Here is a 55,978-nt window from a genome sequence, read left to right as displayed (position 1 = left end):
CGCCGAGCGCGTGCACGAGGTAGTACGCGACGTCGATGCCGTGCAGGGCCGCGGCCACGGATCCCGCGTCGGCGGCATCGCCCTTGACGATGTCGACCCGGTCGGCCCAGGGGTGGTCGCGCAGCTTCTCCGGGGAGCGGGCGAGGCAGCGGACGCGGTACCCGGCGTCGAGCAGTTCGGGCACCAGGCGGCCGCCGATGTAGCCGGTGGCTCCGGTGACCAGGCAGTACAGGTCCTTCATGGTCGTCTCCGCTTCGCGTGGTGTCCCCGCTCGCACCCTCGCAGGGGATTCCCCCGAGCCCGTGCGAACGGATGCGGGCCTGCGGCGGGGTGCCCCGTTCGGCGGATCCGGGCGGGGCCGCACGGAGGCGCGTATCCGGCGAAAAGGGGCCATTGGTACAGTCTCGGCATGGCGGTGGACGAGCTCGACACCCGGATCCTGCGCCTGCTGATCGAGCAGCCGCGCACCAGCGTGCGCGAGTACGCCCGGCTCCTCGGGGTCGCGCGCGGCACCCTGCAGGCACGGCTGGACCGGCTGGAGCGCACCGGGGTGATCACCGGCACCGGCCCCGTGCTGTCCCCGGCCGCACTGGGGCATCCGGTCCTCGCCTTCGTGCACATCGAGGTCACGCAGGGGCACCTGGACGACGTGGGCGACGCGCTGGCCGCCGTGCCCGAGATCATCGAGGCCTTCTCGATCACCGGCGGAGGCGACCTGCTGACCCGGGTGGCGGCCCGGGACAACGCGCACCTGGAGGACGTGATCCAGCGGCTGATCCGGCTGCCCGGAGTGGTCCGCACCCGGACCGAGGTCGCGCTGCGCGAGCGGGTCCCGCACCGGCTGCTGCCCCTGGTGGAGTCCGTGGGACGGGCTGTGCGCCCCAGCTGACGCGGTCGGCCCGGACGTACGAGGGCGGCCGTACGGGGCGGGCGGGGGCGGCCGTACGGGGCGGGCGGGGCCCGGTCACCGTGGCGGGCGGGGCCCGGTCACCGTGGCGGCCGGTCGCCGCGTAGGCCCTCTGGTGTCCTCGCGGGCCGGCTGCCACCATGCCCGCGTGACCGCCACCCTGCTGCCCCCGGGCCCCGAGCGCGGACCGCGCCGGTGGCCCCTGCTCGGCAACCTCCCGGCCTTCGCCCGCGATCCGCTGGCGTTCTTCGAGTCCCTGCGCGACGACTACGGCGACTGGGTGCCGTGGGCCCTGGGCCCGCGCGACAACGTACTGGTCTCGCTCCCCGAGCACGCCGGCGAGCTGCTCGGCGCCGTGGAGGGCACCTTCAGGCCGACGGAACTGGGCTGGGCCTTCCACCAGTTGCTGGGCGACGGGGTCGTCGTCGCCACGGGTGACGACTGGCGCCGCAAGCGGGCGCTGGTCCAGCCCGCCGTGCGACCGCGCCAGGTGCGCTCGTACGCCGCGACGATGGTCGCGTGCGCCGACGCGCTCGCGGGCCGCTGGCGCGAGGGCGACCAGGTGGACGTCCACCGGGAGATGGCCGGGCTCACCCAGCGCATCGCGGTGCGCACCCTGTTCGGCGGCGACGCCGCCGGGCGGGAGGCGCCCATCAGCGCGGCCATGGCCACCGCCCAGCGCGAACTGGGCGCGGAGTTCCGCGGGTTGACACTGTTCCTGCCGCCGTGGGTACGGACACCGGGGCGCCGCCGCATGCGGGAGGCGGTGGCGGTCCTGGACCGGGAGATCGAGCACGTCATACGGGAGCACGAGGCGGCGGCGGCGGGCGCGGAGCGCGACGACCTGCTGAGCCGTCTGCTCGCGGCGCGCGACGAGGACGGCAGACCGCTGTCCCGCAAGGAGTTGAGGGACGAGTCGATCACCCTCTACATCGGCGGCCACGAGACGACCTCGACCACCTTGACCTGGGCCTGGCAGCTCCTGTCCGGGGCGCCCGAGGCCCGCGCCCGGCTGACCGAGGAGCTCGACCGGGTGCTCGGCGGCAGACTGCCGGGGTACGAGGACTACGCACGGCTGACCTGGACCCGGCAGGTGGTCAAGGAGGCGTTGCGGATCTACCCGCCGATCTGGTTGATCTCCGCCGTGGCGACGGAGGGCGCGTCGATCGGCGGGCGCCCGGTACCCCCCGGGACCGCGGTGTGGACCAGCCCGTGGTCGATGCACCGGGACGCGCGCTGGTTCCCGGAGCCGGAGGCCTTCCGGCCGGAGCGGTGGGACGAGGACGCGCCCCATCCAGTGCCGGAGCACGCCTGGTTCCCCTTCGGCGGCGGCCCCCGGGCCTGCCTGGGGGCGCGGTTCGCCCTGGTGGAGGCGGTGCTCGTGCTCGCCGTTCTCGGGCAGCGGTTCCACCTGGACAGCGGGCCCGACCGGGCACAGGTGTTCCCGGGACTCACACTGCAGCCGGTCGGCCCGGTGCGGGCGACCCTGCGTCGGGCCGGGTCCGCCGGCAGAGGCTGAGGCCTTCCGGGGCGGGCCGCGCGGCGGGGAAGATCCCGGGACCCTCCCGAGTTAGTAGAACCGTGAACGAAACGGTGCGGTTCCCGGTGGCGGCGACGGAGGTCGACGTGGTGGTGGTCGGCGCCGGGCAGGCGGGCCTGTCCAGCGCCTACCACCTCACCCGGGCCGGTCTCGGACACGTGGTCCTGGACCACGCGCCGCGCCCGGGCGGGGCCTGGCAGTTCCGCTGGCCCTCGCTCACCTACGGCAAGGTGCACGGGATGCACGCGCTGCCGGGCATGGAACTGACCGGCGCCGACCCGCTGCGCCCCTCGTCCGAGGTGATCGGGGAGTACTTCGCGGCCTACGAGGCGCGGTTCGACCTGCGGGTACGCCGCCCCGTGGACGTCTCGGCGGTACGCGGCGGGGCGGACGGGCGGCTGCTCGTGGAGACCTCGGCCGGCACCTGGTCCGCCCGGGCCCTGATCAACGCCACCGGGACCTGGGACCGGCCGTTCTGGCCCCGCTACCCGGGCCAGGAGACCTTCCGCGGCCGCCAGTTGCACACCGCGAACTACCCGGGACCCGAGGAGTTCGCGGGTGCCCGCGTGATCGTCGCGGGCGGTGGGACATCCGCCGTGCAGCACCTGCTGGAGATCGCGCCGGTCGCGGCGCGGACCACCTGGGTGACCCGCAGGCCCCCGGCCTTCCGCGACGGGAGCTTCGGTGAGGCGCAGGGGCGGGCGGCCGTCGCGCTCGTCGACGAGCGGGTGCGCCGGGGCCTGCCGCCGCTGAGCGTGGTGAGCGTGACGGGACTCCCCCTCACCGAGGCCGTCCGCGCCGGGCTGGACTCGGGGGTGCTGGCGCGCCGGCCGATGTTCGAACGGATCACCTCCACAGGGGCCGCCTGGGCTGACGGCGACCGTGTGGACGCGGACGTGATCCTGTGGGCGACGGGCTTCCGGGCGGCCGTGGACCACCTGGCGCCGCTGCGCCTGCGCGAGCCGGGCGGCGGTATCCGTCTCGACGGCACCCGGGCCGTCCGCGACGAGCGGATCCATCTCGTCGGCTACGGCCCGTCGGCTTCGACCATCGGCGCCAACCGGGCGGGCGGCGCCGCCGTCCGCAGAATCCGCCGGCTCCTGGCGGGCGACCGGCCGGCGGTGGGTGCGCGCGCGCCCTCGATATGAGCGGGCGCGCTCCGCGCCGGACGGCCCTCAGGTCCCGGCGTCGGGCCCCTGACCGGCGCGTGACCCGGCGCGGACGCGGGCCTCGTTGAACTCCGCGATGTGCTTCTTGTGCTCCTCGTACGTCGCGGAGAAGCGGGTGTCCCCCGGTTTCACGGTGACGAAGAAGAGCCAGTCGCCGGGCGTCGGCGCGACCGCCGCCGCCATGGCCTCAAGTCCCGGGCTGTCGATCGGTGTGGGCGGGAGCCCCTGGCGCCGGTAGGTGTTGAACGGGCTGTCGATGCGGGTGTCGCTCAGTTTGGTGTCCAGGGTGGAGCGGTTCAGGGCGTAGTTGAGGGTGGAGTCCATCTGGAGCGGCATCGACTTCGCCAGCCGGTTGTGCACCACCCGTGCGACCTTGCCCATGTCGGCGCGGTTGTCGGCCTCCGCCTCGATGATGCTGGCCAGGGTGGCCGTCTGGTACGCGGTCATCCCGTGTGCCCGGCCGCCGTCGGCGACGGCCCGGGTGGCGAGCTTCTCGTTCGCCGTCCGCACCATGTGCGCGAGGAGCGTGGCCGGGGTGGAGGTCGAGGTCACCGGGTATGTCGCCGGGAAGAGGTACCCCTCCGGATTGCCCTTCGCCTCCTCGGGGAGGGCCAGGCCCGCGGTGGCGACCGCCGCCTTCGTGGAACCGGCCGGGAGCGCGAGCTCCTTGTCGACCGCGGCGTACACCTGCGGGGCCCGCCAGCCCTCGGGGATGAGGAGCCGGCGCGGCTTCTCCGGGGCCTCGCCGCCGCGCAGCAGTGGGACCAGGACGACAACCCCGATCGCGGCCAGCGTGCCGAGGAAGAGCGCCAGGCGGCCCCGGCGCGTCAGCCGGGAGCGGTTGTGCGGCGGCGGATGCTCATGACGCATACGGGAAAGCTAACCCGCAGAAAGCGACATCCAGGGCATCCGGCACGCGTGCCGGTCATACGATCACACATTCACCGGAGCCAGCCGGCCGCCTCGGCCGGTCAGGTCGGTGGGGTCGGTCGGGTTGGAGGCCTGGGCGGTCTCCGGCGGCAGCGCGGCGTCACGGTCGCGGCGGACCAGGGCCGCGTATCGGCCGTCGGTCCCCAGCAGCTCCTCATGGGTGCCGCGCTCGGCTATCCGGCCCGCGTCCAGGACAACGATCTGGTCCGCGTCGCGGACGGTGGACAGGCGGTGCGCGATGGTGATCGTGGTGCGGCCCTCGGTGAGGTTGTCGATCGCCTGCTGCACGGCGTGCTCGGTACGGGTGTCCAGCGCGCTGGTGGCCTCGTCCAGGATCAGCACGGGCGGGTCCCGCAGGATGGTCCGCGCGATGGCCAGGCGCTGCTTCTCGCCGCCGGAGAAGCGGTACCCCCGCTCGCCGACCAGGGTGTCGTACCCGTCGGGCAGGGAGGCGATGTGGTCGTGGATCTGCGCGGCGCGGGCCGCCTCGACCATCTCCTCGTCGGTGGCGTCCGGTTTGGCGAAGCGCAGGTTGTCGGCGACCGAGGCGTGGAAGAGGTAGGTCTCCTGGGACACCACGCCGATGGAGCGGGCCAGCGAGTCGAAGTCCAGGTCGCGCACGTCCACGCCGTCGAGGGTGACCCGCCCGCCGGTCACGTCGTAGAGCCGGGGCACGAGGTAGCTGAGGGTGCTCTTCCCGGAGCCGGTCGGTCCGACCACGGCCAGGGAGCCGCCGGCCGGGACCGTGATGTCTATCCCCGTCAGGGTCGGGCCGCTCTTGGCGTCGTACGTGAAGTCCACGCCCTCCAGGCGGACCTCGCCCGCGGCCCGCTCCAGCCGCACCGCGCCCTCGCGCTCGGTGATGTCCACCGGCAGGTCGAGGTACTCGAAGATCCGGGCGAACAGGGCGAGCGAGGTCTGCATCTGCACACCGGTCGACAACAGGCTGACGGCGGGGCGGAACAGGCCCTGCTGGAGGGTCACGAACGCGACGAGGGTGCCCACGGACAGCGAGGGCGCTCCGGACTGCAGGGCGATGCCGGCGGCCCAGTAGATCAGGGCGGGCATGGCGGCCATGACGATGCCGATCGTGGACATCCGCCAGCGCCCCGCCATGCTGGAGCGCACTTCCAGATCGACGAGCTTCTCCGACTCCGCGGCGAAGGAGGAGGTGAGCGAGTCCGACCGGCCCATGGTGCGGCCCAGCAGGATGCCGCTCACCGAGAGCGACTCGGTGACGGTGGCCGCCATGGCGGCCATCTGCTTCTGCCGCTGCGTGGTGATGCGCTTGCGCTCGCGGCCGACCCGGCGGCTGATCCACACGAACACCGGGAGCAGGAGCAGCGACACGACGGTCAACCGCCAGTCGAGCGCGAGCATGGCGACGACGGAGGCGATGACGGCCGTCGCGTTGGAGACGAGCGAGGTGGCCGTGGAGGTGACGGTCGCCTGCATGCCGCCGATGTCGTTGGCGATGCGCGACTGGACCTCGCCGGTGCGGGTCCGCGTGAAGAACGCCAGCGGCATGCGCTGGAGCTGGGTGTAGACCGCCGTGCGCAGGTCGTGCATGACGCGCTGGCCGACCGTGGTGGAGATCAGCGTCTGGATCACACCGAAGACGCTGGTGACCACGGCGGTGAGGATCATGCCGAGGGCGAGCAGGCTGAGCAGCCCGGTGCGGCCCTGCGGTATCGCGACGTCGAGTATCTCCTTGAGCAGGAACGGCGAGGCGACGCCGACCAGCGAGGAGGCGGCCACCAGCAGGCCGACGATCGCGAGCCGGCCCCGGTAGGGCCGGAAGAGGGCCACGATACGGCGCACTTCGCGCGGTTGGTCCGCGGGGGCGGGACGGCTGGGGTCGAGGGCTTCTTTCGATGGGATCCACTTCGGTTCCTCGGGGCGCATGGGCCTCCTTCTGACGAGACTCGTATGAGCGTAGCTCACTGTTACCTATACTCACAATGAATCTGGTCCTGATACTGTTCCCAGTATGAGGACACCTTCCGAGAGCGACACCACAGACGGCGTTCTCGCCGAGCAGCTGCTGCGGCTGACCCGACGGCTTCACCGCATCCAGAAGCGCCATCTGGAGCCCCTCGGCATCACCCCGGCCCAGTCCCGGCTGCTGCGTCTGGTCTCGCACTACGAGGACGGGGAGCCGCCCCGAATGGCGGATCTCGCCGCCCGGCTCGAAGTGGTGCCCCGCGCCGTGACCACGCTCGTGGACGGGCTGGAGGCCGCCGACCGGGTGCGCCGCGTACCCGATCCGGCGAACCGCCGCGTCATACGGATCGAGCTCACCGACACCGGCCGCGCCACGCTGCGCCGCCTGCGCAACGCGCGGACCGACGCGGCGGAGGAGATCCTGGCTCCACTGACCGCCGACCAGCGCGCGGTCCTCGGCGGTCTCCTCGGCGCGCTGTCGGACGCCCCCGCGGAGCGGGACTGCCGGTAGGAGCCCCGCGCGGGGCCGCGAAGAGGCGAGGGGTCGTACATGCCGCTGCTCGAACCGAAGCCCGGGAGCCTGCGCCCGCGCGGCACCGCCGGCCCCGCCCCGGACCGGGTCCCGGAGCGGATGGCCACCGGCACGCCGCTGCCGCTGCGCACCGAACTGGCCGAGCTGCTCGGCGCCGAGAAGGTCCTCTGGAAGATCTCCGACCTGGTCCGCTACGCCTCGGACGCGTCCCCGTACCGCTTCGTGCCCCAGGTCGTCGTGATCGCCGAGGACATCGACGACGTCTCCGCCGTCCTCTCCTACGCCCGCGGCCGCCGGCGCGACGTCGTCTTCCGCGCCGCGGGCACCTCGCTCAACGGCCAGGCCCAGGGCGAGGACATCCTGGTCGACGTACGCCGCCACTGGTCCGGGGTGGAAGTGCTGGACGCGGGGCTGCGGGCCCGTATCCTGCCCGGCACCACCGTGCTGCGGGCCAACGCGGCCCTCGCCCGCCACGGCCGGGTGCTGGGACCCGACCCAGCCAGCGCCATCGCCTGCACGCTCGGCGGCGTCGTCGCCAACAACGCGTCCGGGATGACGGCCGGCACCACCAGGAACTCGTACCGCACCCTCTCCTCGCTCACCCTCGTGCTGCCCGGCGGCACCGTTGTGGACACCGCCGACCCGCTCGCCGACGAGGAACTGGCGCGCGCCGAACCGGCGATGTGCCGCGGCCTGATGGAGATCAAGCGGGAGATCGAGGCCGATCCGGCGCTCGTCGCCCGGATCCGCGCCAAGTACGAGATCAAGAACACCACCGGCTACCGGCTCGACGCCTACCTCGACGGGGCCACGCCCGTGGAGATCCTGCGCGGCCTCGCGGTCGGCTCGGAGGGCACGCTCGGATTCATCTCCGAGGTCGTCTTCGACACCCTCCCGCTGGACCGCGACGTGTGCTCCGCCCTGCTGTTCTTCCCCTCCCTGCCCGCCGCCGCGGCCGCTGTGCCCCTCTTCAACGAGGCGGGCGCCCTCGCCGTCGAGCTCATGGACGGCAACACCCTGCGCGCCTCGGTCAGCGTCGCGGGCGTCCCCGCCGACTGGGCGGACCTCCCGCGCCCGACGACCGTCCTCCTGGTGGAGTTCCGGGCTCCGGACGCCGCCGGCGCCGAGGCCTGCGAGCGCCGCGCCTCGGAGCTGCTGGCCGGACTCGACCTGGTGGCTCCGGTGGCCTCGGTCACCAACACGTTCACCCGGGACCCCGGGACCATCAGCGGCTACTGGAAGGCGCGCAAGGCCTTCGTCAGCGCCGTGGGCGGAGCCCGCCCCCGCGGCACCACCCTCGTCACCGAGGACTTCGCCGTACCGCCCTCCCGGCTGGCCGAGGCCTGCGAGGCGCTCCTCGCACTCCAGGCGGAGCACGGCTTCGACACCGCGGTCGCCGGCCACGCGGCCCACGGCAACCTGCACTTCCTGCTGGCCTTCGACGCCGCCGACCCCCGCGACGTCGATCGTTACGCGGCCTTCATGGACGCCTTCTGCCGGCTGACCGTGGAGCGCTTCGACGGCTCCTTGAAGGCGGAGCACTCCACCGGCCGCAACATGGCCCCCTTCCTGGAGCTCGAATGGGGCCCCCGGGCCACCGAGCTGATGTGGCGCACCAAGCGGACCGTCGATCCGCACGGGGTGCTCGCCCCACGCGTCCTCCTCGACCGGGACCCCCAAGCACACCTGCGCGGCCTGAAGACGATCCCGGGCGTCGAGGCGGCGGCCGACCCGTGCATCGAGTGCGGCTTCTGCGAGCCCACCTGCCCCAGCGGGGACCTGACGACCACCCCGCGCCAACGGATCGTGCTGCGCCGCGAGATGCTGCGCCAGAAGCCCGGCTCCCCCGTGCTGGACGGGCTGCTCGACGCCTACGGCTACGACGCGGTGGACACCTGCGCGGGCGACTCCACCTGCAAGCTCGCGTGCCCCGTGGGCATCGACACCGGCGCGCTGATGAGGGACTTGCGCCACCTGCGCCACAGCCCGCGCGAGGAGCGGGCGGCCGCGGCGGCGGCCCGGCGGTTCCGCGCTGTCGAGGGCGCTGCCCGATGGACCGCGGCCGCCGCCGACAGGATCAGCGGCCGGGTCGGGGACCGACTACTGGAGGCGGTCACCGGCGCCGCCCGCAAGGCCGTCCGCCCGGACCTCGTCCCGCGGTGGCTGCCGCCGCTCCCCGGCGCCGCCGCCCGCGAGGTGCCGGCCACCCGGCGCTCGGACGCGACGGCCGTGTACTACCCGGCCTGCGTCAACCGCGTCTTCGGCAACGCGCACGGCGACCGCGGGCCCTCACTGCCCGAGGCGGTGGTGGCCGTGTCGGAGCGGGCGGGGAGACCGGTGTGGATCCCCCGCGACGTGACCGGCACCTGCTGCGCCACGATCTGGCACTCCAAGGGGTACGACGCCGGGAACCGGGTGATGGCCAACCGGATCGTCGAGGCCGCCTGGGGCTGGACCGCGGGCGGCCGGCTGCCCCTGGTCGTCGACGCCTCCTCCTGCACCCTGGGGATCGCCCGCGAGGTGGTCCCGTACCTGACCGCCGAGAACCGGGTGCTGCACGCCCGGCTCCGGGTCGTCGACTCCGTGGTGTGGGCCGCGCTGGAGCTGCTGCCGCACCTCGACGTCCGGCGCCGGGTGGGGTCGGCGGTGCTCCACCCGACCTGCTCGACGCGACACCTCGGCGACGAGGACCAGCTGCGGGCGGTCGCCGAGGCCTGCGCCGAGGAGGTGGTGGTCCCCGCCGACACGGGGTGCTGCGCCTTCGCGGGCGACCGGGGCCTGCTGCACCCCGAACTGACCGCCTCCGCCACGGAGCGGGAGGCGGCCGAGGTGACCGCGCGCGCCTTCGACGTCCACGTGTCGGCGAACCGGATGTGCGAGGTCGGCATGGACCGGGCGACGGGGCGGAGCTACCGGTCGGTCCTGCTCGAACTGGAGCGCGCCACCCGGCCGTGAGCGCCGTACGAGCGCCCCCCGCGAGCAGGGACGACGCCGTCCGGTCCGACCGGCAGCCGTACCGCCCCGCGCCGCCCGGGGCGGAAAATCGATTGCCGACACCGGCCCGGAAGGCGAACCTTGCACGGTTTGGACCACTCGAACCAGTCTGGGGCGTCATGCAGATCAGCGATCTTCCGTATCCGGACCCCGGGGTACCCGACGCTCGGTCCGGCCCCCGTTTCCTGTGGTGGTTGGGGCGCGGTCAGCTCGGCGGACAGGCCAAGAGCCTGTGCTGGGGACTCCTGCACCACTGCGGTGTCGCCGGCCTGCCCTTCGCGGTCGGGTTCGGCATCGAGGCGGTCGTGGGCCGCGACGGCGACCGACTGCTGTACGTCGGCGCGCTGATCGTGCTGCTCGGCGTCGCCATCTCACTGGGCGACGCCATGCTCCACCGGACGGCCGTCACCAACTGGATCACCGCCGCCGCCCGGGTGCAGCAGCTGCTCGCCCGCAGGACCGCCGAACTGGGCTCCGCCCTCAGCCGACGGGTCGCGGCCGGCGAGGTCGTCGCCGTGTCCACCGGCGACGTGGAGAAGATCGGCTGGTTCGTCGAGGCCGTGTCCCGCTTCCTCGCCGCAGCCGTCACCATCGTGCTGATCTGCGTCGCCCTGGTCCTGTACGCGCCGGCCCTGGGCACCGTCGTCGCCATCGGCGTACCGGTGCTGGCCCTGGCCGCCCTGCCGCTGCTGCCGCGCGCCACCCAGCGCGCGGACGCGCAGCGCGAGAAGGCGGGCAAGGCCACCGAGCTGGCCTCGGACACGGTCGCCGGCCTGCGCGTCCTGCGCGGCATCGGCGGCGAGGAGCTGTTCCTCGGCCGTTACCGCGAGGCCTCCCAGGCCGTCCGGGAGGCCGCTGTGCGCAGCGCCCGCATGTGGGCCCTGATCTCCGCGATCCAGGTACTGCTGCCGGGCCTGCTGCTCATCACGGTGGTCTGGTACGGCTCCTCGCTCGTGCTCGACGGGCGGCTCGCGGTCGGTGAGCTCGTCGCCGTCTTCAGCGCGGTCTCCCTGATGATGTACCCGCTCCGCAGCGTGGAGGAGATCGCGATGGCGTACTCCTTCTCCCGCCCCTCCGCCACACGGGCCGCCCGGGTGCTCTCCCTGACCCGTACGGACGCCGCCGAGCGCCCCGTGACCGCCGGGGCCGCCGAAGCCCCGGCCCCGGGCGGAGACCTGTACGACCCGCGGACCGGGCTGCTGGCCCCGGCCGGCCGGCTCACCGCCGTGGTGTGCGGGGACCCGGACCTGGCGGGCCGGCTCGCGGAACGCCTGGGCGGGCACGCCATGGGCGACGGGGCGGCGGACGGGCCGTCCGTCCTGCTGGGCGGGGTCGCGCTGGACGAGCTCGAACTGGACACCGCGCGCACCCTGGTCCTCGTCCAGGACACGGATCCCGTGCTGCTGTCCGGCACCCTGCGCGAACTCCTCGACGTACCGGCGTCCGGGGCCGTCGGGACCGGGGCCGCGCTGGCGGCCGCCCAGTGCTCGGACGTCCTGGACGCCCTGCTGCAGTCGGCGCCGGACGGGACCGACGACCCGATGGACGCGCGGATCACCGAGCGGGGCCGCTCCCTGTCCGGCGGGCAGCGCCAGCGACTCGCTCTGGCGCGGTCGCTGGTGACCGATCCGGAGGTCCTGGTGCTCGACGAGCCGACCTCGGCGGTGGACTCGCACACCGAGGCCCGCATCGCCGACGGGGTTGCGACGCTGCGCGCCGGGCGCACGACGGTGGTCCTGACATCCTCGCCGCTGCTCCTGGACCGGGCCGACCGGGTCGTACTCGTGCAGGAGGACACGGTGGCGGCCGTCGGTACGCACCGGGAGCTGCTGCGCCGCGAACCGCGCTACCGGGCCGTGGTCACACGGGAGCCCGACGCGGGCGGGGGCGGCGGCCGGCCGCACACGCGGCGGGAACTGACCGAGCTGGAAGAAGCACTCACAGAGATCGAGGAATCCGCATGATCGGCGTGGCACCGCCGGACTACGATCCGGCGGCACCCGAAACGGCCGCGACCCTGCCCGTGGGCACGTCGGCGACCGTGCGGGGTTATGTGCGCGGCCTGTTCCGGCGGCACCGGCGGGCCTTCTCGGCGCTGGTGGGCGTCAACGCGGTCGCGGTGATCGCCTCCATGGTCGGTCCGTACCTGCTGGGGCGGGTCGTGGACGACCTGGCGGCCGGCGCGCGGGAACTGCACCTGGAGCGGGTGGCCCTGCTGTTCGCGGCAGCCCTCGTCGTCCAGACGCTGTTCGTGCGGATGGTCCGGTTGCGCGGAGCGGTGCTCGGCGAGGAGATGCTGGCCGACCTGCGCGAGGACTTCCTGGTCCGGTCGGTGGGGCTGCCGCCCGGCGTGCTGGAACGGGCCGGCACCGGTGACCTGCTGTCGCGCATCACCACCGACATCGACCGGCTGGCCAACGCGATGCGCGAGGCCGTGCCGCAGCTCGCCATCGGGGCGGTGTGGGTGTCGCTGCTCTTCGGGGCGCTCGCGGTGACCGCGCCGCCGCTGGCCCTGGCCGCGCTGGTCGCGCTGCCGGTGCTCGTGGTCGGCTGTCGCTGGTACTTCCGGCGGGCGCCGTCGGCGTACCGCTCGGAGTCGGCCGGGTACGCGGCGGTGTCGGCGGTCCTCACGGAGACCGTGGACGCGGGCCGCACCGTCGAGGCGTACCGCCTCGGCGCGGACCGGATCGCACTGTCGGAGCGGAAGATCAAGCAGTGGACGGCGTGGGAGCGGTACACGCTGTTCCTGCGGACGGTCCTCTTCCCCGTCATCAACGTCACGTACGTGACGATCCTCGGCTCCGTGCTGCTGATCGGCGGCTACTGCGTGCTGCGGGGCTGGATGTCGGTCGGACAGCTGACCACGGGCGCGCTGCTGGCGCAGATGATGGTCGACCCGATCGGGCTGGTCCTGCGCTGGTACGACGAGTTGCAGGTGGCGCAGGTGTCGCTGGCCCGGCTGGTGGGCGTGCGGGAGATCGAGCCGGACGAGGGCGACCCGAAGGTCTCCCCCGAGGGCCGCGACGTCCGGGCGGACGAGGTCCGGTTCGGCTACCGGGAGGGCGTCGACGTCCTGCACCAGGTGTCGATGGCCGTGCCGCCGGGCACCCGGATGGCTCTGGTGGGCCCCTCGGGCGCCGGCAAGTCCACGCTGGGACGGCTCCTCGCGGGGATCTACGCACCCCGGACCGGGGAGGTCACCCTGGGCGGGGCGCGGCTGTCGCGGATGCCGGCGGAACGGGTGCGCGAGCACGTGGCACTCGTGAACCAGGAGCACCACGTGTTCGTGGGTTCGCTGCGGGACAACCTGCGCCTCGCGCGGACGGGCGCCGGGGACGGCGAACTGTGGGCAGCGCTGGGCGCGGTGGATGCGGACGGCTGGGCCCGCGCCCTCCCGGCCGGTCTGGACACCGAGGTCGGCTCCGGCGCCACGGTGCTGACCCCGGCCCAGGCGCAGCAGATCGCGCTGGCCCGGCTGGTGTTGGCGGACCCGCACACGCTCGTGCTGGACGAGGCCACGTCGCTGCTGGACCCGCGGGCGGCACGGCACTTGGAGCGGTCGCTGGCGCGGGTGCTGGACGGCCGCACCGTCATCGCGATCGCGCACCGGCTGCACACCGCGCACGACGCGGACGTGATCGCGGTGGTGGAGGGCGGCCGGATCAGTGAGCTCGGCTCGCACGACGAACTGGTCGCGGCGGACGGGGCGTACGCGGCGCTCTGGCGGTCCTGGCACGGGTGACCGCGGACCCCTCACAGGCGGTCCCGGGACCTCGGGTCCCGCCCGCCCCGCGGGGCGGGCGGCCTGAGGCCCCGGCGGCCCGTGTATCCAGGGGGCCGTTCGTTCCCGGCGGCCGGAGGTTCCCGGGGCCGTGGTTCCGGGGGGCCGTGGTTCCCGGCGGCCGGGGGTTCCCGGGGCCCGGGGCCCCCGGCGGCCCCTGCGTCTGCCGGGGACGGAGGCGCAGGGGGCAGCCCTCAGATGAAGCCGAGGGCCGAGGCGCCGCCGACTCCGCCGAGCAGCAGGAACACCGGCATGAGGACCTTGAGCTCCACCCAGCTGCCGGCGCGGAAGCGCATGATCCGCGGCGGGCCGATCGGATACCAGCGCTTGCCGGCGATCGGGATCGGCCACAGCACCGGGCAGCCGGACACGGTCAGCGCGTCGCCGATGTCGTGGACCAGGGCCCCGAGCACGATCGGCAGGCCCAGCCACAGGTACTCCTGGCCCGGGCCGGTGAACAGCCACCCGGCGCCGTTGCCGGGCTGGTCCAGCACCCCCGCCAGGATCCACGCGCTGGTGGCGCCGAGCAGCCAGACGAGGACGTCGCTGGACATCCGGGCGGCCCGCCACAGCAGGCCCTCGACGGCGAGCACCAGGTGGACGAAGAGCAGGGCGAGCACGCCCCACCGGTCGGTGCTGACGGCGAGCGCGGACGCGCCGACGCCGGTCAGGACCGCCCACAGCCAGGTGTGCGTCAGGGTGCGGTGGCCGCCGGTCCGGCGGGCGTCGCGCGGTGAGCGGGTGGCCTTGTACACGGCGTAGGAGACCTTGTCGACCACCTCGCACACGCCCCGGGACAGCGGACCGAAGGCGCGGGAGATCGTGGCCGACTTGTGGTCGAGATCGGGCGCCAGCGCGGCTCCGGCGCAGATCAGCGCGCCGACGACGAGAACCGGCCACGGCATGGGGTGTCCGGCGGCAGCGGTGGCCGCTCCCACTCCCAGCCAGGCGGCCGCTCCCGACAGTGAGTGTGCCGGACCCATCATGGTCGTTCCCCGCCCCGGTGGTGTGCTGGTCGGGCCCCGTTGAGGGTTTCGTTCGGGCCGCGTCGACGGCACAGCGTACCGTCGGTGATCTTCGTTCCGTCCGCCGGTTCCCTCATCCGGGGGGAAGCCAGGCAAGATGGGGGGTGTGACCCTCATTGATCAGCTCCCGCCGAACGCCGACCCCGACGCCCTCTTCGAGGCTTTCTCCTCGTGGGCGGAGGATCAGGGCATCACCCTGTACCCGGCTCAGGAGGAGGCGCTGATCGAGGTCGTCTCCGGGGCGAACGTGATCCTCTCCACGCCGACCGGCTCGGGCAAGAGCCTCGTCGCGGCCGGCGCGCACTTCACGGCCCTGGCCCAGGACAAGGTCACCTTCTACACGGCCCCCATCAAGGCGCTGGTCTCGGAGAAGTTCTTCGACCTGTGCAAGCTCTTCGGCACCGAGAACGTCGGCATGCTGACCGGCGACGCCTCCGTGAACGCCGACGCGCCCGTCATCTGCTGCACCGCCGAGGTGCTGGCCTCCATCGCCCTGCGCGACGGCAAGCACGCCGACATCGGCCAGGTCGTGATGGACGAGTTCCACTTCTATGCCGAGCCGGACCGGGGCTGGGCGTGGCAGATCCCCCTGCTGGAGCTCCCGCAGGCGCAGTTCGTCCTGATGTCCGCGACCCTCGGCGACATGAAGCGGTTCGAGGAGGACCTGACCCGGCGCACCGGCCGCCCCACCTCGGTGGTCCGCTCCGCGACCCGGCCCGTCCCGCTGTCGTACGACTACGTGACCACACCGATCACCGACACCATCACCGAGCTGCTGGAGACCCGCCAGGCCCCGGTGTACATCGTGCACTTCACGCAGGCCCAGGCGGTCGAGCGGGCGCAGTCCCTCATGAGCATCAACATGTGCACCCGCGAGGAGAAGGACAGGATCGCCGAGCTCATCGGCAATTTCCGCTTCACCACCAAGTTCGGGCAGAACCTCTCCCGTTACGTCCGGCACGGCATCGGCGTGCATCACGCCGGCATGCTGCCCAAGTACCGGCGCCTGGTCGAGAAGCTCGCCCAAGCCGGCCTGCTCAAGGTGATCTGCGGAACGGACACCCTCGGCGTCGGCGTCAACGTGCCCATCCGCACGGTGCTGTTCACCGCGCTGACCAAGTACGACGGCAGCCGGGTCCGCACGCTGCGCGCCCGCGAGTTCCACCAGATCGCCGGCCGCGCCGGGCGGGCGGGCTTCGACACGGCGGGGTACGTGGTGGCGCAGGCTCCCGAGCACGTGATCGAGAACGAGAAGGCCCTCGCCAAGGCGGGAGACGACCCGAAGAAGCGCCGCAAGGTGGTGCGCAAGAAGGCTCCCGAGGGCTTTGTTGCCTGGTCGGACACCACCTTCGAGAAGCTCATCGGCGCCGACCCCGAAGCGCTGACCTCGCGCTTCAAGGTCACCAACATCATGCTGCTGTCGGTGATCGCCCGGCCGGGGGACGCCTTCAAGGCGATGCGCCACCTGCTGGAGGACAACCACGAGCCGCGCAAGGCCCAGCTGCGGCACATCCGCAGGGCCATCGCGATCTACCGCTCGCTCCTCGACGGCGGGGTCGTCGAGAAGCTGGACACGCCCGACGCGGAGGGCCGCACCATCCGGCTCACCGTCGACCTCCAGCAGGACTTCGCGCTCAACCAGCCGCTCTCCACCTTCGCCCTGGCCTCCTTCGACCTGCTGGACCCGGAGTCCCCCTCCTACGCACTCGACATGGTGTCCGTCGTCGAGTCCACCCTGGACGACCCGCGCCAGATCCTGGCCGCCCAGCAGAACAAGGAGCGGGGCATCGCGGTCGGCGCGATGAAGGCCGACGGGATCGAGTACGAGGAGCGGATGGAGCGGCTCCAGGACGTCACCTACCCCAAGCCGCTCGAAGAGCTGCTCCTGCACGCCTACGAGGTGTACGCCAAGAGCCACCCCTGGGTTCGGGACCACCCGGTCTCCCCGAAGTCGATCATCCGCGACATGTACGAACGCGCGATGACCTTCACCGAGTTCACCTCGTTCTACGAGCTGGCCCGCACCGAGGGCATCGTGCTGCGCTACCTCGCGAGCGCGTTCAAGGCGCTGGACCACACCATCCCCGACGACCTCAAGTCCGAGGACCTCCAGGACCTCATCGAATGGCTGGGCGAGCTGGTCCGCCAGGTCGACTCCAGCCTCCTGGACGAGTGGGAGCAGCTGGCGAACCCGGAGGTGGAGACGGCGGAGCAGGCGCAGGAGAAGGCCGACCAGGTCAAGCCGGTCACCGCCAACGCGCGCGCCTTCCGGGTCCTGGTCCGCAACGCCATGTTCCGCCGGGTGGAGCTGGCCGCCCTGGACCACGTGAACGTCCTGGGCGAACTGGACGCCGAGTCCGGCTGGGACGCCGACGCCTGGGGCGAGGCCATGGACGGGTACTGGGACGAGTACGACGACCTCGGCACCGGCCCCGACGCGCGCGGCCCGAAGCTGCTCCGCATCGAGGAGGACCAGGCGCACGGCCTGTGGCGGGTCCGCCAGACCTTCGCGGACCCCAACGGGGACCACGGCTGGGGCATCAGCGCCGAGGTCGACCTCGCGGCTTCCGACGAGGAGGGCCGGGCTGTCGTCCGGGTCACCTCCGTCGGCGAACTCGGCGCCCCCTGACCGACGCCCGTACCCCGCCGGCTCCCGCTTCCCGCCGGTCCCGTCCGGCCCCCACCTTGGAGAACCCCTGATGACGAACCCCGCCGAGAGACTGGTCGACCTGCTCGACCTGGAGCAGATCGAGGTCAACATCTTCCGCGGCGCCAGCCCGCAGGAGTCCCTCCAGCGCGTCTTCGGCGGGCAGGTGGCCGGCCAGGCGCTGGTGGCGGCGGGCCGCACCACCGAGAGCGACCGCCCCGTCCACTCGCTGCACGCGTACTTCCTGCGCCCCGGCATCCCCGGGGTGCCGATCGTGTACCAGGTGGAGCGGGTGCGCGACGGGCGGTCCTTCACCACGCGCCGGGTCACCGCGGTCCAACAGGGCAAGACGATCTTCAATCTCACCGCCTCCTTCCATCATCCGGAGGAGGGCGGCATCGAGCACCAGCTGCCTCCCCGCCTCGACTTCCCGCACCCGGACACGCTCCCGAAGGTCGCGGACGAGATCCGCGAGCACCTGGGCGCGCTGCCCGAGGCGCTGGAGCGGATGGCGCGCCGCCAGCCCTTCGACATCCGCTACGTGGACCGGCTCCGCTGGGCTCCCGAGGAGCTCAAGGACGCCGATCCCCGCAGCGCGGTGTGGATGCGCGCGGTCGGCCCCCTGGGCGACGACCCGCTGGTGCACACCTGCGCCCTCACCTACGCCAGTGACATGACCCTCCTCGACGCCGTGCGCATCCCGGTGGAACCCCTGTGGGGGATGCGCGGATTCGACATGGCGAGCCTGGACCACGCCATGTGGTTCCACCGGCCGTTCCGGGCCGACGAGTGGTTCCTGTACGACCAGGAGTCGCCCATCGCGCACGGCGGCCGGGGCCTGGCCCGTGGCCGCATCTACGACCTGGAGGGCAGGCTTCTGGTCTCCGTGGTCCAGGAAGGCCTCTTCCGTCCCTACCCCGCGCGGCCGCCCCGCCCCGCCGGACAGTCCGACCCCTCCGCGAAGGCCTGAGTACGCCCATGTCCACCCCCGCCCTGCCCTGCCCCTGCGGGCTGCCCGCCGTCTACGCCGAGTGCTGCGGCCGCTTCCACTCCGGTACGCGGCAGGTCCCCACCGCCGAGCAGCTGATGCGCTCCCGGTTCAGCGCCTTCGCCGTCGGCGACACCGCGTACCTGATGCGCTCGTGGCACTCCTCGACCCGCCCGTCCCACCTCGACCTCGACCCCGGGCAGCACTGGGAGCGGCTGGAGGTCCTGGCCACCGAACGCGGCGGGATGTTCGAGACGGAGGGCTCGGTGGAGTTCCGGGCGCACTACCGGGAGGGCCGGCGCACCGGCTCCCTGCACGAGCACAGCTCCTTCTCCCGCGAGGACGGAGCCTGGGTCTACGTCGGCCCCCTCTCCCCCGTCGACTTCGCCTGACCGCGCGCGCCGCGCAGGGCGAAGTCCAGGCTGGTGCGGTACCAGTGGACCTCCTCCGGGGCCTCCGCCGTGAGCAGCCGCCGCGCCACGGCCGCAGCCTCCGGGACCTGGGGGTGCCCGTACGGCGGGGGTGGGGCCAGGGCGGCCAGCACGACCCGCTCCGCCGGATCGGGCACGGCCTGCACCAGCTCCTCCCCGGGCAGTACGCAGGCCAGGACCGCGGCGCGCTCCCACGGATCGGCGGTCCGTCTCAGCAGCAGCCCGACATGCCGTCCGCGCCACCGCCTCGGGCGCAGGTCCGCCCCGGCCGCCATCAGCTCCCGATCCTGCGGCGGCGCCGCGCCGCGCAGGGCGGCCGGCTCGCGTGCGGCGAACTCCCGCAGCTCCGAGGCGAGATAGAGCCACACCACGGCCCGGTACCGGTTGACGCGGTAGCCGACGGGGCTGACGCGCCCGCAGCGCGCCAACCGGGTGAACCGGCTGGGGCCGATGCCCAGCACGTCGGCCGCGGCCTGCGCTCCGGCCACCGCCTCGACCCTCGCGCGCAGTTCAGCCGCCGGCCGCTCCCCACCCGACCCGGCCCCGGCGGCGGAGCCGTCACCGGTCGGCTCGTCCCCGGTCGACTCGTCCCCGGTCGAACTGTCCCCGACCGGACTGTCCCTGACCGGCCCGTCCCGCCGCTCCTCGGCGGACCGGACCCGTTCGAGCTCGGCCCGGGTGTAGCGCGCGCCGCCACCCGGCGCCGGTGGCCCGGCGCGCACGATCCCCAACTGCACGGCCCGAGCGAACTCGCTCCGGGTCAGGCCCAACTCCGCCGCGGCGCGCACCCCGTTCAGGCGCGTCTCCGCGCGCTCGCCCGCGCCCGCGAGTTCCGTCGTCTCGTCCCGCAGGACGGTATCCAGCTTCCTCATCACGCTCTCTCCACCAGCAGCGATTACTCTGTGTGAAGACCGTAACTCGATGTCACGACATCCCGCGAGGCCTGTGGACAACTCGGCCCGGACCGCGCCTCCGCGCCCCGATCAGCCGCCCGTGATGCGCCGCTCCGCCACGCCGAGGTGCTCGCCCACCCGGTTGACCAGCAGCGTCATCTCGTAGGCGACCTGGCCGATGTCGGCCTCGGCGGCGCTCAGCACGCACAGACAACTGCCCGCGCCCGCCGCCATGACGAAGAGCACCCCCTCGTCGAACTCGACCATCGTCTGGCGGACCTCCCCCGCCCGGAAGTGCCGTCCCGACCCCTTCGCCAGGCTCTGCAGCCCGGCCGCCACGGCAGCCAGGTGCTCGGCGTCCTCCCGCGCGAGCCCCGCGCTGGCACCCGTCACCAGCCCGTCGTTGGACAGCACCACCGCGTGCCGCACCTGCTGGACCCTGCGGGTCAGGTCGTCCAGCAACCAGTCCAGCTGCTTGTCCAGTGCCATTTCGAGCCCCTCCCCGTAGCCGCGGCCGACATGGCCCCGCCCCACCCGCACAGTCGTGCCGCAAGCCTTCCCCACCAGTGCCTTTCCGGCAAGGAGGATGTCCTCATGGCGAAGAAGATGACGCAAGAGGAATGGCGGGAGTTCGTCTCCCGCTCCACCCGCACCGGAAAACTGTCCACCGTCCGCGAGGACGGCGCCCCGCACATCGCTCCCGTCTGGTTCGTACTCGACGGCGACTCCTTCGTGTTCACCACGGGCAAGGACACCGTCAAGGGACGGAACCTGGCCCGGGACGGCCGCGTCGCGCTCTGTGTGGACGACGACCGGCCCCCGTTCTCCTACGTGGTGCTCCAGGGCCGCGCCGAGATCACCGAGTACGCCGACGGCGCGGACGCCCTCCTCGCCTGGGCCACCACCATCGGCGCCCGCTACATGGGCGAGGAACGCGCCGAGGCCTTCGGGCGCCGCAACGCCGTCCCGGGCGAACTCCTCGTCCGGGTGCCGATCGACAAAGTGGTCGCCACCGCCGGCGTTGCGGACTGACCGCGCCGCCCACCCGTGCTCACGCGGCCGGTGCGCGGGCCGGGCGGCGCGGGACACCGCAGCGGGCCGTTCACCCGGAGCCGGGCTGCGGCCCCACCGAGTCCAGCAGCCGGGCGGTGTGCACCCGCCCGGCGTACTCGACCAGCCGGATCAGCACTTCCTTCCCCGAGTCCTTGTCCCGCGCGTCGCACAGCACCACCGGCGTCCCCTGGTCCAGGTCCAGCGCCCGGGACACGTCGTGGGCCCCGTACCGCCGCGCGTCGGAGAAGCAGTTGACGGCCACCACGAAGGGGATCCGCCGGTGCTCGAAGTAGTCGACCGCGGGAAAGCAGTCCTCCAGCCGCCGCGTGTCCGCCAGCACCACCGCGCCGAGCGCGCCCTGGGAGAGCTCGTCCCACAGGAACCAGAAGCGGTCCTGCCCCGGTGTCCCGAACAGGTACAGGGAGAGCCCGGACCGGATGGTGATCCGGCCGAAGTCCATGGCCACGGTCGTGGTCGTCTTCTGGTCCACGCCGCCCGTGTCGTCGACGAGTTCGCCCGCCTCGCTCAGCACCTCCTCCGTCCGCAGGGGCCGGATCTCGCTGACCGCGCCCACCAGCGTGGTCTTGCCGACCCCGAAGCCCCCCGCCACGAGGATCTTCAGGGCGAGCGCGGCCAGTTCGGTGTCGTCTTCGCAGGCGCCGTCCGGCGCGGACGCCGGGGGCCCGCCGACAGCGGGTCCGTTGTCGTGTTGTCCCATCACAGCGCTCGCAATCCCTCGATGACTTCGCGCAGAATCCGCTCGTCCGGCAGCTGCGCGGGCGGTACCGGCCTGCTCACCTTGACGTGCCCGCCCTCCAGCAGGTCGCCCAGGAGCACCCGAACCACTCCTACGGGCAGGTCGGCGTCGGCGGCGAGCTCCGCGACCGACTGGGTCTCGGACCGGCAGAGCCCGAGCAGGGCCCGGTGCTCGGGGCCGAGCAGCGACTCCCTCGCCTCGTCCGTACCCTCCGGGTCCACGACGACGAGGGCGATCAGGTCGAAGCGCACCCCGTGCGGACCGGGCTTCGTCCGTCCGCCGGTCATGGCGTACGGGCGGACCAGCGGCCCGGCGTCGGCGTCGTACCAATGGCCGTTCACGTACCGGGCCGCCCTCAGCCGGCGGCCGGCGGCCGCGCCGCGAACCTGGGCGGTGTGTACAGGTGCTCCCCGACCCGTTTGACCAGCCGGGCCATCTCGTACGCGATCAGCCCGATGTCGGCGCTGGCAGCGCTGAGGACGGCCAGGCAGGAGCCGTCCCCGGCGGCGGCGACGAAGAGGAACCCCTCGTCCATCTCCACCATCGTCTGGCGCACGCCCCCGGCGTGGAAGTGGCGCCCCGCGCCCTTGGCGAGGCTGTGGAAGCCGGAGGCCACGGCGGCCAGGTGCTCGGCGTCCTCCCGGCTCAGGGCGCTGGACGAGCCGACGGCCAGGCCGTCGTTGGACAGCACGACGGCGTGCCGGACCTCGCGGACGCGGACCACCATCTCGTCCAGCAGCCAGTCCAGTTCGCCGGACCTGCGTCCGCCGTCGAGGCCTGCTCTCTGGTGTTCGATCATCACAGTTCTCCTTCGCTGCCTGCGTGGGGGGAGTTCTCCTCGGTGCCGCGTGCCCAGCCGGCCCGGTAGGCCGCCATCCGGTCCCGGGCCTGCTCCGGGCTGCGGCCCGGCGGATCCTCGGCGGACCGGTCCGCGGCCGGGGCCTCCGGGGCGGGGGCCTCCCGCAGCTGCGGGACGAGGCTGGCCTGACGCGTCCGGCGCGGCAGTTCGGTCACCGATGCGGCGGGGGCCGCCGGCGGCGCCGAGGCGAGGAGCGGCGGAGCGGCGGCCGACGAGACGGGGGACGCGCCCGTGGACGCCGGCTGCGTACGGATCGGCGCGCCGGCGGGGCCGCGCGGGCGCAGGGCGGCGACCGGCGCGGTCCCGGGCTCGCGCGGCGGGCCGCCGCGCTCCTGGGCCGGGATGCCGCGCGCCTCCTCCCGTACCGCCGCGGGGTGCGCGTCCTGGCGTACGACGGTCATGGCGGGCGGCGGCTCCGTGTCGGCGAAGGCCCGCGGGCGCGCCCGGGTCTGCGCCGCGGCGGAGGCGGGGAGGGCGGACGCGTCGGGTGCGGCTGCGGCGCCGGGGTGCGAGGCGGCGGCCGCGGCCGCGCCCGGGTGCGGGACGGCGGCGGGGGCCGGGGTGCCGGCCGTGATCGCGCCCTGGAGCAGCGAGTTGGGCAGCAGTACCACGGCGGTCGTGCCGCCGTAGGGGGAGGTGCGCAGGTGCACCTTCACGCCGTGCCGTGCCGAGAGGCGGCTGACCACGAAGAGTCCGAGCCGGTCGCTGTCGAAGAGGTCGAGCGCCTCGGACTGCTCGATGCGGCGGTTGGCGTCGTTGAGGGAGTCGCGCCCCATGCCCAGCCCCCGGTCCTCGACCTCCAGGACGTAGCCGGCGCCGACGGGTTCACCGCTGACGCGGACCTTGGTGTGCGGCGGGGAGAACTGGGTCGCGTTCTCGATGAGTTCGGCGAGCAGGTGCGTCAGGTCGGCGACGGCGCCCCCGACGACGGCGGCCTCGGCGAGCTGGCGGACCTCGACGCGCGGGTAGTCCTCGATCTCCGAGACGGCGGCCCGGACGACGTTCGTCAGCGGGATCGGCATCCGCCAGGCCCGGCCGGGGGCGGCGCCCGACAGGATGATCAGGCTCTCGGCGTGCCGGCGCATGCGGGTGGTGAGGTGGTCGAGGCGGAAGAGGTCGCCGAGCTCGTTGGGGTCGTCGGCGCGGCGTTCCATCGAGTCGAGCAGGGTGAGTTGCTTGTGCACGAGGACCTGGCTGCGGCGGGCGAGGTTGACGAAGACCCCCGAGACCCCGCTGGCCAGCTCCGCCCGCTCGACGGCCGCGCTCAGCGCGGCGCGATGGACGGTGGCGAGGGCCTCGCCGACCTGGGCGATCTCGTCGTCCGGGGCCGGTCCGGGCGGCGTTTCGGCGACGACGTCGATGTCCTGTCCCGCGCGCAGCCGGTCCATGGCGTGCGGGAGCTTGCGGTGGGCGATCTCCAGGGCGCTGTTGCGCAGGGAGACCAGTTCCACGACGAGGACCCGGCCGATGCGGACGGAGATGACGAGGGAGGCCGCGACAGCCGCCAGGCCGAGCAGGACGGCGGCTCCCGCCGCGGTGAGCGCACCCTCGGCGAAGGGGTCGGCCCCGTCGGTGACGGCCGCGTGCGCGGCCGCGTCGATCTCCCGCATCGAGGCGCTGACAGCGGCGTGGGCCGCTTCCCAGCCCACGGGGGCTCCCTGCGCCTCCCGGGTGGTCCCGGCGGACAGCGCCCGGTCCTCGGCCCCGGTGAGTTCGGCGTAGGCGGCGCTCTTGGTGACGGACTGCCAGGCGCCGTGCTGTGCGGTGGGGAGGTCGCGCGCGGCGGAGTCGGTGAGTGCGCGGCGGGTCTCGACCGCGCCGGTCAGCAGGCGAAGCGTTTCGGCGCTGCGCGGGCCGGGCAGGGCGAGCAGCGCGTCCTCGCGGGAGAGCAGCTCCCCGGCCCTGGCGAATTCGAGCAGGACCCGGGAGGCGGTGGCGAATTCGGCGTCCTGGCCCCCGGTCAGGGCCCCGTTGACGGCGAGGGCCTGGTCGACGACACGGGTGTAGACCGCGTAGGCGGCCTCGGGGGTCGCGCGGCGCTCGCCGATGTCCTCGCGGGCCGCTCCCAGGGCCTCGGCGGCGGCGACGAAGGCACTCAGGCGGACGACCACGTGCGCGCGGTGGTCCCCGGAGTCGGCCACGGTGTGCCGGTCGCCGAGGCGGAGCCGCTGGACGGCGGCGTCGGTGCGGTGGGCCTGCTGCTCCAGTTCGGCGCTCCGGGCGGCGGCCGGGCCGGCCAGCGCGCGGACGGCGACCCGCCGTTCCGCCTGGAGTTCGACCACGGCGGCGGCGACGGGGGTGCGTATCTCGGCGTCGACGCGCTGGACCCGGCTCAGGCGCGCGATGTCCTGGGCGGTACTGACCGTGGCGAAGGCCCACAGCGCGAGGAGTGAGACCACCGGGACCATCAGCAGCGAGACGATCTTCGCCCGGACGGTTCCGGGCCGCAGCGGCCGGCGCCGCGCTGCGGGGGCGGCGAGGGCGGCGGGCGCGGCGCCGGCCGGCGCACCCGGGGGCTCGTGCCCCGGCGGCTCCTCGGCCGGCGCCCCGGCGTGCGCCCGGCGGCCGCGCGCCGCGGGCAGCTGCGGCGCCGCTGCTTCCGGTTGTCTGCGGGGTGTGCGCATGGGCTCCTCGTTCATGGGCGGTACGTACGTACAGGTGGGGCGGGGCGGGGGCGCGGTGGGCGGCTCCGCCGCGCGAGCCGGTCAGTGGACGGGCGCGGTGTGCTCCCCCAGGTGCCGGGCGGAGGCGGAGGCGGCGCGCTCGTGGGCGGTCGGGGATAGCGCGACGAAAGCGGCGGTGATGAACAGGTAGGAGCCGAGCCCGACGGCGAGCGGGAAGATGAACTGCATGGCCGTGGCTCCGGGCAGGGTCGCGTTCGAGGGGGCGACGCTGACGCCGACGGCCATCATCCCCGTGTAGTGCATGCTGCTGACGGCGGCGCCCATGACGAGGGAGGCGACGGCCACGGCCACCGGGGACTTGATGTTGAGCGCGGCCCACAGGGCGGCGGTGGCCGCGACCACGGCGATCGCGATGGAGAGTGCGACCATCAGCGGGTCGTAGGAGACCTCGCCGTGCAGGCGCAGCGCCGCCATGCCGAGGTAGTGCATGCTCGCGACGCCGAGGCCGGTGGTGAGGCCGCCCAGGACGAGGGAGCGGCCGCGGTCCTTGCCGTAGCCGACGGTGAAGACCCCGGCGCCCACGACCAGCACGGCGACGAGCAGGCTGAGGATGGTGAGCGGCACGTTGTAGTGGATCTCGGTGCCGGTGACGTGGAAGCCGAGCATCGCGACGAAGTGCATCGTCCAGATGCCGGTACCGATGGCGGAGGCCGCGGTGAGGAGCCAGTTGCGGCGGGAGGATCCGGTCGCGGCGAGCGCGCGGACGGTGCAGCGCAGCCCGAGGGCGGCGCCTATCGATGCCATCACGTATGACAGCGCGGGTGTCAGCCAGCCATAGGCGGCGTGGTCCAGGTGTCCCATGGCCACGGGACGCTAGTCCGGGTGAGGGCGCGAACAAGGGAGGCATTTCGAAAGCAGCTGTAAGTGCTGGAATATGACAGAGCTACGTTCGTCTTCGATCACGCCGCGTACCACCTTGCACACAGAACGCAGAGGCAAGGACGTGAGGGATCATGGGCACATGAGCGAAGACCACACACACGTGCAGGAGTTCTTCGGGGCGCGCGCCGCGGACTGGGACAGCAAGTTCCCGGCGGACGAGCCCGCCTTCACCACCGCGGTGACCGACTTCGGGCTCCGGCCGGGGGACCGCGTGCTCGACGCGGGCTGCGGGACGGGCCGCGCCCTGACCGCGCTCCGGGCCGCCGTCGGACCCTCGGGCACCGTGCTCGGGGTGGACCTCACTCCGCAGATGCTGGACGCCGCCCGGCGGGGCGGGCGGGCCGTCGCGGGCGTCCTGCTGCTCGCGGACGTGACCCGGCTGCCGCTGCGCGACGCAGCGCTGGACGCCGTGTTCGCGGCCGGGCTCATCGCCCACCTGCCCGACCCGGCGGCGAACCTGCGCGAGTTGGCCCGGGTGGTGCGCCCGGGGGGCCGCCTCGCGCTCTTCCACCCGATCGGGCGCGCCGCGCTGGCCGCGCGCCACGGCCGCGCGCTGACCGCGGACGACCTGCGGGCCGAGCACAATCTGGGCCCCCTGCTGTCCGGCGCGGGCTGGGACATGACCTCGTACACCGACGAGGACGCCCGCTTCCTGGCCCTGGCGGTCCGCGCCTGAGGGGCGTCACGCCGGAGGCTGGGCCTCGGCTCCGGCGGGCCGCCGCGGACGGGGTACGGGGCACCCGCCCGCGCCCGGCACCGGGAACGTGCCGAGCTCCCCCACGTCGTAACCGTGCCGGTGGCCCTTGATCTCCGGGTTCTGCCGGCCGTAGTGCGGGGTCCTGCGCGGCGGCAGCAGCCGGACCGCGCGCCCCCGCAGCCGGAGCGCGCCCCGGACCAGCCGCCGGACAGCGGGCCTCGGGCGCTCGAACCGGAACGCGTCCAGCAGCGGCTCGTCGAGAAGGGCGAGGCTCGCCCCGCGCACGGCGGGTGCGAGCGGCGCCGGGTACCAGGAGGCCATCAGGCCGATGGTGGACTCGGCGACCTCGCGGCCGCCCTCGTCCCAGCCGAAGTGCGCCGTCTCGTAGGCGTCCAGCGTGGCCTCGAACTCCTCGTAGGAGCCCGGGATGTCGGGGATGCCCAGGTGTCGGCCGAGCGTGGCGTAGTAGTTCGCGCAGGCCCGCCGCTCGTGGTGGGTCAGCGTGCGCCAGCCGTAGGCGTCGAGCCAGCGCGCGGGGACGACGACGAACGTGCACAGTACGTAGCGCATGTCGTCGTCGCTGATGTCGTAGCTGCGGTGCATCTGGTTGACGCGGCGGATGGCGGTGCGGCCGGTGTCGCTCTCGAAGCCGTGCTCCACGATCGCGTCGAGGAGCAGTGCGGTGTCGTCGTAGCGCTTCTGGGCGCGCTCGGTGAACTCCGCCGTCTCGGCGAGCAGGCGGCCGATGGCGGGGACGGCGTAGGTGCGGAACAGGGCGAGTTCCAGGGCGCGGGTGAAGTCCCAGGGAAATTCGTAGGTGGCGGTCAGCCGGTAGATGGCGAGGAAATCCTTGTCCGGGTCGAGCCGGAGGATCTCCCTCAGCCGGTCGTAACGCTGCACCGGGCGTCCCTTTCTGTGGCGGGTGCCCAACTCTACGTGCAGGTAGCGGGCTTGGAAATCGTCACCCGCAGGCCCTCGACGGGCGGGTTACCAGCTGGTTAGGGTGCGCCGACGGGTGAGCGACCAGGAGGCCAGGTGTCCGACGACGAGGGTGGCGGCTCGCTTTACGTGCTGACCGCCGTGCTGCTGACTCCGGCGCAGTTCCCGGGCGTCCTGGGCGACGATTTCCCCGAGGCCTGCGCGGTGCTGGGCGTGGAGCCGGCCGGGGAGGGCTACGGCCTGGTGCTCGGCCAGGACGAGGACGGCGCGCGCTGGACCGTGGTCGTGGACGACGTCTCGCTCGTCGCCGCGGCCATCGCCTCGTGGGACTGCGGGATGGACTACGACCTCTCCCCGGACGAGCGGACGATCGTGGTCTCGCTGGCGGGCTGGCCGTTGGAGCTGTCCGTGGCCGCCTCCGGGCTTCCGGAACCGCACGATCCGGAGCAGGGCGCGGACGGGACGGGGAGGGTGCCGCTGACGCCGCCGGCCGCCGGTGCGTGGGGACCCGTGCAGCGGCGGATGGGCGCCGACCAGATCGCCCGCGCCTGGGCGGACTGGCGCGAGCGGGAGGCGCCGGACGGCGGGGCCGCCGCCGCCGCGCACCCGGGACTGGCCCGGGCGCTGGCGGAGGCCCTGGAGTACACCCGGACGCCACCCCCGCCGGGCCGGGTGCGGTCCTCCTTCGCCGCCGAGGGCTCGCGCACGCTGCGCGCGGACGGGCCGGGCTGGTCGCTGGTCGCCCGGACCGGCGATGCCGCGTTCGTCCTGCTCGACGAGGAGCCCGGGGAGGTCCTGGCCGTCCCCCGGGAGGGGGACCCGGAACTCCCGGCGCTACTGGCCGCGCTGGACCGTGTCGCGGTGCGCCCGGCCTGAGTACGGGTACGGGGGCGGGCGCGAGCCGGGTCGCGACCGTGTCGGCGGCTCGTCGCCGCCGTCACCGACCCGGGCGCTTGCTGCCGTCAGCGACCTATCCGCTTCCTCGACACACCCCGCACGCGACGCCGCTGCGAGGAGTCGAGCAGGAGGTAGGCAGCTGCCGGTACACCGATCAGGACCAGCAGTCCCGCCCAGAACCCGACCGTCCAGAAGAGCACGATGGCTGCCACGACTCCGGCAACCGCGATCTTTCCGCTCGTGGACATCCGCGGACACCTCTCTCTGCCGTCGACACACTCGACCACGCACCCCTACAACGCGCCGTCGCGGCCGCTCGTTCCCGGGCACCCGATCGGCCCCCGCAGTGACCTGGGTCACGGCCCGGCCCGGCCCGACGCGGGCGCCCCGTGGGGTACTCTCGGCCGCCCCGCAGTCGGTAGTCAACTTTGAGGAATGCGTGCTGCACGAGATCTCCGGCCTCAGCCGCCACTCCGCCGTCTTCCTTCCCGCCGACCCCGCCCGGGCCGGTCGGATCGCTTTCTGGCGGTCCGACGGCGCTGATCCCGAACCCGCGCCTGCGGCCACGGCCGGGACGGAGCCCCGACCGGTGCCTCGACCGGAGCCTGCAACGGTGTCCGGGGCGGAGTCCGGGGCGGAGTCCGGCTCGGAGTCAGGATCGAGGCCCGGGGCGGGCACCGTCGAGGAGCTCACCGTCGTCACGGCCGATCTGCGGCGGATCACGGTGCCCGCGCTCGTGCTGCCCCTGGCTGACGCCATGCCCCTGCTCACGCGCGCCCGGGCCGCCGCCGTGAGCGCCTCCCCCGGCGCAGCGTCCGCGGCGGCGCCCGCCGGGGACGTCGCACCCGCCTCCGGACCCGCCCCCGGCCCCGTCGCGTTCTGGGGCGCCGGCGTCCTGCTGGCCCTGCGGTTCGCGGCCCGCGGGCTGCTGCTGCCCGGTCTCAGCGCGGCCGGGCACGACGCCTGGCGTATCGGCCCCCTCGACGCGGCCGACCTCGACGACATCCGCGCGCTGGCCGCCGCCATGCCGCCGGAAGCCCACTGCGTCCCCCTGAACGCCGACGGCCCGCCCCGCCTGCCCGATGCCCAGCCGCTGCTGCGCGCCTTCCTCGACGCCGTCGCCGACACCCTGCCCCGCTCCCCCGCCGCCTCCGCCGCCGCCGGCGGACCGGCCTTCGCCCATCCCGCCCCCCGGCTCCGTACGGATCTGCGCGCCTGGGCCGCCGAGGTGGCCGAGGGCCACGACCGCGGGGTTCGGATCTCCCTGCGGATCGAACTCGACCGCCCCGCCGAGGAGGCACCCGCCTTCCGGGCCGTCCTCCAGATGCACAGCCTCGCCGACGCCTCCCTGGTCGCCGACGCCCGCGACGTCTGGGCCGGCTCCGGCGCCGCGGCGGCCGCCTTCCCCTCCGGCGCCCGTATGGACGCCCTGCGCCTCCTGCGCCGGGCCGCCGGCCTGTGGCCGCCGCTGGGTCCGCTGCTGGGCGCGGCCGTGCCCGACGCCGTCGTGCTCGCCGACGAGGAGATCACGGAACTGCTGGGGAAGGCCTCCGCCGCCCTGGCCGCCGAAGGAGTCCAGGTGCACTGGCCGCGCGGTCTGGCCCGCAGCCTCCGCGCCCATGCCGTGGCGGGCTCCCCGGTCCCGGCCGACCCGGTCCGCCCCGCCGACGCCGACGGCCTCCCCACCGGCCTGCTCTCCCCCGGCGCCCTCCTCTCCTTCAGCTGGCGCCACGCCCTCGGCGACCAGGACGGTCTCACCCGCGCCGAGCTCGACCGCCTCGCCGAGTCGAAGCGCCCGCTGGTCCGGTTGCGCGACCAGTGGGTGCTGATCGACCCGGCCGAGGCCCGCCGGGCCCGCGCCCGCCAGGAGGTCCGGCTCCCGGCCGCCGACGTGCTGGCCGCCGTACTGACCGGTTCGGCCGAGATCGACGGGCGGCGGGTGGACGTGGCGGCGACGGGTGCCCTGGAGCAGCTGCGCGCCCTGCTGTCGGCCGACCCGGAGCGCCCCGAAGCCGCCCGCGCCGGCACCGACCCCGATGCGCCGCCCGGGCTGCACGCCACGCTGCGCGACTACCAGTTGCGCGGCCTGCGCTGGCTGATCCGTATGACCTCGCTCGGTCTCGGAGCCTGCCTCGCCGACGACATGGGCCTGGGCAAGACCGTCACCCTGATCGCACTCCACCTGCACCGCAACCGGCCCGGGGCCGTCACCGCCGGACCCACGCTCGTGGTGTGCCCGGCCTCGCTGCTGGGCAACTGGCAGCGGGAGATCGAGAGGTTCGCGCCCGGGACGCCCGTACGACGCTTCCACGGCCCGGCCCGCAGCCTCGCCGAACTCGCGGGCACCGGAGGCACCGGCACCGAAGGCTTCGTCCTCACCACGTACGGGACGATGCGCGTGGACGCACCCGAACTGGCCTCCGTCGCATGGGGCATGGTCGTCGCCGACGAGGCGCAGCACGTCAAGAACCCGCGCTCCTCCACGGCCAAGGCCCTGCGCACCGTCCCCGCCCCGGCCCGCGTCGCCCTGACCGGCACCCCCGTCGAGAACGACCTGTCGGACCTGTGGGCGGTGCTCGACTGGACCACGCCGGGTCTCCTCGGCCGCCTCGGTACCTTCCGCGCCCGCTATGCCGAACCCGTCGAGAGCGGCCGCGACCCGCAGGCCGCCGCCCGGCTGGCCGCGCTGGTACGCCCCTTCCTGCTGCGCCGCAGGAAGTCCGATCCGGGGATCGCGCCCGAGCTGCCGCCGAAGACGGAGACCGACCACGTCGTGACCCTCGGCAGGGAGCAGACCGCCCTGTACGAAGCTGTCGTGCGCGAGACCCTCGCCGCGATCGCGGAGGCGGACGGCATGGAGCGGCGCGGCCTGGTGGTCAAACTGCTGACCTCGCTCAAGCAGATCTGCAACCACCCCGCGCAGTACCTCAAGGCGCCCGGCGTCCGGGGGCGGACCGTACCGCACGGCGCGGCCGGTGACGGACCCCGCTCCGGGAAGGTGGAGCTCCTCGACGAGCTGCTGGACACGGTCCTGGCCGAGGGCGGCTCGGTCCTCGTGTTCACCCAGTACGTGGCGATGGCCAGGATCCTGGAGAAGCACCTCGCCGGGCGCGGGATCCCCTCGCAACTGCTGCACGGCGGGACGCCGGTGGCGCGGCGCGAGGAGCTGGTGGACCGCTTCCAGGCGGGCGAGGTCCCGGTGTTCCTGCTGTCCTTGAAGGCGGCCGGCACCGGCCTGAACCTCACCCGCGCCGGACACGTCGTCCACTTCGACCGCTGGTGGAACCCGGCCGTCGAGGAGCAGGCCACCGACCGGGCCTACCGGATCGGCCAGACCCAGCCCGTCCAGGTCCACCGCATCATCACCGAGGGGACCGTCGAGGAGCGCATCGCCGCACTCCTCGCTCGCAAGCGTGCCCTGGCCGACGCCGTCCTCGCGGGCGGCGAGGGCGCCTTGACCGAACTGACCGACGGCGAACTGGCCGAGCTCGTGGCGCTGCGCCGCGCCGCACCCGGCCCCGGGGAGTGACGGATGGACAGCCGGGACCCGTACGAGAAGACGTTCGCGGCGCTTCCGCCCGCTCCGGGCCGGGGCTTCGCCCGCACCTGGTGGGGCCACGCCTGGTTGCGCGCCCTGGAGGACAGCGCGCTCGACGGGGAGCAGGTCAAGCAGGGCCGCCGGTACGCGCGGGCGGGGGTGGTGGGGGCGGTGTCGGTGCGTCCCGGCGGGCTCACGGCCGTGGTGCGCGACCGGGACGGGACGGCGCACCGGACGGACGTGCTGGTGCAGGAGTTCACGCGGGCGCAGTGGGACCGGCTGCTGGGGATCGCGGCCGAGGAGTCCGGGTACATCGCCGCGCTGCTGGACCGCGAGGTGCCGCCGGAGCTGGCCGAGGACGCGGCGGCCGCGGGGGTGGAGCTCCTTCCCGGGATCGGGGACCTGGACCCGCGCTGCGACTGCGGCGAGTGGGACCACTGCCCGCACACGGCTGCCCTCTGCTACCAGGTGGCACGGCTGCTGGACCAGGACCCCTTCGTCCTGCTCCTGCTGCGCGGCCGGAACGAGTCGGAGCTCGTGGAGGAGCTGGAGGAGCGGAACGCGGCGGGGGCGCGGGCTCCGCGGGAGCCGGCCGGCGAGGAGGTGCCCGCGGAGCGGGTGTACGGGCTGCGGCACTCGGTGGCGGCGCTGCCCGCGCCGCCGGTACTGCCGGAGGCTCCGGGTCAGCCGCCGACCCTGGATACGGAGTCCGAGCCGGAGGGGCTGGACGTGGACGCCGTGGAGTTCCTGGCGCAGGCGGCCGCGACACAGGCGTACCGGCTGCTCGCGGAGGCACTGGCTCCGGGTCACGCCGACCGTGTTCCGGAGCCGGCGCCGACGATCGCCGCCGATGCCGTACGCCTGGCCGCCGAGGGTGGTGGCCTACGCGTTCGGACCCGCCTGGCGGCGGCGGGCGGGCGGAGCCGGGCGGCCCTGGAACTGGCCGTGCGCGCCTGGCGGTTCGGCGGCGCTCCGGCCCTCGCGGCGCTGGAGGACGACTGGACCCCGGACCGGCCGACGCTGGACCGGGCGCGCGCGGCGCTCGCCGCCGCCGCCCGGGGGGACGAGGAGGCGCCGACCCTGCGCCGGATCCGCGCCCGCTGGACGACGCCGGACGGCGACCGCCAGCTCCGGCTCGGCCGCGAGGGCCGCTGGTGGCCGTACCGCCGGGAGGAGGGCCGCTGGACCCCGGCCGGCCCCTCCGCACCGGACTCGTCCTCGGCCCTGGCGATGCTGGATCCCGGGGAGGTCGCGGACGGGTGACACAGGTCCTCCCGCATCCGGTACGGCGTACGAGGCCCGCAGCGGCACGTCACGGCCGCCCCTGTACCGGGCGGGGTGGGGGACGGCGGGGACGGGGCAGCGACGGACACGGATGCGCCATCCGCGACTGCCGGCCTGCTCGCGCCCCACTCTCCTCCCTACTCGAAGAGGGACATCACCCCGAGGACCCACAGCCACACGTGCCCGACCACCCCCACGAAACAGCCGCCGCCCATCACGACCCCCCGGAGCGTCCACCCCTCGGAAGGCGGTGCGGAGAACCGGACCTCTTCCTCGTAGGAATCCGGGTCGTCCCAGTCGACCGGGCGTCCCAACCGCTCGGCGCAGGCGGCCCGCAGTGCGATCAGCTGCTCCTCGGCGAAGGCAGTGGCCGCCACTGACTCGGGGCCGCGCCAAGCGAGGGCCTTCATCCGCGCCCCGGGAGACGCGTACCGCGCCTCGAACGCGGCCGTCTCCTCCGCGCTCCGGTCCTCCTCCAGGTACATCCAGCGTCCCGCCTGCGCAGCGTCCCCGTAGAGCCGGTAGACCTCGGCAAGCCGGCGGCGCGGCGCCAGGTCGGAAGGGAACGACGAGACGAGCCCGCGCAACCGCTGCCGCGCCATCGGTATCCGCCCGGCGGCGAGGTCGGCGTCCACCCGGGCGAGGGTGTTCATCTGAGACATGCCCACATGATCGAGCACCGGGAAAAGGGACCGCACCGGGGCTGCCTCAGCCGAGGGGGGTCTGCTGATCCGTTGGTTCTTGGAGGTACGACCTCCATCTGCAGGCAGACGGCAGCCCGCGCGGCATTCTGTCCGGATGGATACATCTATAGCCCGGCTGGTCCTGCAAACCCTGGACACCGTCCACGGAGGAGAAAGCAATGGCCTCACTCTCGGCGTGGCCGCCCTCAGGGCATTCGGGATACTGAAGCCTGGAATACGACCTCATTGCGGGGCACAGAAGTCAAATCGGAGATTTGGTGCGTCGACTTCCAATCCCCTCGGCGGCGATGATTCTGACGACCAGAAGATTCAACCGCAGGACAATGCCACGGCAGTTGCCACACACCACGACGCCAAGCCGGCCACGGCTGCCTTGGGGTCGTACGACGCCGAGCATGGGATACTCCGCGGAGGTCGAAATGGCGTTCAAACCCGAATCACCATCACCGATGGAATGACGGTCTCATCCTTTTCTCACTACGCGACAGGTTACAAGACTCCATCGGACAAGTTCCTGGAAGAGAAATGTCAATCATCGCGGTGTCATGGGCTACGGGAAGGGGCAGGCCATGACGATCGTCTTCAGGGTGGCCATTCCGCGAAACTATAGCCATGGGATGCCGAAATAGTGAGAATCCGCAGATCGGTTAGAGCGGCCACACTGCTCCTTGCCGCCTCCATTCCCATCGTGTCTTCATGTTCGGCCCTCGAAGCCGGCGGAATGGGGTATCCGAACGGAGCCTTGGCCGAGCGGTGGCAGGCCGAATGTACGCACCAGGTCCAGTGCACCGTCAGGGACTGCCATCTGCCCCAGGGGCGTGATCCCGCCGGATGCGCGGTCTTCCGGTCCGTGGCCCGGAGGGACCGCGCGTTTTTCGGTCGGCGGCGCACCCCCTAAGGGCTGTCCCGTAAACGATCTCCGCCTCAGGGGCATCGGGGGTAGTCAGGGTGATCGGCGTAAGGTGACGCGAGGTCGAGCAGGTCATCGCATGGCCAGGTCTCGCCGTCGTACTGGCAGTCATCGCGGTTGTCCCACGGTAGTTCAGGGTCGCCCGTGGCAGGGCTGAGCACATGTCGGGCGAGCACGCGTCGCTTGGCCTCAACCTCCCGCAGGACGCGAGCCGGGTCGTGCAGCGCGACGTGCAGGGCGATCGCGGAACGGAAGCCGGAGAGTTCTCCTTGGCGAAAGTCGACCGTGTGCCCGTCAGCGGTCCACTCCCCACAGCCGTCACCGTCGCACCGGCGGGCCAGGTCGGCCTCCTCGTCCAGCCGTGCGTGGAGGAACGTCACAAGGTCTTGGCTCATGGGGTCATCCTGGACGATGCGCCAGGCCCGGTCGCCTGATTTCCATGCTGGGAGCAGGACCCGGCCGGCAGCCGGACAGTGGAATGATCTTGCTGTGGCTGGTGTGATCACGGCGTCCGAGCCGTCCTGGATAACCCCGTTCACGGGACTGAGCCCTTGCGCCTTCGGCAAGCTGGTGACGGTTCTGCGGCGCGAGGGTGCGGAGGCTGTCCGTAGGGGCAGGCCGTGGAGCCTTCCGCTGGAGGACCGGGCCCTGCTCGTTGCGGCGTACTGGCGTACGAACCTGACCATGCGACAGCTCGCCCCGCTGTTCGGGGTCTCGAAGTCGGCAGCGGACCGGATCATCGACCACCTCGGACCGATGCTCGCGCTCCAGCCCCGCAAGCGGTTCGCCAAGGACACCGTGCTCATCGTGGACGGCACCCTGGTCCCCACCCGCGACCACACCATCGCCGAGCAGTCCAAGAACTACCGGTACTCCACCAACCACCAGGTCGTCATCGACGCCGACACCCGCCTGGTCGTCATGGTTGGCCGGCCGCTCGCCGGGAACCGCAACGATTGCAAGGCATGGGAGGAATCCGGCGCCAAGGCCGCCGTCGGCAAGACCATGACGATCGCCGACGGCGGCTACCCGGGCACCGGACTCGTCATGCCACACCGCCGGCGCAAGGGTGAAGACCTGCCTGAGTGGAAGCAAGCGCACAACAAGGCCCACAAGCAGGTCCGCGCCCGCGTCGAGCATGTCTTCGCCCGCATGAAGACCTGGAAGATCCTCCGCGACTGCCGCCTCAAAGGCGACGGCGTCCACCACGCCATGCTCGGCATCGCCCGGATGCACAACCTCGCCCTCGCCGGATAGGTCAGCAGGCCGCACGGCGGCCAGCCATGCCCAGGGCGATCCGGAGATCATTTACGGGACAGCCCTTAGGCTGTGCGCCGGTCGGCCCCAGGCGCGGGGTCCCGGGGGTGGGGAACAGGATGTCCATAGAACGTCACATAGCAGGGATGCTTCAGCAGATCGCCCGTCAGGAGGAGATCGTCGAGATCGCCCCCCAAGGCACCACGGCGAAGGCGGCCGCCCTGGCACACGTGGCGGAGCAGTACGGCTACACGTACGGCACGGCCTACAGGACCGGGTTCAAGAACTCGCTCGTCCAGGTCCGGATGCACCGGGACCCGCGGCCCGACGCGCGCGCCCGCGAAGCGGCCACCATCACCGCCCACCCGCAGGCGGGCAACGGCGGGAATGTGCCGGGGCTAAGGTGTGGTTCGCTCAAGCCGCTCCCCGAAGCGGCCGATGCTGTAGCCGTGATCAGGGACCTCATCACCTTCGACGTCATGGCCATGTACATCGCCGACCGGAGCCAGAAGGTGAAGGTCTACCTCGCCTGCGTGGCCCTGACCCTCATCCTGCTTCTCGACAGGTCGCCGGTCGAAGCAGCCGCATCCGGCGGAGCGGTCGCGCTAATGATCACCGTCGCATTCAGGGTGGGCACAATCCGCCGCGCGAAGATCGCACAGCGGCTCACGGCCACCGGGTTCCTCGCCGTACGCGACGAACAGGGCCACCAAAGGTTCCTGCGCCCAGGGCAGCAGCTGCCCGGCCACGCCAACCCCTTCGCCGCCTGAGACCCTGGCCGGGGCGCGGACAGGACATCCCCTGCGCCCGGTACGGTAGCGCCGCGTCACCCCTGTCCGTTCCCCGTACGCAGGCCCGCAACCGCCACCCCGCGTAGGCGATCCGCAACCGGCAGCCTTCTGACCCGAACCCCCTTCGGGCCTGTCGACGTCGGGTGTGCGGCACGGGCGTTGAGCGCCCGGCTGGCCAAGTGACGGCGAACTCGCCGTGACGACCTGCGCAGACAGCTGACGCGCTACGAGCCAGGCTGACCCGGTCGGACCGGCCGGAGGCTGGTGAGGGGCGACATCGGTAGCCTCGTCTCTCCTCTTGTGGATGAAAACGTACGTGCAGCCGGCACGGTCATCGGCACCTCGCGCCCGCGGTGAGATGTGCGGAGAAGTGGGCTGGGACCCGGGCGAGGCGACGGATGATACGCAGATGGCGGTCCTCGTCCACCGTTCACTGTCCAGCTCGGCGATCAGCAGCCCCGGTCCAGAACAGCACTCCACCCCCCGATCATCTGGCACCGCCCGACGCCCCGCGCGAGGAACGCGGGGGCGGACCCGGCCCGTTTCCATGCCCCGCGTCGGTGCCTCGCCCGGGACGGTGGAAGCGCTGCCGGAGGCTCCGGCAGCGCTTCCGCCGACGGAGACCCGTCAGCTTTCGATGAGGTACGCCTTGTCCCAGTCATCTGCGACGAGCGCGCTCACCGACGGGACAAACCCGCGACCCACCCGCTGGACGCCCGCGATGTCACCGAGGTAGATGTCGCCGTCCTCCGCCAGGAGAACGGTCGCGTCGCCGAAAGCCAGCCCCACGGGGAGCACTTCCTTGCCGGCGATCCTCGCGTAGTACCTGATGCGGATGATGTGCTCGCTCAGGGCCCCTTCGAGGCTGATCTCCACCTCGGTCTCGGACCTGCCCTGGTACAGCCAGGAGATGGTGATCTCCCGGTAGCTCTCCAGGAAGGCAAGGAGGTAGGGAGTGACCTCGTACCCCTCCTCGCGGTACCCGTCACAGATCGTCTCGACGTCGAGTTCCCCGTACTCCAGGGCCGTCGCCAGGGGAAGGGCTTCTATCACCCCGTCCAGATTCGGACGCTCGTTCTCGATGTTCATCCGGTAAGTACATCCCCCAATGACGAGAGGTTCCAATTCTCGCGGTTGCGGTGCGGCCCCTACTCGCGGGGATGGCCGTGATGCCCGAGCAGGCCGAGAGACGTCAGGACGGTGACGCACAGCGTCATCCAGCAGATGAACGCGCCGCCGCCGTACAGCAGTGCACCAGCGACCGGCGCCCCGGTCTCATGCGAGAGCACCGCCGCCACCACAGCTACCAGCAGCGACGACACGAAGGACAAGAGCGCGAGAAGTACCTGCGCGGGAAAAGTGGGCCTCATCAGTCGATCCCTTCACGAAGGTGGTCGACCAGTCGGCGGGCAGCCTCAGCTCGACCACCGTTTGCGGTGGCCTGCTGAGGCTCTGCGACGATTAGAGACTCATCGTGCTCATTGCTTTTCGAGTTCGGAGCACTGTCCCCCATCGGACACGTCGCCAGTGCTCTGTGGCTCTCGGATGAGCAACGCCAAGCCTAGCGGCGGCCGTTGTGAATGACCACCACGAGGCGGGTCAACTGTTCGTTGCGGGCTGGTCCGCCGGGGTGGGCGCGGAGTGGCACGCGTGGCGTCCGTCCGGGCGGCGTGGCGGCCGGGTCACCTGGCCGGTACGCCGCTTGCCGGGGTGCGGGGGCGGTACGACGATGGGGGCGCCGCGACGGAGCGGCACCACGGGAGGCGGGCATGGGGGATGCGTCGGCGGCGCTGCCGGGCGGGGTCGATCCCGGTCGGCGGACGCGCGAACTGCGGCGGGCACACGCGGCTTTCACCCGGGACGGCAGCGTCGAGGCACCGGTCCGGGCGGTGATCGCGAAGTCCTGGCGGAGGTGCGAGCGGGCCCGGGTGAGTCCGGAGTGCGCCGCGCGCGTGGAGCTGGCGGAGCCGGAGCTGCGCTCGTACCGCGAAGAGCACGCGCTGGCCCGGGTGATGCCGGTGTTCCGGGATCTGGTGGGGGCGTTCGCCGCGCAGGGGGCCCACCTGCTGGCGGTGTGCGACGCGCGGGGCAGTCTGCTGTGGGTGGAGGGCGAACCGGGCACGCTGCGGCGGGCCGAGCGGCTCGGTTTCGTCCCCGGCGCGCGCTGGGCCGAGACGGCCATGGGAACGAACGCCCCCGGTACGGCGGTCGCCGTCGGCGCGCCGGTACAGGTCTTCGGCGCGGAGCACTTCAGCCGCCGGGTGCACCCGTGGACCTGCGCGGCTGCCCCGGTACGGGACCCCCGTAGCCGTACGCTGCTGGGCGCGGTGGACATCACCGGCGGCGACGGCCTCGCCCACCCCCGCTCCCTGGCCTTCGTGCGGGCGGTGGCCCGGGCCGCCGAGGCCCAGCTGGCCCTGCTCGATCCCGGTCCCCCGGCCGTCGGCGACACCCTCGTCGCACTGGGCCGGGACGAGGCCTTGCTGATGACCGGCGGGCGTACGGTGCGGCTGGGCCGCCGGCACAGCGAGATCATGGCCTTGCTCGCCCACCACGGCGAGGGCCTGTCCGGCGAGGAGCTGTCGGTCGCCCTGTACGAGGACGAGTCGGTGTCACCGGTCACCTTGCGCGCCGAAATGTCGCGTCTACGCGCCCTGTTGGGTCCCCGGGCCCCGCTCTCCCGGCCCTACCGCACCGCGGAGCCGTTGGCCGCGGACTTCACCGCTGTGACCCGGCAGCTGGCCTGCGGAGCGGTCTCGGCGGCGCTGCGGGGCTATCCCGGTCCCCTGCTGCCCGGCTCCTGCGCGCCCGGCATCGTCCGGCTGCGCCGCCGCATCGAGGACCAGGCGCGCGCGGCGGTGATCGCCCGGGCGGACGCCGGGCTGCTGACGGACTGGGTGTGCAGCCCGTGGGGCGCGGACGATCCGCAGGTGTGGCGGGCCCTGGCGGCGGCACTGCCGCCCGAGGGGCGTCCGGCCGCGCTGGCCCGCGTACACGCCCTCGACCGTGAACTCGGCGGCGGGCGTGCAACGTATCCGCAACCTGCCCGCTCCTAGCCTCGCGGCCAGCGCTGTCCGACGGCGGACGGCGCCCGGCAAGGGGAGGAACACCATGGCCCGTTACGCTGCGCCCGGTACCGAGGGGGCGCTCATGTCGTACGCGCCCCGCTACGGCCACTTCATCGGCGGCGCGTACGTGGAGCCCGCCGGCGGCAGGTACTTCGAGAACCCCTCCCCCGTCAACGGCCGGACCTTCACGGAGGTCGCCCGCGGCACCGCCGAGGACGTGGAGCGGGCGCTGGACGCGGCCCACGCGGCAGCGCCCGCCTGGGGGCGGACCTCCGTCGCGGAGCGGTCGCAGATCCTGCTGCGCATCGCCGACCGGATGGAGCAGAACCTGGAGGCCCTCGCGGTCGCGGAGACCTGGGAGAACGGCAAGCCGGTACGGGAGACCCTGGCCGCGGACATGCCTCTGGCCGTCGACCAGTTCCGCTACTTCGCGGGCGCCCTGCGCGCGCAGGAGGGCGCGCTGAGCCAGCTCGACGAGGACACGGTCGCGTACCACTTCCACGAGCCGCTGGGCGTGGTCGGCCAGATCATCCCGTGGAACTTCCCGATCCTGATGGCGGTGTGGAAGCTGGCCCCGGCGCTGGCGGCCGGGAACACCGTGGTGCTGAAGCCGGCCGAGCAGACCCCCGCCTCGGTGCACTACTGGCTGAGCCTGGTGGCCGACCTGCTGCCGCCAGGTGTGGTGAACATCGTGAACGGCTTCGGCGAGGAGGCCGGCAAGCCGATCGCCTCCAGCCCGCGCGTGGCGAAGATCGCCTTCACCGGGGAGACCGCGACCGGGCGCTTGATCATGCAGTACGCGGCGGAGCACCTGAAGCCGGTCACCCTGGAGTTGGGCGGCAAGAGCCCGAACCTGTTCTTCGACGACATCTGGTCCGCCGACGACGACCTGCGCGACAAGGCGTTGGAGGGCTTCACGATGTTCGCACTCAACCAGGGGGAGGTGTGCACGAGCCCGTCGCGCGCACTGATCGAGCGCGGCCGGTACGGGGAGTTCCTCGAAGCCGCTGTGGCGCGCACGGAGCTGATCGTGCCCGGGCACCCGCTGGACACGGACACGATGATCGGCGCGCAGGCCTCCGAGGAGCAGCTGCGCAAGGTCCTGTCGTACGTGGAGATCGGCCGGAAGGAGGGCGCGAAGATCCTCACCGGTGGCGAGCGCCAGGAGCTGGACGGCGAGCTGGCGGGCGGCTTCTACGTCCGGCCGACCGTGTTCGAGGGCGACAACCGGATGCGGATCTTCCAGGAGGAGATCTTCGGACCGGTGGTCTCCGTGACGTCCTTCCAGGACTTCGACGACGCCGTACGGATCGCCAACGACACGGCGTACGGCCTGGGCGCGGGCGTCTGGACCCGGGACATCAACACGGCCTACCGGGCGGGCCGTGCGATCCAGGCGGGCCGGGTGTGGACGAACTGCTACCACGCCTACCCGGCGCACGCGGCGTTCGGCGGGTACAAGCAGTCGGGGATCGGCCGCGAGACCCACAAGATGATGCTGGAGCACTACCAGCAGACGAAGAACATGCTGGTGTCGTACTCCCCGAAGAAGCTCGGGTTCTTCTAGGGGGCTGGCAGGGGGCTCCCGGGCCTCGGTGCGGGCCGGGGGCCGTCGGCGGCCTTGTGCGGGGCGGGGCGGGGCGCGGGGGCGCGTTATCCGGGTCGGCGGGCCAGTACGTGGGCGTCGAGGAAGCCGCGCTCGGTGGCGGGGTCGTGGAGCAGCCGGGCGGTGACGGAGAACCCGGCTGCGGCCAGCAGGTCGGCGATGCGGTCCACCGGCCAGCTGTAGGCGGGCGTCACCTTGTGGTCGAAGCGGACGGGCTCCGGTCCCCCGGTCGCGAAGAACGAGACCAGGAGGAGGCCTCCCGGTGCCAGGACCCGCGCCTGCTCGGCGAGCAGCGCGGGCAGCTCCGCGGGCGGGGTGTGGATCATCGAGTAGTGGGCCAGTACACCGCCGAGCGCGTGGTCCTCGACCGGTAGGGCCTCCATGCGCGCCTCCTCGAACCGCAGCGCCGGACGGGCCCGCCGGGCGTGGGCGACCATGGCCGGGGAGAGGTCCAGCCCGAAGGCGTCCAGGCCCAGGTCGTGCAGCATGGCGGTCAGGTGTCCGGGTCCGCACCCGACATCGGCGGTCCGCGTGTTTCCCGTCCCGCGCACCAGCTCGGCGAAGGTGGCGATCATGTTCCGCGCGAAGGGCTGCGTCTCCAGCCCGTCGGCGAACATCGACGCGTACAGCTCGACGACCCCGTCGTAGGCCGCCCTGGTCTCGTTCTGGTGCTCCGCCACGGGACCGAAGCTAGCACCCGGGCGCGAGCGCGGACGGACTGCTGCTGATGTACCGCTGTCCCAAAGCGCACCCCCCGCGGCCGTGGGCGACGTACGTGAGTACTCGCCCCTCCGGCACCGCGACAGCCCCCGCCCGGTACTGAGCGCCTCCCGCCGCGCCGCCGGCCGCCGTACGGCGGCCCGTTTGCGCGTTCGGGGGATCCGGCCGTGCCGGGTGCGGCATCGTCGTAACCGGTGGCCCGGAAGGGGGTCCGCCGGCAGGGTCGGGCGCGGAGCCGGAGGGGTGTTGTGGGCGAGCGGGAGACGTGGAGCACGGAGGAGTTCGGCGCCTCGCACGAGGGCGCGGTCGGTGTCCTCCTCGACGACGGCGCCGTCCCTGGGCCGGTGTACCTCGAAGCGGGTTCGGGGTCGGGCGGCAGGGCGGTGTCCCAGTGGTGCGTCTACGACGGCCGCTTCGCGCACGTGCCGCGGGCGGCGGCGCTGCGCGCGGTGTGCTCCTGCGGCTGGACGGGGCCCGGGCACCGGTTGGACTGGACGGCGATCGGCACGGGGAAGCTGGCGGAGGGCGGGGCGGCCGAGGCAGGCGCGTGCGAGCGGGACTGGGACCGGCACACCGCCCAGGTCGAGGCCACGACCATCCCGCTGCCCGAGGTGGTGACCGGGCTGCTGGAGCGGCTGGAGGAGGAGATCGGAAAGCTCGCCAAGACCTCCCCCGTCGCGGCTGTACGCGCTGCCCGCCGGATGGAGGTCACCGCCGAGCGGGTCGGGTACTGGGCCGCCCGCAGTGCCCGCCACGACGTCAGCCCCGAGCAGGCGGCGGCCTCGCTGGGGCTGGACAAGGAGGCCGCCCGGCGGGTCATGGCGCGTTTCGGCCGGTGGAGCCTCTTCGGGTGATGCCGCGGGCAGCGCGCGCACGGCGCCCCTGGCCGGAGAGCGTTCCGCACCGGCACGGCCCCGGCCGTACAACGACCGGGGCGGGGTGCGCCTCACCTAGGTCCTGGCTACATGGGGTCCATGGTGCCGCTGCCCGGACCGTTCTCCAGCTCGCTCTTCTCGCGGATCCGCAGGGCCTTCTCCGTAAGCCGCTGCCGCTCCGCCGGATCGGTGGCGTGCTGGGCCGCCTGCTCCAGCTCCTGGGCCTTGTCGCGCATCTCCTGGGCTCGCCTGCTCGGTTCGTTCTCGACGCTCATCCTGGAATCCTCGGGTCGGGGGCGGGGGTTCGCCCCACCAGCCAAGCAGCGGCGGGGCGCGAGCGCCACCCCGCCGCCGAACGGCGCGGCCGAATCCACGGGGGCACCGCTCTTTGGCTGACGAGCTTCACGGGGACGTCGTACGACTGGTCGACATGCGGCCGTTGGAGGCGCGACTAGCATGAGAGGGGGTGGAGAAGGTGGGATCCCATGGTCGCGACACCTGGCAGGGAAACGGTGTTCGGCGGGGCGCGGCGGCGGCTCGGCCTCGTGGTGCCGGCGGTGGCCCTGCTGGTGTCCGGGGTGGTGCTGCCGGGCAGCGCCTCCGCCTCCGTCCCGGACCGGGGTGCGGCGTACGCGTACGCCGCCGACGCCGTGCTGCGACCGGCGGTCCCGGCCCTGCCGGACTACGAGCGGCTCGCCCTCGACACGCTCGACGAGGTGCTGAGCGACGACTTCGCCGCGGTCTCGGCCCGGTTCGACGAGGAACTCAGGGAGCAGGCGTCGCCGGAGTTCCTCGCGACGTCGTGGGAGGACTACCAGCAGGCTTTCGGGGCCTACCGCTCGCACGGCGAGCCCGAGCAGGTGCGGACCGGCGCGCAGACCGTGGTCACTGTCCCGCTGCGCATGGCGAGGCAGCCCGGCGAGTTCCGCGTCGCCTTCAACGGCGACGGGCAGATCACCGGTCTGTACTTCCTCCGGCCCGGAGTACCGGTCGCGGTCGCGGTCGCCTAGGGACAGTGGGGGCCGGTCATCCGGCGCGCTGGGTTGTCTCCCCGGCCTGGGCGGGCACCGCGGGCAGGGGAACCGTGCAGGAGGCGCAGCGACGGGCCTGGGCGGGGACGGGGCTGAGGCACTCGGGGCAGTCTCGCTTGGGGGCCTGGACGTCCTGGTGGGGGGCGAGGCGTTCGTGCAGCTTGTTGATCGGGAGTACGACGAGGAAGTACAGGGCGACGGCGAGGAGCAGGAAGCTGATCGCCGCGTTGATGAAGGCACCGTAGGGGAACTCGGTGGCGCCCACGGTGAAGGTCTTGCGGTTCATGTCGCCGGTGGCCCCGGTGGCGAGGCCCACGAGCGGTGTCAGAAAGGCGCCGACGAAGCCGTTGACGACGGCGGTGAACGCCGCTCCGATGACGATGCCCACGGCCAGATCGACCACGTTGCCGCGCAGGATGAAACTGCGGAAGCCCTTCACGTTCCTACCCCTTAGGCCCTTGACGTCGACGGGCGGAAGCAAGGGCGCAGTCGGCCCACCCCCTTCGCCACCGGATGCCCTGCCCCGCCTCACCCATGCCTGGTGGACGCGCACCGCCTGCTCCCGGGGGCGCGGCGAGGGAAGGGGCGGGTGGTGTGAGGGGAACGTCGGTTGCGCGGGTGGGAACCGCTTGCGGGTGCCCCTCTGCTCGTGAAGCGACCGCGGGGCCGGGCGGTGGTCGTCAGGACCAGACGGCGACCTTGGGCGAGCACTTCGACCAGGTGCCCTTCACCACGCACACCCACATCTCGTACTGCCTGTCCTCCGGCAAGTCGCCCGTCACGATGTCATAGGAGGGGGAGTTCTGGCCTCGGGTGGACGCGAGGCGCCCAGTGCTGAGGTGGGCTTCGAGGCCGTAACCGTCGGCCAGATCGTCATAGACCGCGAGGGTGTCGCCAGTGGCACCGTGAGCGGGGTCCCGCCACCACTGGCCGCTGCCTGCTTCCTCTTGCTCGGTCTCGTTGAACACGGTGATGGCCGTGACTCCGGGAACCGAGCGGCCGACGAGGAAGGTGAAATTGTCCGCCGCCGCGGCGGGAGTGGCACTGCCTACGAGTGCCGTGGCCGCGAGGGCAAGCGTCCCGAGGAGGGCGCCGAACTGTCGCTTCATCGAACCTTCGTCTCTCTTCAAGATCTTTTCACGGAGACCTCATCCTGTGGTGACATGCACATCCCTGCCAGGCGGATTTGAGTCATCGGCGAGCGGCTGCTTTCCGCCATCCGACCGAGGTGGTGTGCCCGCCCGCCCCTGCGCCTCCACGGTGTGACCCAGCGCACACACGCGACCGTGAAACATTCCCCCGCCTCAAGCGCGTCAGTCCTGTGTAAGTCAGCGAGGCCATGGACTCCGCAGCATCATCTCGCCTCTTGAGGGCGCGAGTTGCTGCTTCAGTCGGCTTCCGGTGACGATCAAGAATGAGGCGTGGAGGCGATCAGGCCTCCGCCACGGAGAGCACACGGAGTCCGTTGTGAAGAAGAAGATGTCGGCTTTCGGGACGGCCTTGGGGACACTCGTCATGGCGTCCACCGTCGTACTGAGCGGAGCCGGTCCGGCCTCCGCCGCGGACGGCTTCAGTTTCGATTTCCCCTTCATCGGCCTCCCGCCCGGCCAGCACGTGATCATCAACGTGTACAACACCACCTGGAACGACAAGGCAGGGTCCGTCTCGTGGCAGCAAGATCCCAGCGGTGGATTCCCCGGGGATGCCCTGACCGCCCGTGACGAGCTGCGGGACGGCTACGGCATCGAGGCGCGCCTGAGCACCGGGCGGGTCGCCTCCACCCGCGGCCACGACTCGCCGTACACCGTGACCAAGACCGGGAACCTCCCCGAAGGCAACACCTACACCATGCGTGTGTGCGTCGTGAAGGGCGACTGGGAGAAGTGCTCCCAGGCCACGCAGGTGAAGGCCTGACCGCCACATCGAGGCAGACGCCCGGCGGCGTCCCTCGCTCCACGGCAAGCACCGAGCGGCACGAACGTTTACCCAGATGATCAAGCGGGACCGTAGAAGACGAACATGACGCGCACACAGGCGTCACGGAGGCATCCATGAAGAACAAGCAGTCGGTGCTCGCCACCGCCCTCGCAACCCTCACCCTGGCATCCACCGCCGTGCTCACCGCAGCCGGCCCCGCGGCAGCCGTGGACAGCTTCACCTTCTACTACAACGACAACACTCCTAGCGGCAACGCGGTGATATCCGTACGGAACAACAGCTGGGGCGAAACGGCTGGGTACGCCTCCTGGCGGCAGGACCCCGACGGAAGCCTGCCCGGCGACGCCCTGACCGCCTCCGACACCCTCCCGGACGGCTACGGCATCGAGGCACGCCTGAGCACCGGGCGCGTCGCCTCCACGCGGGGCCAGGACTCCCCCTACACCGTGACCAAGACCGGCGACCTGCCCGAGGGCAACAGCTACACCATGCGACTGTGCGTGGTGAAGGGCGACTGGGAGAAGTGCTCCAACAGCTGGGGCGTCAAGGCCTGACCTGATGCGGCTCCGAGGGCCCTCTTCTTGGGGGTCCTCGGACCGGCATGTTCACGGGAGCCCGGCACGCACGTGCATCGCCGCGGTTGCCGATCTTCTCTTCTCTGTACATCTTCTTGGAGGGCCCTTGTTCCAGGCATCATTGAGCCGTCGCGGCCTGTTTCGGGCGAGTGGCGGCCTGGGGTTGGCCGCGCTGGGGTGGGGACTCGGGGCGGGTTCGGCGTCGGCAGCGGTGCCGACCTCGAAGCGCTTCGATCTGAGCCGGCCGTCGTACGACCTGTTTCGCGGCAAGACGCTACGTGACGACACCGTGCAGCAGAGCTTCGCGTTCGACACCGTCAACCGGACGCTGTTCGTCGCCCAGCGGCGCAACGGCACGGCCGAGACGGCGGGCGACCTGTGCATCACCCAGCTCGACCTCAGCGGCAACCAGCTCGGCCACATGTACCTGACCGGTTTCGGCCACGGCGTCTCCTTCGGCGCCCAGGCCGTAGGCACCTCGACGTACCTGTGGACGGAGGTCGAGGCCAACGGCAACGGCTACGGCAGGCGCTTGGCGCGGTTCAAGTTCACCAACGGTACGACGTTGTCGAACACCGCTGCGGCGCTCACCAAGCTGACACCCGTGGCGGCGGCCACGGAACACACCTGCTCCATCGATCCGGTGAACAACCGTCTGATCGTCCGCTACCACCTCAGCGGCGCCAAGCACTTCGCCGTCTACGACCTCCAGGCCGCCGCGGCCGGGAACTTCGCCGGCCCGCTCGCGAACTTCGCGCAACCCGACCTCGGGACCCGCAGGTTCCAGGGCTACGCCGCGTACGGCAGCTACCTCTACCTGCTGACCGGCCACTCGTACCCGGAAACCGGCGACGTGGTCGACTCCGAGGTCACGAGCGTCCATATGAACACCGGCACCATCACCCAGGGGCCCCTCATCACCAAGGCCGGCTCGACCCTGACGTTCCGGGAACCGGAAGGACTCGCCGTCTACAGGACCGTCGACGGAGAGGTCCGCCTCTTCCTCGGCTTCACCTCCGGGGAGGCCGGCGACCGGCGCTCCAACCTCTTCTACAAGAACGTCCTGGTCTGACCTGCGGCAGACCGGCGCCCCCCACACACAATGCAACGCCGATCCGCCGGCCCCGGCCGGGGCTGCTGTCCTGGCCGGGGCCGGCGGGTGCGTACTGGTCGCGTCGCCCCGGGGGGCGAGTCGGTCGGTCAGTCGGTCAGTTGCGCGATCGGGCCGTCCAGGTCGCCGGTGACGACGAGGGCGAAGTCCTGCGGCCCGGCGAGCAGGTTGCGGGCGAAGACCTGGACGAGGTAGGCGCCGGCGGGCGGCGAGTCGAGGCGGACGACCTCGACGTTGTTGGTGCAGTCGCTGCTGAGCAGCCGGTTGGGCAGCCCCGCGTTTCCGGCGTGCTTGGTGCCGTCGGGAGCCTGCACGATCACGCTGATGTCGTTCTGGAGGCCGCGGCCGGGCAGGTCGGTGTAGGCGAGGCAGAGCCGGAAGGGGGCGGCAGGTCCCGCGGTCACGCGGAAGCGCTTGCGCTCCCCGGTGCGGCGGAACTGCTTGGCCGGCTTCTGCCAGGTGTCGACGAAGTCCAGCGCGAAGTCCGCCGTCCCGTCGTGGGGAAGGGTGGTCGGCATGTGGATGGCGCCGAAGCCCTGGTGGTAATGCGGTTCGGCGGCCGTCGAGTCGGGGCCGGAGAGTGTGCGGGCGCCGTTGATCAGGGTGGCCTTGACGAGGGCTCCGCTGGGTTCGGCGCTGCGCTGCTCGACGTAGTACTCGCGTACGAGCGCGGCGCAGCCCGCGACGAGCGGGGTCGCCATGCTGGTGCCGCCCATGTAGGCGTACTGGGGGTTCTCGTGCGGCCGGCCCCAGAAGTGGCTCGGCGGTGCGAGGGAGGACCGGGTGGACAGGATGTCGGTGCCGGGGGCCACGACGTCCGGTTTGACGCGGAAGTCGTCGCAGGGGCCGCGGCTGCTGAAGGCGGCCAGGGACTCCGGGTCCCCCGACACGCGTGCGGCGCCGATGGGCGGGTCGGGATAGTCGCCCGGCCACATGCTGTTGTAGGTGGCCTGGGAAAAGCCGCCGCTGGTGCGGTCGCTGCGTGCGGCGCCTACGGTGAGGGCGTTCTTGCAGGAGGCCGGTGAGCCGATCGACGCCCAGTCGACGAATCCCTCGGGGGAGTTCAGGCGAACGCCCGCGGTCCCCTCGTTGCCGGCGGCGATGATGACGAGCATGTCGCGTCGCTGGTGGACGTACGAGTCGACGTCGTCGGAATCGATGGTGTACGCGGACTGGGTGGCAGCGCCCCAGCTGTTGCTGTGGACCCGGGCACCGGCCTGGTAGGCGGGCTCGAACAGGTCGGCGAGGGAGAGGGGCAGACCGCCGAGGTTCCCCGCCGCGTCCATGATCGACTGGAAGTAGAGCTTCGCTTCCGGGGCGGCGCCGCGGATGCGGCCCTGGGAGGCCGAGCCGTCTCCCAGCACGGACCCCGCGACGTGGGTGCCGTGCCCGTTCGGATCGTCGCTGTCGCCGGGACGGCCGAGGGCGATGACGTCGGTGATGCGGCCCTGGAAGTCGGGGTGTGTCCGGTCGAGGCCGGTGTCGGCGACGGCCACGATCTGCCCCTTGCCGGTGAAGGGCACGCCGCTGGTGCCCGCTCCGTCGGGGACGATGCCCAGCAGCCGGACGGCGAGGTCATTGCAGAGTTTCGGCGGGACGTACTCGACCATGTCGAGTACGTCGGGAAGTTGGGGGATCTCCCTCTCCAGCGGGGAGCCCTCCGGGATGCGGAGCCGGACGCGGTGGGCGGCGGAGGCGATGAGCCGCAGGCCCGAGGAGTCCTCGTGGTCCGCGAGCCATGCCATGAGCGATGCGCGGGAGGCCGTGTCCGCCAGCCGCAGGTCCCAGATGCGGCCGTCGGTGGCCGCCGCGGGTTCGCCCGCGGTGGGCGGGGTGGGGGCCCGCCCCGATCGGAGCCGGACGGGGGCCGCCACTCCGGGACCGTAGCGGTCCACGGAGACCACGAAATCGAGGTTGGCGAGCCGGTCGGCCTGGGACTCCGTGCCGGCCGCGATGTAGGCGTTGACCGGGACACCGCGCTGGAGCTCGACGCCGGTGGCGTTGATCTCCTCCCGGTAGCGCTCGACCAGCGGTTCGGCGAGCTGGACGATCCACGAGGCGCGCTCGCCCGTCTCGACGGGAAGGGCTTCCGCGCCGCCGTTCCCCTCGGGGAAGGCGGAGGTGCCGGTCACCCGCCCCCGGGCCATGGCGGACGTCTCGGCGCCGCGCATGTCGTCCAGCTTGTCGATGGTGAGTCCGGCGCTTTCGAGCGCGGGAAGGTCGCGCTCGGCGATGTCCCCGATGATGTAGCTGTCGGTGTGGGTGGCGTTGCCGAGCATGCTCAGCGCGGCCTGTTCCTCGCCCTCGTGCATGAAGTATGCGATGACCCGCATGGCGATTCCGTTTCCTGGGCGCGTCGAGGCGCCCGAGTAGGGAAGCTGGGTGAAGGGGAACGAGCGCGGATCCACGCGGAGGACGCCGCGGCTGCCCCGGGCACCGGGCGTCGGAGCCAAACTAACTGCGGAGAGTGACGAGAGGTCGAAGGACACGCCTCCGCCCGCTGATTCACGCGCACGGCGCCGGAGGTATCGATTCAGCACCCGGTAAGACTGCCGCCGGAGGGCGGGGCCGCCGCGTACGGGTCGCGGATCGATGCACGTTCGCTGCGGGGTGAGCGTCCGGCCGGAAGCTCGTAGCGTGGAGGCGACGAGCCCGTAGTCTCCACCAGGGAGGTGTGTGCTTGCTTCGAATCCCGCGCGACCGACATGTCCCGGACCCGGATCGATCGGGCCCGGGACTTCGCCGGGAGGGCAGCGGCGACGGCCGTGCGCGAGGCGGGACGCAGGGGGAGGCGCCGCCCGGCCCGCGCCCCGCAGGAGCGCCCGGCCGAACAAAACGCCGCATCAGAACCGGTCGCGGATCCTGTTCCGGGCCGCCCTCGGAAAGTATGATCAATCAATGTCTGACACGACCGAGACCAACCCCGGCTGGCTGAGCAAGGACGAGCTGGAGACGGCCAGGGCGCGCATGCCGATCCTGTACGTCGAGGCCGTCCCCGTACGCGTGGACGACAGCGGCGAGGTCACCAGCGTCGGCCTGCTGCTGCGTATCGGTCCCGACGGGACGGTCAGCCGCACGCTCGTATCCGGCCGCGTCCTGCACCACGAGCGGGTGCGCGACGCGCTGCTGCGCCACTTGGAGAAGGACCTCGGCCCCGTGGCCCTGCCGCGTGTCCCCCCTTCCCTCCAGCCCTTCACCGTCGCCGAGTACTTCCCCACGGCGGGCATCACGTCCTACCACGATCCGCGCCAGCACGCGGTGGCCCTGTCCTACATCGTGCCGGTGGCCGGTGACTGCCGCCCTCGGCAGGACGCGTTGGACCTGGTCTGGTTCAGCCCGCAGGAGGCGGCCTCCCGGGCCCTGCAGAGCGAGATGCCGGGCGGACAGGGAGTGCTGCTCAAGCAGGCTCTGGCCCACACGGGGCACGTCTACTAGGAGGCCCGGCGTGGACGGGACCGCCTCGGCACGGCCGGGTCAGCACCGCTGGCGGTCCGTCCAGACGGCCGTCGGGAGCGTACGTCTGGACGGGCGGTCGGCCGCCGCCTCCTCGCCGGAGAGCGCGGACTCGCCCAGCGGATCCCGTCCCCCGTCCTGCGGGAGGCCGTCGCGCGAGAGGGTGTCCAGCAGCCTCTCGCGTGCGTACACGCGGGTCAGCTCGGGGAACGCGTAGTGGGCCCCGTCGTCCTCCCACTCGACGATGTTGATCAGGTGGCTGTCGACGAACCGCTGGAGCAGGCGCTCCACGCTCCGGCTGTCGCTGCCGAGGAGTTCGACGACGGACTCGACGGTGAACCGCTCCGGCGGGAGGATGCTCAGCAGCCGGAAGACGCTCTGCTCCACCCGGCCGAGCCCCTCGTAGCTGAGGTCGTACCGGGACCGTACGTCGAGGTCGCCCAGCCGGAGTTCGTCCAGCAGCTTGTCGGAGCAGGTCAGTTGCAGGGCCAGGCACGATAACGAGAGCCCCGGACTGCCGCCGAGCCGCCCTCCGATGCACCGGACCGCCAGAGGAAGCCCGCCGACGGTCTCCATCAGCTGGTCGGCCGCGTGTCCCTCGCGCTTGACCCGGGCGGATCCGATGATGCGCGAGAGCAGTTCCCGGCCCTCCGCGGTGTCCATGGTGTCGAGGTTGATGTTCCAGGCACCGCCGAGGCCGTGCAGACGCCTGCGGCTGGTGATGATGACGGAGCACTGCGGGTCACCGGGGAGCAGTGAGCGCACGTCGGCGAGCGAGGACACGTCGTCCAGCAGGATCAGCAGGCGCCGGCCGACCGTGGTGGACCGGAACAGCTTGGAGCGCTCGTCCAGGTCGGCGGGGATCTCGGACTCGGCGATCCCCAGCGCCCGCAGGAATCCGTGGAGCGCCTCCGCCGGGTCGGAGCCCGTGCCGAGGGAGCCGCGCAGATCCGCGTAGAGCTGGCCGTCCTGGAAGAACGAGCGGATGGTACGGGCCATGTGGACGGCGAGCGCGCTCTTCCCCACCCCCGGCATGCCGCTGATGACCGCGACGGCGGTGGCGGTGGGGGGCCGGGCCCCTTCCCCGCCTCCGGCCAGGACGGTCGCGGCTTGGTCGACGATGGCCTCGCGTCCCGTGAAGTCGGCTATGTCCGGGGGTAGTTGCGCCGGTACGGGCATGTGGGACGCGGTGGGGCGGAGCACCGGGGACATCGTCCTCGGCGACGGCACCGCGATGTCCCGGGCCTCGGGGAGTGTGACGGCCGCCTGCTGGTGCTCGATCACGACGGGCTGGCGCTGGTTCTCGTACGGCGCTCCCACCGAGGCCTCCGACAGCAGCGCGTGGTGGAGCGCGCGGAGCTCCTTGCCCGGTTCGAGGCCGAGGTTGTCGATCATGCTGCGCCGCAGTACCTGGTAGACCTCCAGCGCCTCGTGGCGCCGTCCGGAGCGGTGGAGGGCGATCATCAGGGAGGCGTGCACGTTCTCGTGGAGCGGGCGACTGAGCACGAGCGACTTCAACTCGCTGATCAGCTCCTGGTGGCGCCCCAGCTTGAGATCGGCCTCGATCCGCAGGTCGAGGGTGCGCTCGCGGGACTCCTCCAGGCGCGTCACGTAGGAGGACAGCAGAGCGCCCGGTACGACGTCGACCAGAGCGGAGCCCCGCCACAGCGCCAGGGACCGCCGGAGCGCCTCGGCCGCCCCCGCGGCGTCCCCGTTCTTCAGCAGCGACTTGCCCGCGTCGGCCTCCGCTTCGAAGCGGTGGAGGTCGACGCATTCGTCGGGGACGGCGAGCGTGTAGCCGCCGGGCCTGGTGAAGAGGATTTCCTGCGCATGGCGTGCCGACAGGATTTTCCGGAGCTTGTAGACGTACGTCTGCAGCGTGGTCATCGCGCTCGCGGGAGGGTCGCTCTCCCACAGTTCGTCGATCAGCTCCGAGGTTTGCACCAGGGTATTCCTTCGCATGAGCAGAAGGGCAATCACCTGGCGTGGTTTGGGTGCGGTGGGCACGACATTACGTACACCATCGAGAATTTCCAATGGGCCAAGCATCCGGAAGTCCATGTCAACGTCCCCCGTTCAACGATGCTGCGTCTTTGCAAGAGATCAAGCCGCCGCCGGGCCGGGTCACAGGTCACGGAGCGACTTCTCCCGAAATTTTGCACTACGTTAACTCTTCTGTTACGACTAGACAAGGCCATATGCCTCCGGCAGAGGCCCTCCTCCACTACGGTCTTCGCCGCCCCGCGCGCGGCCGCGAACCGCGGGGCGCGTCCACCCTCGTCGGCCCCAACTCCGTTACGTGGCAGCCCTGTTGGCGAGTGCTCGTCAGAGGGTCCGCGAGCCCGCGAATATGGCCCGAAACAGCCGTACGGGGAGCCGGTGCGAGCCCGCGGGGCGCGCGCCCGAAAGCGCGGCGGAGGGGATCGAATTCCACCGCGGACTTCACGACGGACATCCGCGTGAATGGGCCGTTCCCGCGCGGCGGCAATTCCCGGCGGGCGGTGGCGACGCCCCGGCCCCTGCTTGAGCCCGGCACGATCCTGGCTCGACCGCGGGAGGTCGTGCCCGCTCCGGGCCGCGACCTCGGCCGTACCAGAGGTGCGGTCCCGTCACTTCGCGCTCCGCCGTCGCATGACTGTGACCGCGCACGACGGAGCACCTGCGCGTGGGGGGCGTCATGTAGGCAACCATCGGATCCCACCCTCGAAGAACGATCGAACACGTCTCCACGTTCCATGCGGGCGACATGTATTTCGCCATACAGCGCCCAGTGCGGCCCCAGCGGCGCGTGCACCGCGGCCCGGGGCCCGCCGCGAAACGGGTCGCCAACCCCGTTTTTCAGTAGGGGAGTTCAGGCGGATTCGAGGTTCCTGCTGGCAGTCCGCACTGTACTGGGCCGTGCGCGCCGGCGGAGGCCCGCCACCGCCGGCGTGACCGAGGCACACCGGTACGGCCACCCCTCCCGGCGCCGCGGACGCGGAAGACCGCTGAGTACGCAGCACGGACCTGTCCTTCCGGCGCAAAGGAATCCCTGGTGAATCGAATCGCCCCTCCGCTCCCGTTTCCGCCCGCTCTGCGCACGCTCCAGGACCGGCTCGCGCGATCCGCGCTCGCGCAGGAGGGCAGGGTCCGTCAACCGGGCACGTTCGCCTCGTGGTTCGCCGGCGCCCGCGAACGGTCCGACCTCCGGGTCGACCGGGTGGACCTCGGCGACCTGCGGGACTGGGACCGCGACCCCCGCACGGGGGCGCTGCGGCACAGCAGTGGCGGGTTCTTCGCCATCGACGGGCTGGACGTCCGCTCCCCCTCCGGTCCGGTGCCCCACTGGCAGCAGCCGATCATCCACCAGCCGGAGGTCGGCGTACTCGGCCTGCTGGCCAAGGAGTTCGACGGGGTGCTGCACTTCCTCATGCAAGCCAAGGTGGAGCCGGGAAACAGGAACCACCTGCAGCTCTCCCCCACCGTGCAGGCCACCCGCAGCAACTACCTGCGGCTGCACAAGGGGCGCGCGGTGCCGTACCTGGAGTACTTCCAGGAACGGACCCGTCACCATGTCGTCGCCGACGTCCTCCAGTCGGAACAGGGCGCGTGGTTCTTCCGCAAGCGCAACCGGAACATCGTCATCGAGGTCACCGAGGACATCGCCGTCCAGGAGGACTTCCGCTGGCTGACGCTCGGCGAGATCTACCGGCTGCTGGCGGTCGAGGACATCGTCAACATGGATACGCGCACCACCTTGTCCTGCCTTCCCCTGGCGGGGGGCGGCCTCGACCGCCTCATGGACACCGGTGACGGCTTCCGGGATGCCCTGGCCCGCTCGTGCGCCGGGGGCGAGGGCGGCGTCCACAGCATCGACGAGCTCCAGAGCTGGATCACCGAGCACCGCGCCCAGGGCGAGCTGACCACCCGCCCGGTCCCGCTCAACGAACTGCGCGACTGGCACGTCTCGCCGGAGCGGATCTCCCACACCAGCGGCCGCTTCTTCTCCGTCATCGGGGTGAACGTCTCGGCCGGCACGCGCGAGGTCGGCGGCTGGTCCCAGCCCATGCTGGAACCGCACGGGACCGGGGTGATCGCCGTACTGGTCAAGGAGATCGACGGTGTGCTCCACGTCCTGCTGCGCGCCAGTGTGGAGCCCGGCTACCTGGACGGGGTCGAGCTCTCCCCCACCGTCCAGTTCACCCCCGAGAGCGTCCCGCCCGGCACGGACCGGCCCCGCTTCGTCGACGCCGTGCTGTCCGCCCCGCCGGAACGCGTCAGGTTCGCCTGCCTGCTGTCCGAGGAGGGCGGCCGTTTCCACCACGCGCTGAACCGGTACCTCGTCGTCGAAGCCGACGGCGACGCCGGCCTCACGGAGGACCGGGACTTCCGCTGGCTCACCCTGCACCAGCTCAGCACCCTCCTACGGCACAGCCACTACCTCAACGTCCAGGCCCGAAGCCTGGTGGCCTGCCTGCACAGCCTGCTGGCACCGGGGCCCGGAGGGACGCCCGGCCGGTGAGGCGCCGGGACGGGAGCCGGTGAGCCGGACGGACACGGACGCGTGGTGGCGGCCCGCAGGGTAATTC

Annotated in this window: 49 protein-coding genes and 1 pseudogene (1 of these 50 cut by a window edge); 27 read left to right on the top strand and 23 right to left on the bottom strand. The window is 72.5% G+C overall.

Annotated features, from left to right (window positions below):
* A protein-coding gene (locus tag ACFWUQ_RS13250; RefSeq protein ID WP_384537026.1) for an SDR family oxidoreductase crosses the window boundary here: on the bottom strand, positions 1-241 show its start. 1,412 nt of this gene lie to the left of the window's left edge; the window shows 241 of its 1,653 coding nt (coding positions 1-241); the start codon lies at positions 239-241; its stop codon lies beyond the left edge, outside the window.
* Between the two features lie 168 nt (positions 242-409).
* On the opposite strand from ACFWUQ_RS13250, the gene ACFWUQ_RS13245 reads away from it, so the two are divergent.
* From ACFWUQ_RS13245 to ACFWUQ_RS13235, 3 genes are all read left to right on the top strand, one after another.
* Positions 410-889 carry an Lrp/AsnC family transcriptional regulator gene (locus ACFWUQ_RS13245; protein WP_384537024.1) on the top strand — a complete coding sequence of 160 codons (480 nt, stop codon included), beginning with the start codon at positions 410-412 and terminating at the stop codon, positions 887-889.
* A gap of 166 nt (positions 890-1,055) precedes the next feature.
* Positions 1,056-2,426, top strand: a complete 1,371-nt coding sequence (locus ACFWUQ_RS13240; protein WP_384537021.1) for a cytochrome P450 — start codon at positions 1,056-1,058, stop codon at positions 2,424-2,426.
* Positions 2,427-2,488: 62 nt separating this feature from the next.
* On the top strand, positions 2,489-3,595 hold the full coding sequence (locus ACFWUQ_RS13235; protein ID WP_384537019.1) for an FAD-dependent oxidoreductase: 1,107 nt from the start codon (positions 2,489-2,491) through the stop codon (positions 3,593-3,595).
* A gap of 27 nt (positions 3,596-3,622) precedes the next feature.
* Here ACFWUQ_RS13235 and mltG read toward each other — a convergent pair whose 3' ends face one another.
* Together mltG and ACFWUQ_RS13225 are read right to left on the bottom strand one after the other, a co-directional pair.
* Entirely contained in the window at positions 3,623-4,486 is an 864-nt protein-coding gene (gene mltG, locus ACFWUQ_RS13230; RefSeq protein WP_384537016.1) for an endolytic transglycosylase MltG, read from the bottom strand.
* Positions 4,487-4,549: 63 nt separating this feature from the next.
* Positions 4,550-6,451 carry an ABC transporter ATP-binding protein gene (locus ACFWUQ_RS13225; RefSeq protein ID WP_384537014.1) on the bottom strand — a complete coding sequence of 634 codons (1,902 nt, stop codon included), beginning with the start codon at positions 6,449-6,451 and terminating at the stop codon, positions 4,550-4,552.
* Between the two features lie 85 nt (positions 6,452-6,536).
* Between ACFWUQ_RS13225 and ACFWUQ_RS13220 the strand changes: the two genes are divergently transcribed.
* The 4 genes from ACFWUQ_RS13220 (at position 6,537) to ACFWUQ_RS13205 (ending at position 13,758) form a co-directional block, all read left to right on the top strand.
* A complete protein-coding gene (locus tag ACFWUQ_RS13220; protein ID WP_384537012.1) occupies positions 6,537-7,001 on the top strand; it encodes a MarR family winged helix-turn-helix transcriptional regulator in 465 nt (154 codons plus the stop codon).
* A 39-nt stretch (positions 7,002-7,040) separates the two neighbouring features.
* Positions 7,041-9,977, top strand: a complete 2,937-nt coding sequence (locus tag ACFWUQ_RS13215) for an FAD-binding and (Fe-S)-binding domain-containing protein (protein ID WP_384537009.1) — start codon at positions 7,041-7,043, stop codon at positions 9,975-9,977.
* Positions 9,978-10,135: 158 nt separating this feature from the next.
* Positions 10,136-11,980: an ABC transporter transmembrane domain-containing protein gene (locus tag ACFWUQ_RS13210; protein ID WP_384537007.1), complete on the top strand. Its 1,845-nt coding sequence runs from the start codon at positions 10,136-10,138 to the stop codon at positions 11,978-11,980.
* Complete coding sequence (locus ACFWUQ_RS13205) at positions 11,977-13,758, top strand: ABC transporter ATP-binding protein (protein ID WP_384537005.1); 1,782 nt, start codon at positions 11,977-11,979, stop codon at positions 13,756-13,758. The genes ACFWUQ_RS13210 and ACFWUQ_RS13205 overlap by 4 nt, the downstream gene beginning before the upstream one ends.
* A gap of 233 nt (positions 13,759-13,991) precedes the next feature.
* On the opposite strand, the gene ACFWUQ_RS13200 is transcribed toward ACFWUQ_RS13205, so the two are convergent.
* Positions 13,992-14,783 (bottom strand): metal-dependent hydrolase, encoded by a 792-nt coding sequence (locus ACFWUQ_RS13200; RefSeq protein ID WP_384537003.1) that lies wholly within the window; start codon positions 14,781-14,783, stop codon positions 13,992-13,994.
* A gap of 145 nt (positions 14,784-14,928) precedes the next feature.
* Here ACFWUQ_RS13200 and ACFWUQ_RS13195 point away from each other — a divergent pair, with 145 nt between their 5' ends.
* From ACFWUQ_RS13195 to ACFWUQ_RS13185, 3 genes are all read left to right on the top strand, one after another.
* On the top strand, positions 14,929-17,451 hold the full coding sequence (locus tag ACFWUQ_RS13195; RefSeq protein ID WP_384537000.1) for a DEAD/DEAH box helicase: 2,523 nt from the start codon (positions 14,929-14,931) through the stop codon (positions 17,449-17,451).
* Between the two features lie 70 nt (positions 17,452-17,521).
* Positions 17,522-18,439 (top strand): acyl-CoA thioesterase, encoded by a 918-nt coding sequence (locus ACFWUQ_RS13190; protein WP_384536997.1) that lies wholly within the window; start codon positions 17,522-17,524, stop codon positions 18,437-18,439.
* An 8-nt stretch (positions 18,440-18,447) separates the two neighbouring features.
* Positions 18,448-18,849 carry a YchJ family protein gene (locus ACFWUQ_RS13185; RefSeq protein WP_384536995.1) on the top strand — a complete coding sequence of 134 codons (402 nt, stop codon included), beginning with the start codon at positions 18,448-18,450 and terminating at the stop codon, positions 18,847-18,849.
* Here the strand turns inward: ACFWUQ_RS13185 and ACFWUQ_RS13180 are convergent.
* Together ACFWUQ_RS13180 and ACFWUQ_RS13175 are read right to left on the bottom strand one after the other, a co-directional pair.
* Positions 18,813-19,760 carry a DUF6397 family protein gene (locus tag ACFWUQ_RS13180; RefSeq protein ID WP_384536993.1) on the bottom strand — a complete coding sequence of 316 codons (948 nt, stop codon included), beginning with the start codon at positions 19,758-19,760 and terminating at the stop codon, positions 18,813-18,815. The two genes, ACFWUQ_RS13185 and ACFWUQ_RS13180, sit on opposite strands and share 37 nt — an antisense overlap.
* Positions 19,761-19,871: 111 nt before the next feature.
* Positions 19,872-20,270, bottom strand: a complete 399-nt coding sequence (locus ACFWUQ_RS13175; RefSeq protein ID WP_383801124.1) for a roadblock/LC7 domain-containing protein — start codon at positions 20,268-20,270, stop codon at positions 19,872-19,874.
* A 105-nt stretch (positions 20,271-20,375) separates the two neighbouring features.
* On the opposite strand from ACFWUQ_RS13175, the gene ACFWUQ_RS13170 reads away from it, so the two are divergent.
* Positions 20,376-20,813, top strand: a complete 438-nt coding sequence (locus ACFWUQ_RS13170) for a PPOX class F420-dependent oxidoreductase (RefSeq protein WP_384536990.1) — start codon at positions 20,376-20,378, stop codon at positions 20,811-20,813.
* A gap of 70 nt (positions 20,814-20,883) precedes the next feature.
* Here the strand turns inward: ACFWUQ_RS13170 and ACFWUQ_RS13165 are convergent, their stop codons facing one another.
* The 5 genes from ACFWUQ_RS13165 to ACFWUQ_RS13145 form a co-directional block, all read right to left on the bottom strand.
* On the bottom strand, positions 20,884-21,552 hold the full coding sequence (locus ACFWUQ_RS13165) for an ATP/GTP-binding protein (RefSeq protein WP_384536987.1): 669 nt from the start codon (positions 21,550-21,552) through the stop codon (positions 20,884-20,886).
* Positions 21,552-21,878: a DUF742 domain-containing protein gene (locus ACFWUQ_RS13160; RefSeq protein ID WP_384537056.1), complete on the bottom strand. Its 327-nt coding sequence runs from the start codon at positions 21,876-21,878 to the stop codon at positions 21,552-21,554. Before ACFWUQ_RS13160 ends, ACFWUQ_RS13165 begins: the two co-directional genes overlap by 1 nt.
* Before the next feature lie 68 nt (positions 21,879-21,946).
* Complete coding sequence (locus tag ACFWUQ_RS13155; RefSeq protein WP_384536984.1) at positions 21,947-22,390, bottom strand: roadblock/LC7 domain-containing protein; 444 nt, start codon at positions 22,388-22,390, stop codon at positions 21,947-21,949.
* Positions 22,390-25,089: a nitrate- and nitrite sensing domain-containing protein gene (locus ACFWUQ_RS13150; protein WP_384536982.1), complete on the bottom strand. Its 2,700-nt coding sequence runs from the start codon at positions 25,087-25,089 to the stop codon at positions 22,390-22,392. The genes ACFWUQ_RS13155 and ACFWUQ_RS13150 overlap by 1 nt, the downstream gene beginning before the upstream one ends.
* 66 nt (positions 25,090-25,155) lie before the next feature.
* Positions 25,156-25,935 carry an MHYT domain-containing protein gene (locus tag ACFWUQ_RS13145; protein WP_384536981.1) on the bottom strand — a complete coding sequence of 260 codons (780 nt, stop codon included), beginning with the start codon at positions 25,933-25,935 and terminating at the stop codon, positions 25,156-25,158.
* A gap of 160 nt (positions 25,936-26,095) precedes the next feature.
* Between ACFWUQ_RS13145 and ACFWUQ_RS13140 the strand changes: the two genes are divergently transcribed.
* On the top strand, positions 26,096-26,692 hold the full coding sequence (locus tag ACFWUQ_RS13140; protein WP_384536978.1) for a class I SAM-dependent methyltransferase: 597 nt from the start codon (positions 26,096-26,098) through the stop codon (positions 26,690-26,692).
* 6 nt (positions 26,693-26,698) lie between these two features.
* Here the strand turns inward: ACFWUQ_RS13140 and ACFWUQ_RS13135 are convergent, their stop codons facing one another.
* On the bottom strand, positions 26,699-27,613 hold the full coding sequence (locus tag ACFWUQ_RS13135; protein WP_384536975.1) for an oxygenase MpaB family protein: 915 nt from the start codon (positions 27,611-27,613) through the stop codon (positions 26,699-26,701).
* A gap of 135 nt (positions 27,614-27,748) precedes the next feature.
* Here ACFWUQ_RS13135 and ACFWUQ_RS13130 point away from each other — a divergent pair, with 135 nt between their 5' ends.
* Positions 27,749-28,528, top strand: coding sequence for a hypothetical protein (locus ACFWUQ_RS13130; protein WP_384536972.1), 780 nt, complete (start codon positions 27,749-27,751; stop codon positions 28,526-28,528).
* Between the two features lie 86 nt (positions 28,529-28,614).
* Here the strand turns inward: ACFWUQ_RS13130 and ACFWUQ_RS13125 are convergent, their stop codons facing one another.
* Entirely contained in the window at positions 28,615-28,797 is a 183-nt protein-coding gene (locus ACFWUQ_RS13125) for a hypothetical protein (RefSeq protein WP_384536970.1), read from the bottom strand.
* A gap of 191 nt (positions 28,798-28,988) precedes the next feature.
* On the opposite strand from ACFWUQ_RS13125, the gene ACFWUQ_RS13120 reads away from it, so the two are divergent.
* Both ACFWUQ_RS13120 and ACFWUQ_RS13115 read left to right on the top strand, forming a co-directional pair.
* Positions 28,989-32,078 (top strand): DEAD/DEAH box helicase, encoded by a 3,090-nt coding sequence (locus ACFWUQ_RS13120; RefSeq protein ID WP_384536968.1) that lies wholly within the window; start codon positions 28,989-28,991, stop codon positions 32,076-32,078.
* 3 nt (positions 32,079-32,081) lie between these two features.
* Positions 32,082-33,350: an SWF or SNF family helicase gene (locus ACFWUQ_RS13115; protein ID WP_384536966.1), complete on the top strand. Its 1,269-nt coding sequence runs from the start codon at positions 32,082-32,084 to the stop codon at positions 33,348-33,350.
* A gap of 158 nt (positions 33,351-33,508) precedes the next feature.
* On the opposite strand, the gene ACFWUQ_RS13110 is transcribed toward ACFWUQ_RS13115, so the two are convergent.
* Together ACFWUQ_RS13110 and ACFWUQ_RS13105 are read right to left on the bottom strand one after the other, a co-directional pair.
* Complete coding sequence (locus ACFWUQ_RS13110; protein ID WP_384536964.1) at positions 33,509-34,033, bottom strand: DUF6584 family protein; 525 nt, start codon at positions 34,031-34,033, stop codon at positions 33,509-33,511.
* Positions 34,034-34,999: 966 nt separating this feature from the next.
* Positions 35,000-35,380: a DUF6221 family protein gene (locus ACFWUQ_RS13105; protein WP_384536961.1), complete on the bottom strand. Its 381-nt coding sequence runs from the start codon at positions 35,378-35,380 to the stop codon at positions 35,000-35,002.
* A gap of 94 nt (positions 35,381-35,474) precedes the next feature.
* Here ACFWUQ_RS13105 and ACFWUQ_RS13100 point away from each other — a divergent pair, with 94 nt between their 5' ends.
* The 3 genes and pseudogenes from ACFWUQ_RS13100 to ACFWUQ_RS13090 form a co-directional block, all read left to right on the top strand.
* Entirely contained in the window at positions 35,475-36,242 is a 768-nt protein-coding gene (locus ACFWUQ_RS13100; protein WP_384536959.1) for a transposase, read from the top strand.
* 146 nt (positions 36,243-36,388) lie between these two features.
* Positions 36,389-37,012 carry a hypothetical protein gene (locus tag ACFWUQ_RS13095; protein WP_384536956.1) on the top strand — a complete coding sequence of 208 codons (624 nt, stop codon included), beginning with the start codon at positions 36,389-36,391 and terminating at the stop codon, positions 37,010-37,012.
* A 346-nt stretch (positions 37,013-37,358) separates the two neighbouring features.
* Positions 37,359-37,469 (top strand): annotated as a pseudogene (locus ACFWUQ_RS13090) (ADP-ribosylglycohydrolase family protein); the annotation flags it as partial.
* A 191-nt stretch (positions 37,470-37,660) separates the two neighbouring features.
* On the opposite strand, the gene ACFWUQ_RS13085 reads toward ACFWUQ_RS13090, so the two are convergent.
* Together ACFWUQ_RS13085 and ACFWUQ_RS13080 are read right to left on the bottom strand one after the other, a co-directional pair.
* Positions 37,661-38,122: an SUKH-3 domain-containing protein gene (locus tag ACFWUQ_RS13085; protein ID WP_384536954.1), complete on the bottom strand. Its 462-nt coding sequence runs from the start codon at positions 38,120-38,122 to the stop codon at positions 37,661-37,663.
* A 59-nt stretch (positions 38,123-38,181) separates the two neighbouring features.
* Positions 38,182-38,403 (bottom strand): hypothetical protein, encoded by a 222-nt coding sequence (locus tag ACFWUQ_RS13080; RefSeq protein WP_384536951.1) that lies wholly within the window; start codon positions 38,401-38,403, stop codon positions 38,182-38,184.
* A gap of 399 nt (positions 38,404-38,802) precedes the next feature.
* Between ACFWUQ_RS13080 and ACFWUQ_RS13075 the strand changes: the two genes are divergently transcribed.
* Both ACFWUQ_RS13075 and ACFWUQ_RS13070 read left to right on the top strand, forming a co-directional pair.
* The gene (locus ACFWUQ_RS13075) at positions 38,803-40,089 is read left to right on the top strand and encodes a GAF domain-containing protein (protein WP_384536948.1); all 1,287 of its coding nucleotides are present in this window, start codon (positions 38,803-38,805) and stop codon (positions 40,087-40,089) included.
* 55 nt (positions 40,090-40,144) lie between these two features.
* Positions 40,145-41,668, top strand: a complete 1,524-nt coding sequence (locus ACFWUQ_RS13070; protein ID WP_384536945.1) for an aldehyde dehydrogenase family protein — start codon at positions 40,145-40,147, stop codon at positions 41,666-41,668.
* A gap of 86 nt (positions 41,669-41,754) precedes the next feature.
* Here ACFWUQ_RS13070 and ACFWUQ_RS13065 read toward each other — a convergent pair whose 3' ends face one another.
* Entirely contained in the window at positions 41,755-42,387 is a 633-nt protein-coding gene (locus ACFWUQ_RS13065; protein ID WP_384536943.1) for a class I SAM-dependent methyltransferase, read from the bottom strand.
* Between the two features lie 288 nt (positions 42,388-42,675).
* Here ACFWUQ_RS13065 and ACFWUQ_RS13060 point away from each other — a divergent pair, with 288 nt between their 5' ends.
* Positions 42,676-43,281, top strand: coding sequence for a hypothetical protein (locus tag ACFWUQ_RS13060; RefSeq protein ID WP_384536941.1), 606 nt, complete (start codon positions 42,676-42,678; stop codon positions 43,279-43,281).
* A 107-nt stretch (positions 43,282-43,388) separates the two neighbouring features.
* Here the strand turns inward: ACFWUQ_RS13060 and ACFWUQ_RS13055 are convergent, their stop codons facing one another.
* Positions 43,389-43,577 (bottom strand): DUF6381 family protein, encoded by a 189-nt coding sequence (locus ACFWUQ_RS13055; protein ID WP_384536940.1) that lies wholly within the window; start codon positions 43,575-43,577, stop codon positions 43,389-43,391.
* Positions 43,578-43,787: 210 nt separating this feature from the next.
* Between ACFWUQ_RS13055 and ACFWUQ_RS13050 the strand changes: the two genes are divergently transcribed.
* A complete protein-coding gene (locus ACFWUQ_RS13050) occupies positions 43,788-44,312 on the top strand; it encodes a DUF3887 domain-containing protein (protein ID WP_384536937.1) in 525 nt (174 codons plus the stop codon).
* Positions 44,313-44,328: 16 nt separating this feature from the next.
* On the opposite strand, the gene mscL is transcribed toward ACFWUQ_RS13050, so the two are convergent.
* Together mscL and ACFWUQ_RS13040 are read right to left on the bottom strand one after the other, a co-directional pair.
* Complete coding sequence (gene mscL / locus ACFWUQ_RS13045; protein ID WP_384536935.1) at positions 44,329-44,772, bottom strand: large conductance mechanosensitive channel protein MscL; 444 nt, start codon at positions 44,770-44,772, stop codon at positions 44,329-44,331.
* Between the two features lie 241 nt (positions 44,773-45,013).
* Positions 45,014-45,442, bottom strand: coding sequence for a hypothetical protein (locus ACFWUQ_RS13040; RefSeq protein WP_384536933.1), 429 nt, complete (start codon positions 45,440-45,442; stop codon positions 45,014-45,016).
* Positions 45,443-45,800: 358 nt separating this feature from the next.
* Here ACFWUQ_RS13040 and ACFWUQ_RS13035 point away from each other — a divergent pair, with 358 nt between their 5' ends.
* The 3 genes from ACFWUQ_RS13035 to ACFWUQ_RS13025 all read left to right on the top strand — a co-directional run bounded on the left by ACFWUQ_RS13035 (position 45,801) and on the right by ACFWUQ_RS13025 (position 47,918).
* Entirely contained in the window at positions 45,801-46,247 is a 447-nt protein-coding gene (locus ACFWUQ_RS13035) for a hypothetical protein (protein ID WP_384536931.1), read from the top strand.
* 137 nt (positions 46,248-46,384) lie between these two features.
* Positions 46,385-46,825, top strand: coding sequence for a hypothetical protein (locus ACFWUQ_RS13030; protein WP_384536929.1), 441 nt, complete (start codon positions 46,385-46,387; stop codon positions 46,823-46,825).
* Positions 46,826-47,057: 232 nt separating this feature from the next.
* Positions 47,058-47,918, top strand: a complete 861-nt coding sequence (locus ACFWUQ_RS13025; protein ID WP_384536926.1) for a teichoic acid biosynthesis protein C — start codon at positions 47,058-47,060, stop codon at positions 47,916-47,918.
* Positions 47,919-48,046: 128 nt separating this feature from the next.
* Here ACFWUQ_RS13025 and ACFWUQ_RS13020 read toward each other — a convergent pair whose 3' ends face one another.
* Positions 48,047-50,290, bottom strand: a complete 2,244-nt coding sequence (locus ACFWUQ_RS13020) for a S8 family serine peptidase (RefSeq protein ID WP_384536923.1) — start codon at positions 50,288-50,290, stop codon at positions 48,047-48,049.
* A 565-nt stretch (positions 50,291-50,855) separates the two neighbouring features.
* On the opposite strand from ACFWUQ_RS13020, the gene ACFWUQ_RS13015 reads away from it, so the two are divergent.
* Entirely contained in the window at positions 50,856-51,392 is a 537-nt protein-coding gene (locus ACFWUQ_RS13015) for an NUDIX hydrolase family protein (protein ID WP_384536920.1), read from the top strand.
* Positions 51,393-51,431: 39 nt separating this feature from the next.
* Here the strand turns inward: ACFWUQ_RS13015 and ACFWUQ_RS13010 are convergent, their stop codons facing one another.
* On the bottom strand, positions 51,432-53,459 hold the full coding sequence (locus tag ACFWUQ_RS13010) for a BTAD domain-containing putative transcriptional regulator (protein ID WP_384536917.1): 2,028 nt from the start codon (positions 53,457-53,459) through the stop codon (positions 51,432-51,434).
* A gap of 985 nt (positions 53,460-54,444) precedes the next feature.
* Between ACFWUQ_RS13010 and ACFWUQ_RS13005 the strand changes: the two genes are divergently transcribed.
* Positions 54,445-55,911 carry an NDP-hexose 2,3-dehydratase family protein gene (locus ACFWUQ_RS13005; protein ID WP_384536914.1) on the top strand — a complete coding sequence of 489 codons (1,467 nt, stop codon included), beginning with the start codon at positions 54,445-54,447 and terminating at the stop codon, positions 55,909-55,911.
* The last annotated feature ends 67 nt before the right edge of the window (positions 55,912-55,978 follow it).

The organism is Streptomyces sp. NPDC058662 (genome assembly GCF_042716255.1).
Lineage (GTDB): Bacteria > Actinomycetota > Actinomycetes > Streptomycetales > Streptomycetaceae > Streptomyces.
This window is presented reverse-complemented; position numbering and strand designations above follow the sequence as displayed.

Bases quoted from the DNA above. Each gene is read 5' to 3' on its own strand.
- ACFWUQ_RS13030 (WP_384536929.1), top strand. From the start codon at position 46,385: ATGAAGAACAAGCAGTCGGTGCTCGCCACCGCCCTCGCAACCCTCACC.
- ACFWUQ_RS13105 (WP_384536961.1), bottom strand. From the start codon at position 35,380: ATGAGCCAAGACCTTGTGACGTTCCTCCACGCACGGCTGGACGAGGAG.
- ACFWUQ_RS13175 (WP_383801124.1), bottom strand. From the start codon at position 20,270: ATGGCACTGGACAAGCAGCTGGACTGGTTGCTGGACGACCTGACCCGC.
- ACFWUQ_RS13190 (WP_384536997.1), top strand. From the start codon at position 17,522: ATGACGAACCCCGCCGAGAGACTGGTCGACCTGCTCGACCTGGAGCAG.
- ACFWUQ_RS13220 (WP_384537012.1), top strand. From the start codon at position 6,537: ATGAGGACACCTTCCGAGAGCGACACCACAGACGGCGTTCTCGCCGAG.
- ACFWUQ_RS13020 (WP_384536923.1), bottom strand. From the start codon at position 50,290: ATGCGGGTCATCGCATACTTCATGCACGAGGGCGAGGAACAGGCCGCG.
- ACFWUQ_RS13180 (WP_384536993.1), bottom strand. From the start codon at position 19,760: ATGAGGAAGCTGGATACCGTCCTGCGGGACGAGACGACGGAACTCGCG.
- ACFWUQ_RS13215 (WP_384537009.1), top strand. From the start codon at position 7,041: ATGCCGCTGCTCGAACCGAAGCCCGGGAGCCTGCGCCCGCGCGGCACC.
- ACFWUQ_RS13110 (WP_384536964.1), bottom strand. From the start codon at position 34,033: ATGTCTCAGATGAACACCCTCGCCCGGGTGGACGCCGACCTCGCCGCC.
- ACFWUQ_RS13205 (WP_384537005.1), top strand. From the start codon at position 11,977: ATGATCGGCGTGGCACCGCCGGACTACGATCCGGCGGCACCCGAAACG.
- mltG (WP_384537016.1), bottom strand. From the start codon at position 4,486: ATGCGTCATGAGCATCCGCCGCCGCACAACCGCTCCCGGCTGACGCGC.
- ACFWUQ_RS13160 (WP_384537056.1), bottom strand. From the start codon at position 21,878: ATGACCGGCGGACGGACGAAGCCCGGTCCGCACGGGGTGCGCTTCGAC.
- ACFWUQ_RS13140 (WP_384536978.1), top strand. From the start codon at position 26,096: ATGAGCGAAGACCACACACACGTGCAGGAGTTCTTCGGGGCGCGCGCC.
- ACFWUQ_RS13210 (WP_384537007.1), top strand. From the start codon at position 10,136: ATGCAGATCAGCGATCTTCCGTATCCGGACCCCGGGGTACCCGACGCT.
- ACFWUQ_RS13125 (WP_384536970.1), bottom strand. From the start codon at position 28,797: ATGTCCACGAGCGGAAAGATCGCGGTTGCCGGAGTCGTGGCAGCCATC.
- ACFWUQ_RS13075 (WP_384536948.1), top strand. From the start codon at position 38,803: ATGGGGGATGCGTCGGCGGCGCTGCCGGGCGGGGTCGATCCCGGTCGG.
- ACFWUQ_RS13095 (WP_384536956.1), top strand. From the start codon at position 36,389: ATGCTTCAGCAGATCGCCCGTCAGGAGGAGATCGTCGAGATCGCCCCC.
- ACFWUQ_RS13010 (WP_384536917.1), bottom strand. From the start codon at position 53,459: ATGCTTGGCCCATTGGAAATTCTCGATGGTGTACGTAATGTCGTGCCC.
- ACFWUQ_RS13015 (WP_384536920.1), top strand. From the start codon at position 50,856: ATGTCTGACACGACCGAGACCAACCCCGGCTGGCTGAGCAAGGACGAG.
- ACFWUQ_RS13070 (WP_384536945.1), top strand. From the start codon at position 40,145: ATGGCCCGTTACGCTGCGCCCGGTACCGAGGGGGCGCTCATGTCGTAC.
- ACFWUQ_RS13040 (WP_384536933.1), bottom strand. From the start codon at position 45,442: ATGAAGCGACAGTTCGGCGCCCTCCTCGGGACGCTTGCCCTCGCGGCC.
- ACFWUQ_RS13165 (WP_384536987.1), bottom strand. From the start codon at position 21,552: ATGGGACAACACGACAACGGACCCGCTGTCGGCGGGCCCCCGGCGTCC.
- ACFWUQ_RS13225 (WP_384537014.1), bottom strand. From the start codon at position 6,451: ATGCGCCCCGAGGAACCGAAGTGGATCCCATCGAAAGAAGCCCTCGAC.
- ACFWUQ_RS13055 (WP_384536940.1), bottom strand. From the start codon at position 43,577: ATGAGCGTCGAGAACGAACCGAGCAGGCGAGCCCAGGAGATGCGCGAC.
- ACFWUQ_RS13115 (WP_384536966.1), top strand. From the start codon at position 32,082: ATGGACAGCCGGGACCCGTACGAGAAGACGTTCGCGGCGCTTCCGCCC.
- ACFWUQ_RS13170 (WP_384536990.1), top strand. From the start codon at position 20,376: ATGGCGAAGAAGATGACGCAAGAGGAATGGCGGGAGTTCGTCTCCCGC.
- ACFWUQ_RS13185 (WP_384536995.1), top strand. From the start codon at position 18,448: ATGTCCACCCCCGCCCTGCCCTGCCCCTGCGGGCTGCCCGCCGTCTAC.
- ACFWUQ_RS13155 (WP_384536984.1), bottom strand. From the start codon at position 22,390: ATGATCGAACACCAGAGAGCAGGCCTCGACGGCGGACGCAGGTCCGGC.
- ACFWUQ_RS13080 (WP_384536951.1), bottom strand. From the start codon at position 38,403: ATGAGGCCCACTTTTCCCGCGCAGGTACTTCTCGCGCTCTTGTCCTTC.
- ACFWUQ_RS13085 (WP_384536954.1), bottom strand. From the start codon at position 38,122: ATGAACATCGAGAACGAGCGTCCGAATCTGGACGGGGTGATAGAAGCC.
- ACFWUQ_RS13200 (WP_384537003.1), bottom strand. From the start codon at position 14,783: ATGATGGGTCCGGCACACTCACTGTCGGGAGCGGCCGCCTGGCTGGGA.
- ACFWUQ_RS13245 (WP_384537024.1), top strand. From the start codon at position 410: ATGGCGGTGGACGAGCTCGACACCCGGATCCTGCGCCTGCTGATCGAG.
- ACFWUQ_RS13050 (WP_384536937.1), top strand. From the start codon at position 43,788: ATGGTCGCGACACCTGGCAGGGAAACGGTGTTCGGCGGGGCGCGGCGG.
- ACFWUQ_RS13150 (WP_384536982.1), bottom strand. From the start codon at position 25,089: ATGAACGAGGAGCCCATGCGCACACCCCGCAGACAACCGGAAGCAGCG.
- ACFWUQ_RS13145 (WP_384536981.1), bottom strand. From the start codon at position 25,935: ATGGGACACCTGGACCACGCCGCCTATGGCTGGCTGACACCCGCGCTG.